The 57,671-nt window shown below is 60.4% G+C and carries 38 protein-coding genes, 5 pseudogenes and 2 riboswitches (1 of these 45 running past the window's edge); of the genes and pseudogenes, 24 read left to right on the top strand and 19 right to left on the bottom strand.

Features of this window, described 5'->3' with window-relative positions; genetic code table 11:
* Positions 1-1,347 carry the 5' portion of a 5-methyltetrahydropteroyltriglutamate--homocysteine S-methyltransferase gene (gene metE, locus K289_RS0132475; RefSeq protein WP_027555274.1) on the bottom strand. 981 nt of this gene lie to the left of the window's left edge, so 1,347 of the gene's 2,328 nt are visible here — the first part of the coding sequence; its start codon is at positions 1,345-1,347; the stop codon falls past the left edge of the window.
* Between the two features lie 102 nt (positions 1,348-1,449).
* A riboswitch (cobalamin riboswitch) is annotated at positions 1,450-1,653 on the bottom strand.
* Between the two features lie 234 nt (positions 1,654-1,887).
* Here metE and K289_RS0132470 point away from each other — a divergent pair.
* The 3 genes from K289_RS0132470 (at position 1,888) to K289_RS45930 (ending at position 6,856) form a co-directional block, all read left to right on the top strand.
* Complete coding sequence (locus K289_RS0132470) at positions 1,888-2,439, top strand: hypothetical protein (protein WP_027555273.1); 552 nt, start codon at positions 1,888-1,890, stop codon at positions 2,437-2,439.
* A 5-nt stretch (positions 2,440-2,444) separates the two neighbouring features.
* A riboswitch (cobalamin riboswitch) is annotated at positions 2,445-2,665 on the top strand.
* A gap of 116 nt (positions 2,666-2,781) precedes the next feature.
* On the top strand, positions 2,782-5,688 hold the full coding sequence (locus K289_RS0132465; RefSeq protein ID WP_027555272.1) for a ribonucleoside-diphosphate reductase subunit alpha: 2,907 nt from the start codon (positions 2,782-2,784) through the stop codon (positions 5,686-5,688).
* Between the two features lie 10 nt (positions 5,689-5,698).
* The gene (locus K289_RS45930) at positions 5,699-6,856 is read left to right on the top strand and encodes a ribonucleotide-diphosphate reductase subunit beta (protein WP_084788809.1); all 1,158 of its coding nucleotides are present in this window, start codon (positions 5,699-5,701) and stop codon (positions 6,854-6,856) included.
* A gap of 305 nt (positions 6,857-7,161) precedes the next feature.
* Here the strand turns inward: K289_RS45930 and K289_RS0132455 are convergent, their stop codons facing one another.
* A complete protein-coding gene (locus K289_RS0132455) occupies positions 7,162-7,371 on the bottom strand; it encodes a hypothetical protein (RefSeq protein WP_156918311.1) in 210 nt (69 codons plus the stop codon).
* Positions 7,372-7,761: 390 nt separating this feature from the next.
* Here K289_RS0132455 and K289_RS49265 point away from each other — a divergent pair.
* Positions 7,762-8,049, top strand: a pseudogene (locus K289_RS49265) (hypothetical protein); the annotation flags it as partial.
* 165 nt (positions 8,050-8,214) lie between these two features.
* Here K289_RS49265 and K289_RS0132445 read toward each other — a convergent pair.
* A complete protein-coding gene (locus K289_RS0132445; RefSeq protein ID WP_027555270.1) occupies positions 8,215-9,558 on the bottom strand; it encodes an IS5 family transposase in 1,344 nt (447 codons plus the stop codon).
* A gap of 920 nt (positions 9,559-10,478) precedes the next feature.
* On the opposite strand from K289_RS0132445, the gene K289_RS52900 reads away from it, so the two are divergent.
* The 3 genes from K289_RS52900 (at position 10,479) to K289_RS49260 (ending at position 14,509) form a co-directional block, all read left to right on the top strand.
* Positions 10,479-10,607 carry a hypothetical protein gene (locus K289_RS52900; RefSeq protein WP_256380030.1) on the top strand — a complete coding sequence of 43 codons (129 nt, stop codon included), beginning with the start codon at positions 10,479-10,481 and terminating at the stop codon, positions 10,605-10,607.
* A 1,730-nt stretch (positions 10,608-12,337) separates the two neighbouring features.
* A complete protein-coding gene (gene hisC, locus K289_RS0132425) occupies positions 12,338-13,429 on the top strand; it encodes a histidinol-phosphate transaminase (protein ID WP_027555266.1) in 1,092 nt (363 codons plus the stop codon).
* A gap of 48 nt (positions 13,430-13,477) precedes the next feature.
* Positions 13,478-14,509 carry an LLM class flavin-dependent oxidoreductase gene (locus K289_RS49260; RefSeq protein ID WP_084788808.1) on the top strand — a complete coding sequence of 344 codons (1,032 nt, stop codon included), beginning with the start codon at positions 13,478-13,480 and terminating at the stop codon, positions 14,507-14,509.
* Positions 14,510-15,095: 586 nt separating this feature from the next.
* Here the strand turns inward: K289_RS49260 and cas6e are convergent.
* From cas6e to K289_RS50890, 6 genes are all read right to left on the bottom strand, one after another.
* On the bottom strand, positions 15,096-15,839 hold the full coding sequence (gene cas6e, locus K289_RS48295) for a type I-E CRISPR-associated protein Cas6/Cse3/CasE (protein WP_027555264.1): 744 nt from the start codon (positions 15,837-15,839) through the stop codon (positions 15,096-15,098).
* Positions 15,836-16,573 carry a type I-E CRISPR-associated protein Cas5/CasD gene (cas5e, locus tag K289_RS45915; RefSeq protein WP_198024815.1) on the bottom strand — a complete coding sequence of 246 codons (738 nt, stop codon included), beginning with the start codon at positions 16,571-16,573 and terminating at the stop codon, positions 15,836-15,838. The genes cas6e and cas5e overlap by 4 nt, the downstream gene beginning before the upstream one ends.
* Entirely contained in the window at positions 16,570-17,688 is a 1,119-nt protein-coding gene (gene cas7e / locus K289_RS0132400) for a type I-E CRISPR-associated protein Cas7/Cse4/CasC (protein ID WP_027555263.1), read from the bottom strand. The genes cas5e and cas7e overlap by 4 nt, the downstream gene beginning before the upstream one ends.
* 32 nt (positions 17,689-17,720) lie before the next feature.
* A complete protein-coding gene (locus K289_RS0132395) occupies positions 17,721-18,386 on the bottom strand; it encodes a type I-E CRISPR-associated protein Cse2/CasB (protein ID WP_027555262.1) in 666 nt (221 codons plus the stop codon).
* Positions 18,379-19,944 (bottom strand): type I-E CRISPR-associated protein Cse1/CasA, encoded by a 1,566-nt coding sequence (gene casA, locus K289_RS45910; protein WP_156918310.1) that lies wholly within the window; start codon positions 19,942-19,944, stop codon positions 18,379-18,381. Before casA ends, K289_RS0132395 begins: the two co-directional genes overlap by 8 nt.
* A gap of 1,218 nt (positions 19,945-21,162) precedes the next feature.
* Positions 21,163-21,303, bottom strand: a complete 141-nt coding sequence (locus tag K289_RS50890) for a hypothetical protein (protein ID WP_156918309.1) — start codon at positions 21,301-21,303, stop codon at positions 21,163-21,165.
* A gap of 271 nt (positions 21,304-21,574) precedes the next feature.
* On the opposite strand from K289_RS50890, the gene K289_RS45905 reads away from it, so the two are divergent.
* Positions 21,575-23,038 (top strand): MATE family efflux transporter, encoded by a 1,464-nt coding sequence (locus K289_RS45905; RefSeq protein ID WP_063614231.1) that lies wholly within the window; start codon positions 21,575-21,577, stop codon positions 23,036-23,038.
* Positions 23,039-23,154: 116 nt separating this feature from the next.
* On the opposite strand, the gene K289_RS0132375 is transcribed toward K289_RS45905, so the two are convergent.
* Positions 23,155-24,105 (bottom strand): LysR family transcriptional regulator, encoded by a 951-nt coding sequence (locus K289_RS0132375; RefSeq protein WP_027555260.1) that lies wholly within the window; start codon positions 24,103-24,105, stop codon positions 23,155-23,157.
* Positions 24,106-24,859: 754 nt separating this feature from the next.
* Here K289_RS0132375 and K289_RS0132370 point away from each other — a divergent pair.
* Genes K289_RS0132370 through K289_RS0132360 form a run of 3 tightly spaced genes read left to right on the top strand, consistent with a single transcriptional unit; the run spans position 24,860 to position 25,971 of the window.
* Entirely contained in the window at positions 24,860-25,225 is a 366-nt protein-coding gene (locus K289_RS0132370) for a hypothetical protein (RefSeq protein WP_027555259.1), read from the top strand.
* A gap of 15 nt (positions 25,226-25,240) precedes the next feature.
* Positions 25,241-25,639, top strand: coding sequence for a helix-turn-helix transcriptional regulator (locus K289_RS45900; RefSeq protein ID WP_035686569.1), 399 nt, complete (start codon positions 25,241-25,243; stop codon positions 25,637-25,639).
* Between the two features lie 29 nt (positions 25,640-25,668).
* A complete protein-coding gene (locus tag K289_RS0132360; protein ID WP_027555258.1) occupies positions 25,669-25,971 on the top strand; it encodes a hypothetical protein in 303 nt (100 codons plus the stop codon).
* A 973-nt stretch (positions 25,972-26,944) separates the two neighbouring features.
* On the opposite strand, the gene K289_RS0132350 is transcribed toward K289_RS0132360, so the two are convergent.
* Both K289_RS0132350 and K289_RS0132345 read right to left on the bottom strand, forming a co-directional pair.
* Positions 26,945-28,807, bottom strand: a complete 1,863-nt coding sequence (locus tag K289_RS0132350) for a reverse transcriptase domain-containing protein (protein ID WP_027555257.1) — start codon at positions 28,805-28,807, stop codon at positions 26,945-26,947.
* A 1,003-nt stretch (positions 28,808-29,810) separates the two neighbouring features.
* Positions 29,811-30,098: a DUF3892 domain-containing protein gene (locus K289_RS0132345; protein ID WP_027555256.1), complete on the bottom strand. Its 288-nt coding sequence runs from the start codon at positions 30,096-30,098 to the stop codon at positions 29,811-29,813.
* Between the two features lie 757 nt (positions 30,099-30,855).
* Between K289_RS0132345 and K289_RS47950 the strand changes: the two genes are divergently transcribed.
* The gene (locus K289_RS47950; RefSeq protein WP_084788807.1) at positions 30,856-33,669 is read left to right on the top strand and encodes a DUF2235 domain-containing protein; all 2,814 of its coding nucleotides are present in this window, start codon (positions 30,856-30,858) and stop codon (positions 33,667-33,669) included.
* A gap of 307 nt (positions 33,670-33,976) precedes the next feature.
* Positions 33,977-34,213 (top strand): hypothetical protein, encoded by a 237-nt coding sequence (locus K289_RS0132335; RefSeq protein WP_027555255.1) that lies wholly within the window; start codon positions 33,977-33,979, stop codon positions 34,211-34,213.
* 235 nt (positions 34,214-34,448) lie between these two features.
* Here the strand turns inward: K289_RS0132335 and K289_RS0132330 are convergent, their stop codons facing one another.
* The 4 genes from K289_RS0132330 to K289_RS0132305 form a co-directional block, all read right to left on the bottom strand.
* Positions 34,449-35,903, bottom strand: coding sequence for a GntP family permease (locus tag K289_RS0132330; protein WP_027555254.1), 1,455 nt, complete (start codon positions 35,901-35,903; stop codon positions 34,449-34,451).
* Between the two features lie 3 nt (positions 35,904-35,906).
* Positions 35,907-36,926, bottom strand: a complete 1,020-nt coding sequence (locus tag K289_RS0132325) for a patatin-like phospholipase family protein (RefSeq protein ID WP_027555253.1) — start codon at positions 36,924-36,926, stop codon at positions 35,907-35,909.
* Between the two features lie 900 nt (positions 36,927-37,826).
* The gene (locus K289_RS0132310; RefSeq protein ID WP_027555251.1) at positions 37,827-38,357 is read right to left on the bottom strand and encodes a DUF1269 domain-containing protein; all 531 of its coding nucleotides are present in this window, start codon (positions 38,355-38,357) and stop codon (positions 37,827-37,829) included.
* 994 nt (positions 38,358-39,351) lie between these two features.
* Positions 39,352-41,271, bottom strand: a complete 1,920-nt coding sequence (locus K289_RS0132305; protein ID WP_051311024.1) for a methyl-accepting chemotaxis protein — start codon at positions 41,269-41,271, stop codon at positions 39,352-39,354.
* A gap of 613 nt (positions 41,272-41,884) precedes the next feature.
* On the opposite strand from K289_RS0132305, the gene K289_RS45890 reads away from it, so the two are divergent.
* The 3 genes and pseudogenes from K289_RS45890 (at position 41,885) to K289_RS45885 (ending at position 44,850) form a co-directional block, all read left to right on the top strand.
* The gene (locus tag K289_RS45890) at positions 41,885-42,709 is read left to right on the top strand and encodes a ferredoxin--NADP reductase (RefSeq protein ID WP_051311021.1); all 825 of its coding nucleotides are present in this window, start codon (positions 41,885-41,887) and stop codon (positions 42,707-42,709) included.
* A 565-nt stretch (positions 42,710-43,274) separates the two neighbouring features.
* A pseudogene (locus tag K289_RS0132290) lies at positions 43,275-43,772 on the top strand (DUF932 domain-containing protein); the annotation flags it as partial.
* Between the two features lie 103 nt (positions 43,773-43,875).
* Positions 43,876-44,850: an ArdC family protein gene (locus K289_RS45885; RefSeq protein WP_051311020.1), complete on the top strand. Its 975-nt coding sequence runs from the start codon at positions 43,876-43,878 to the stop codon at positions 44,848-44,850.
* Between the two features lie 296 nt (positions 44,851-45,146).
* On the opposite strand, the gene K289_RS0132280 is transcribed toward K289_RS45885, so the two are convergent.
* Genes K289_RS0132280 through K289_RS45880 form a run of 3 tightly spaced genes read right to left on the bottom strand, consistent with a single transcriptional unit; the run spans position 45,147 to position 50,526 of the window.
* Positions 45,147-47,288: a hypothetical protein gene (locus K289_RS0132280; RefSeq protein ID WP_027555248.1), complete on the bottom strand. Its 2,142-nt coding sequence runs from the start codon at positions 47,286-47,288 to the stop codon at positions 45,147-45,149.
* Positions 47,285-49,069, bottom strand: coding sequence for a hypothetical protein (locus tag K289_RS0132275; RefSeq protein WP_027555247.1), 1,785 nt, complete (start codon positions 49,067-49,069; stop codon positions 47,285-47,287). The genes K289_RS0132280 and K289_RS0132275 overlap by 4 nt, the downstream gene beginning before the upstream one ends.
* Entirely contained in the window at positions 49,066-50,526 is a 1,461-nt protein-coding gene (locus K289_RS45880) for a site-specific integrase (protein WP_035686566.1), read from the bottom strand. Before K289_RS45880 ends, K289_RS0132275 begins: the two co-directional genes overlap by 4 nt.
* Positions 50,527-50,683: 157 nt before the next feature.
* Here K289_RS45880 and K289_RS45875 point away from each other — a divergent pair.
* The 8 genes and pseudogenes from K289_RS45875 to K289_RS49245 form a co-directional block, all read left to right on the top strand.
* Positions 50,684-51,412, top strand: a pseudogene (locus K289_RS45875) (DUF932 domain-containing protein); the annotation flags it as partial.
* A gap of 809 nt (positions 51,413-52,221) precedes the next feature.
* Positions 52,222-54,351 (top strand): ParB/RepB/Spo0J family partition protein, encoded by a 2,130-nt coding sequence (locus K289_RS0132255; RefSeq protein WP_027555246.1) that lies wholly within the window; start codon positions 52,222-52,224, stop codon positions 54,349-54,351.
* A gap of 120 nt (positions 54,352-54,471) precedes the next feature.
* Positions 54,472-54,900, top strand: coding sequence for a hypothetical protein (locus tag K289_RS50885; RefSeq protein WP_156918307.1), 429 nt, complete (start codon positions 54,472-54,474; stop codon positions 54,898-54,900).
* Between the two features lie 371 nt (positions 54,901-55,271).
* Complete coding sequence (locus K289_RS0132245) at positions 55,272-55,580, top strand: DUF4326 domain-containing protein (RefSeq protein ID WP_027555245.1); 309 nt, start codon at positions 55,272-55,274, stop codon at positions 55,578-55,580.
* 91 nt (positions 55,581-55,671) lie between these two features.
* Positions 55,672-56,043 carry a hypothetical protein gene (locus K289_RS45860; RefSeq protein ID WP_035686563.1) on the top strand — a complete coding sequence of 124 codons (372 nt, stop codon included), beginning with the start codon at positions 55,672-55,674 and terminating at the stop codon, positions 56,041-56,043.
* Positions 56,031-56,357, top strand: a complete 327-nt coding sequence (locus K289_RS0132235; RefSeq protein ID WP_245284056.1) for a hypothetical protein — start codon at positions 56,031-56,033, stop codon at positions 56,355-56,357. Before K289_RS45860 ends, K289_RS0132235 begins: the two co-directional genes overlap by 13 nt.
* Before the next feature lie 183 nt (positions 56,358-56,540).
* Positions 56,541-57,365 (top strand): annotated as a pseudogene (locus K289_RS0132230) (methylase); the annotation flags it as partial.
* Positions 57,366-57,464: 99 nt separating this feature from the next.
* A pseudogene (locus tag K289_RS49245) lies at positions 57,465-57,671 on the top strand (IS256 family transposase); the annotation flags it as partial.

Genomic DNA, 57,671 nt, shown 5'->3' with positions numbered 1-57,671 from the left:
CGTTGGAAACGCCGGCAAATTGAAGCGCTGGTGTTGCGCCTCCGCACGCTTCGCAAACGGGCTGTTGCGGCGACGCAGGCTCGCATCGATTGCGGCGACACGCTGCGCCACTTTCGCATCGTGAATGCGGGGCGAACCCTTACGTGCGGCGGCGGCAATGTCAGATTCCTTCAGAGCCGTACCGCACGACTTCCGGCCGCCCGAGAGCGCCGCTCCCAGTGTTGCCAATTCCTCGATCTTTTGGACGGCGAAGGCGAGCCAGCTCTTGATCTGGGGATCGAACTTTTCCTCCAGGCCAAGATCGATCGGCACATGCAGGAGGGAGCAGGATGGCGCGATCTGCACGCGATCCCGCCCTAGCGCGTCGATCACGGGTTCGAGCCGATCGAGAACGCGATTAAGATCCGCACGCCAGATGTTACGCCCGTCGATCACGCCGAGCGAGATCACGCGATCGCGGGACAAGGCGGCAAGATCTGACAATTGCTCCGGGGCGCGGACGAGATCGAAGTGCAGGCCCGTGACAGGAAGCCCGAAGGCAGTATCGCGGTTTTCGCCGAGCGCACCGAAATAGCTCGCCAACATGATCTTGATCTGCGGCACGGATCTTGCGATCTCGGTGTAGGCGGAGCGGAGCGCGGCCTGAGCGGCAGCGTCCAGATCGAGCACAAGGCAGGGTTCGTCGATCTGGACCCAGTCCGCGCCCTGCTGGGCAAGTTCGCGAAGGACATCGACATAGACCGGGAGCAACCGCTCCAGCAGCGAGAGCGGTTCGAAGTCCGGTTCCTTGCTCTTGGCGAGCTTGAGGAATGTGACGGGTCCGATCAATACCGGCCGCGTCTGATAGCCGAGCGACTTTGCCTCTTCGTATTCCTCAATCGGTTTGCGTGAGGCGAGGCTGAATTGCTGATCGCGGCGCAGCTCCGGGACCATGTAATGGTAGTTGGTGTCAAACCATTTCGTCATCTCCTGCGCCGGTACGCCATGACCGTGGTGCGCATGCCCGCATGACGCTTCAGTTGCGTTAGCATCCGCGCCGCGCGCCATGGCAAAATAGGTTGCAAGCGGCACCGGGCCGTTTTTCCAGCCATAGACGTCCGGAATGGCACCGACCATCACGGACGTGTCGAGCACTTGGTCGTAGAACGAAAAGTCGTTCGAAGGAATCACGGTGACGCCGAGCCTTTTCTGCCGCGCCCAATTCGCAGCGCGCAGCGCCATGCCGGCCTCGATCAGCGAGGGTTCGTCCGATGCGCCAGACCAAAAGCGCTCGAGCGCGAATTTCAGCTCGCGTCGCGGACCGATACGAGGTGTGCCGAGAGTTGCAACAGGAAGAGACAGAGACATAGCATCAACCCCGTGGTTGGGGGCAGAGGCCGTGGCGGACGCATGCAGGGAAAGTCGCGCGAGCGACGGCTGCCTCGCGTACCACCGGGACACCCCGCCCGTGGACGAATATTTCGTCGGGGCAGGTCTCCTGGCTCGCGGGTCAATGTCGCTGTCTGGCCTTCCCGAAGCTGTATGGGCTTCAGTGACTTGAGTTGGACAGCGGCTCGCCGCTTACAGTTGCGGGGGCAGCGCCGGCATCGCACCGGCTTCCCTCTTAGCTCCGGATCAAGCGGGATCCGGAGAACCTCGACGCTTTCGATTATCTGCAAGACGGCCGCGCCGTCAACCTCTCACATGTGCGCGTCTGAACGGCGATCTGGACAGTGGAGACGTCCGACAGTTTCGCGACGGTGTAACGCTACTCGTCCTCAACTCTGCGTCTTCGAAACTCAATCGGCCCAAGTTGGTAGGTGTGCAAGCGTCCGAACCGTCAGTAACACGATGTTCCTTGTTGGCTATCCTTCGTCGCTGCCGCTTTCCTTGCGCCATAGGTCGAGCATGAACACGATCACGTCTCAGCATCTTGACCTGGCCTGCGTCGTAACGACGCGAGTTGTCGGATTTTCTCCCGCTACGAACCTGACGTGCGGCAGCAGGCAAAGGGCCGGCATCGCCATTCGGCTCGTCAAGTCGACTTTCCGCCAGAGACTCAAATGCGTGGTGAGCGAGGTTCCATGTGGCATCTCGATAGCCTTTCCGGAGGCGACTGAGGCCGATATCATGGACGTTTGCGCCTTTGCCGAGCAGAGACTGCAGCGGCTCCAACAGGAACCGCTCACGACGAAAATGGTCGAGGAGATTCTATCCGTCACTCCGGCAGAGCTTCGTTGCTTGACCAAGCAGGGCAGGATTCCACCCGTGGGTCGCGCCTTTTTCAGCCAGGGCAGGAAGCAGGTTGGCGTGTTTGTGTATGCGCCGGAGGTGATCTGCAAACTCGCCAAACAGTCGGACCAGATTTCCGAATGGCGTCGTGCCGCTGGAACGGCGGCAATGCCCTCCCACAGAAAATCGTCGCTCGCGCGCCAATCGGCCGTTGACACTTTCGAGTAAATGTCACTAGATATAGAGGTCACGGTTCCACTATTTCGCAAGATTTGGTGGCTAAGAGGGAAGCCGGTGAACTGCGTTTCGACGCGGAATTCCGGCGCTGCCCCCGCAACTGTCAGCAGCGAGCTGCTTCCGAACATCGTCACTGAGGTCATTAAAGGCCTCGGGAAGGCGGGAAGCATGCGACGACCTGCGAGCCAGGAGACCTGCCGCGACGACCTGAACGTCCACGGGCGGGGTGTCCCGGCGGTCGCTTGCATGCACCGTCCGGCACATGTCTGCCGGCGTTTCTGCGGCGCCCTCCTTTGCCCCGTTCGATAGCAACATGCATCACGGGGACCTTTGATGTCTTTGAACCTCCACGACGCGGAAATCGCTTCCGCTCCCATCATCCAGCTGCGTCCGGAATCGCTCGCGGGCACGCCAAGCGAGCCCGCCATGCAGATCATCCGTCGCAACGGCAAGGTAACGCAATTCGATTCGGCCAAGATCGCGGTTGCGATGACGAAAGCGTTTCTCGCCGTGGAAGGCAACACAGCAGTCGCCTCGCGCCGCGTGCATGAGAGCGTCGAGCACTTGACCGCTGATGTCGTAGCTGCGCTGACGCGCCGAGCTGGGGAGGGGCGCACGTTTCACATCGAGGATGTGCAGGACCAGGTCGAACTCGCGCTGATGCGCCGCGAGAATCACAAGGTCGCGCGCGCCTACGTGCTCTACCGGGAAGAACGGGCCCGCAAGCGCGCCGAAGCCGAGGCTGCGGCTCCGAAGGCCATCTCAAGCCAGCCTTCGCTCCACATGCTCCGCGACGACGGCAGCAACGTGCCGGTCGATATGGCCCGCCTCACCGCTGTGATCGCGGAGGCCTGCAATGGATTAGACGCGACCGATCCTGCGGCTGTGCTCGTCGAGACCACACGCAATCTATATGACGGCATCAGCCGCAACGAGCTTGCGCTTGCGCCGATCATGGCGGCACGCTCCCTGGTGGAGCAAGAGCCCAACTACGCCTATGTCAGCGCGCGTCTGCTGCTGGACAAGCTGCGCGGTGAAGTTCTCACCTATGTGCATCGGCAGCCGACGGAAGCGAGCCAGGCCGACATGGGCAGTCGCTACGCAGACTACTTCCCGGTCTATATCAAGACCGGCATCGCCGCCGAGCTGCTCGATCCCGAGCTGACCCGGTTCGACCTCAACAGAATCTCAGCGGCCCTGAAGCCGGAGCGCGATCTGCAATTCCAGTTCCTGGGCCTGCAGACGCTTTACGACCGTTACCTTCTTCACGTCTCCGGCAACCGTATCGAGCTGCCGCAAGCGTTCTTCATGCGGGTAGCTATGGGGCTTGCGCTCCGCGAAATCGACCGCGAGACCAAGGCAATCGAGTTTTACGATCTCCTGTCATCTTTCGACTTCATGGCTTCGACGCCGACGCTGTTCAATTCAGGCACGCCGCGTCCGCAGCTTTCATCTTGCTTTCTGACAACGGTAACCGACGAGCTCGACGGCATCTTCAAGTCGATCAAGGACAACGCGCTGCTCGCAAAATATTCGGGGGGTCTTGGCAACGACTGGACCCCGGTGCGGGGCCTGGGCGCGCACATCAAGGGCACCAATGGCGAAAGCCAGGGCGTGGTGCCGTTCCTCAAGGTCGCCAACGATACGGCGATCGCAGTCAATCAGGGCGGCAAGCGCAAAGGCGCGGTCTGCGCCTATCTTGAGACATGGCACGTGGACATCGAGGAGTTCCTCGATCTGCGCAAGAACACAGGCGATGATCGCCGCCGCACCCACGATATGAATACCGCGAACTGGGTCCCGGACCTCTTTATGCAGCGGGTGGAGGCCGACGGCGAATGGACTCTGTTCTCTCCAGACGAGGCGCCCGACCTGCATGATCTGTACGGAGAAGCGTTCAAGACCATCTATGAAGAGTATGAGGCCAAGGCCAAGGCCGGCAAGATGCGGATCTTCAAGACCGTCCGCGCAACCGACCTTTGGCGGCGCATGCTGACGATGCTGTTCGAGACTGGTCATCCCTGGATCACCTTCAAGGATCCCTGCAACCTCCGCTCTCCGCAACGGCACGCCGGCGTGATCCACTCTTCAAATCTTTGTACCGAAATCACGCTCAACACCGCAGCGGATGAAGTTGCCGTTTGCAATCTCGGTTCGATCAATCTGCTTGCCCATGTGGGACGGGAGGGCATCGATCATGCCAAGCTGAAGCGGACGGTCGAGACGGCGATGCGGATGCTCGACAACGTGATCGACCTCAACTTCTACACCATCCCGGAGGCGCGCCGCTCCAACATGCGCCACCGACCGGTCGGTCTCGGCCTGATGGGCTTCCAGGAGGCATTGCATGTCCAGGGCATCGCGATCGCGTCGGAAGCGGCGGTCACCTTCGCCGACGTCAGCATGGAAGCCATCTCGTTCCATGCGATTGACGCTTCATCCGATCTTGCGATGGAGCGAGGCCCCTATGCCAGCTTCGAAGGCTCGCTATGGTCGAAAGGGATTCTGCCGATCGACTCCATCCAGCTCCTCGCTGAGGCCCGCGGCGGGCTCGATCTCGACCGCTCCTCCAGGCTTGACTGGCACGGCCTGCGCCAGAAGGTGGTCGCATGCGGCATGCGCAATTCGAACGTTATGGCGATCGCGCCGACGGCAACTATCTCCAATATCTGTGGCGTGTCGCAGTCGATCGAGCCGAGCTACCAGAACCTGTTCGTCAAATCGAACATGTCTGGCGACTTCACGGTCGTGAATGAATTCCTGGTCCGCGATCTCAAGGCTCGCGGGCTGTGGGACGAGGTCATGGTATCCGATCTCAAATATTTCGACGGCAGTCTCGACCGGATCGATCGGGTGCCCGACGATCTCAAGGCGCTCTATGCAACCGCTTTCGAGATTGACAGCGCCTGGTTGATCGAGGCGGCGGCCCGCCGGCAGAAATGGATCGACCAGTCGCAGTCGCTCAACCTCTACATCGCCAGTCCCTCGGGCAAGAAGCTCGACGCGCTCTACCGGCTGGCTTGGCGGCGCGGCCTCAAGACGACCTATTATTTGCGTTCGCGCAGCGCCACGCATGTCGAGAAATCGACGCTCAAGGGCACAGACGGCAAGCTCAACGCCGTGTCGGCAGCGGCGGTGGTTACCCATGCCCCGATCGACATCCCTTCCGCAACGGCTCCCGAGTTCGACGGCACCGAGGCATGCCGGATCGAGGATCCGGAATGCGAAGCCTGCCAGTAAGGAGGACGACATGCTCGATTGGTCTGATGCCGAAATGGCGGCCGCTTCGGTTGCCTCGGCACCCGCCCTTGTCACCGCGCCGCGTCCGGCAACCCGGCTCAAGCTAGAACCGGTTGACCCGACTGGGCTCGGCACCATCGACCGTACCGGCGGCCGGGTCTCGGTCGGCGAGAAGCGGATGATCAACTGCCGTGCCGACGTCAACCAGCTTCTGCCGCTCAAATACAAATGGGCCTGGGAGAAGTACCTCGCTGCCTGCAACAATCATTGGATGCCGACCGAGGTCTCGATGCAGGCCGACATCGCGCTGTGGAAGTCGCGCGACGGCCTCACGGAGGACGAGCGGCGCGCGATCAAGCGCAATCTCGGCTTCTTCGCCGCCTCGGAATCGCTCGTCGCCAACAACATCGTGCTGGCGATTTACCGGCGCCTCACAAACCCGGAGTGCCGGCAGTATCTGTTGCGTCAGGCTTTCGAGGAGGCCGTCCACACGCATACCTTCCAATACATCGTCGAAAGCCTTGGCCTTGATGAGGGCGAGCTGTTCAACATGTATCGTGAGGTGCCCTCAATCACCGACAAGGCGGCGTGGGCGCTCAGGCACACACAGCATTTGGACGATCCATCTTTCCAAACGGGGATGCGGGAAGGGGGACAGGCTTTCCTGCGAGATCTCGTCGCGTTCTACGTGGTCTTCGAGGGAATGTGGTTCTACACTGGATTCGCGCAGATCCTGTCGCTCGGCCGGCGCAACAAGATGGTCGGCATCGCCGAGCAATATCAATACATCCTGCGCGACGAGAGCATCCACCTGAACTTCGGCATCGACGTAATCAACCAGATCAAGATCGAGAATCCGCATTTTTGGACGCCAGCGTTCCAGGAGGAGGTTCGCGGCATGATCCGGGAAGCTGCCGAGCTCGAGACCGCCTACGGGCGCGACACCATGCCGCGCGGATTTCTCGGGCTCAACGCCGGTCTGTGCGAACAATACATGCACTTCATCGCCAATCGCCGCTGTGCGCAGATCGGATTGGCAGCCGTCTTCGCAGAAACGGAAAACCCCTTTCCCTGGATGTCCGAGGCGATGGACCTCAAAAAGGAGAAGAACTTCTTCGAGACGCGCGTCATCGAGTATCAAAATGGAGGCGCACTCGGCTGGGAATAGCGCTTCGCGGCAGGCTGCGCAGTCGTAGCGACGCTACTTCCTGGTAAACAGCCGCTTGAAGACATTGCAGCTTATAGCAAGTAGCTTCTCATCTTGAATAATCTTGATGAGCTTGCTGGAGGGCGCACTATGAACCCACGGTGGGCTTCGAGGGTTCGCCAGGTTCGAGTTGATGAGAAAATCGCGCAGGCGGACTTCCCGAGGTTTCATCGTCTGCCTCTAAAAGTCTGCGGCAAATCGTCATTGAAGCCAATTTAGCAAAAACGGACCGGACAGGTAGGTTCACGGACCGGAATCCCCACTACTCAACCGAGGTGCCGGACGATGCCGTGGGCAATCAGAAGTACCGTGCCGAGAGGGATCAGCACGCCAGCCAGCACCGCGACCAGCATGAGCACAAACCCCCGGTCCCGGCCGAAGGCTCGAACAACCGTCTCGGACTGAGATAGGATTCCACCGATGCCTACGGCGATCTTCGCCAGGGTCGGTTCATGCTTTTGCGTGGCTTTAGCCATGCCCATCTCCGAAGGTGAGCCTCTGGGATATCTCCCGGCTCGTACGGTAAGACCATTCCCCACGCGTCAACCGCTAACAACGCACCACGACTACCGCTGTGGGGTTTGCAGTTTGGAAAATCCTCTTTGACGCTTCATCCAACACGATTGGTTATTTCGTCCATCCGCAACGCACCAGACGCACGGGCCTCCGGAAAGCGTGTTTTTCCGGCACTTTTTCAATGGCTTACACACACACACACACACACAAAAGCAGCGAGCCTGGGGAAGCTATCGGAACCCCTGTCCAAAATTTGGAAAAGTCGTCCGAAATCACGGATTCGGCCGGTACGGGCCATCTCGCCAGGCATCGAGGCGCCAAACATCAGCAACCGCTGCGACTGCGTAAGGCCCGGCGCCATGACGCGAGGCATTCCTACCGCTTTTGCAGCTCCCTCATTGAAGAATCTGCTGATCAGCGCGGGAGAATACATCTATGTCTGGCCATTCGCCAAAGGCAAAGCCATGGGGCAATCAGTAGAGCCTCTATTTAAGAGCGTACCCGAAGCCGTCCAGAAAGATGACCGTCTGTATGAATATCTAGCCCTTGTTGATGCCATTCGGATTGGAAATCAAAGAGAAACCGGGCTGGCCGTTGAGCGCATTTCAGAAAGGCTTTTGAAAAATGACCAGCGTTAAGGGCCAATTGCTTGTTATGTTGGAAACCGTCGCCAAGGCGCTGGGCGACGACCTGCGGCAGCGGCTGGTCTTTGTTGGCGGATGAGCTAACGGCACCACTTACAACAAGCGCACTTCCTGCAGCTCCACAAAAGAGAAATCCGTCGTCCGTGAAGAACGCTGATTTCAGGCTGGATTGCTCGAAGGTCCTGGGCAGAGAGCGGCCAGGATTTGGTGCAGCAAAATCCAGAGCCAGCGGATGAGGCGGCGGAAGTTGTAGCCGACGGCGGCAAGGACGGCGTTATTGGCGTCGCCGCGCCGGAACCAGAGATAGTTGCGGCCCATGCGGTGCTCGGCCTTGAGATGGCCGATGACGGGCTCGACGGCGGACCTGCGGCGCAATTCGCGCTTGATCTTCGGCGTCACCCCTCGCTTCTGGCCGGAGAGGAAGACCCTGAACTTGTAATCGGGCGGCGCATTGTGGCCGCGATAGCCCTTGTCGGCGAGGATGCGCGCGATGGTGCTGCCGACGAGCGCCTCCATGTCCGGAATCACCGTTGCCAGCGTGTGGCCGTCATATGGATTGCCAGGCAGCGCCTTCACGTGGGTGACGAACTGGCCGCCCTTGCAGTGCTTGAGGGTGGTGGCAACGCTGACCTTGACGCCGAACTCGTAAGGCCGATGGGCTTTGCCTTTACCGATGCATTCGACTTCCGGCGCATGCAGGGAATAGACCTTCGGCCCGCGCTGATGCTGTTTCTGCTCGCGCACGCGGCGAGCCAGTAAGAGCAACCTGGCGAACGCCGCTTCGAGCCCGCCATTGCCCTCGATCTTGCGGCCGATGTCGCGGATGACGCGGCCGAGATAGGTGCGCAGCTTCCTAAGCATCCGGTTGGCACGGTTGAACTGCTTGGCGTGGGCATAGCGCTGATGCTGGATCAGGGCGAACTTGCCCACCCGCGCATAGGATTGGCGCAAACCAACCCCGGTGAGCTGCGCCAGCCGCACCAGCTTCTCGCGCGCCCGGTTCAAAAGTTTCGCATCGGTGGGGAACGTCACGTTCTTGGGCTGCACCGTGGTGTCGACGATCACCCGTGACAGCTCGGACGGCTTGATCGCCTTGGTCTTGGTGGCAACCGACAGGCTCTCCTGGATCAGCGCTTGCAGCCGCGTCTCGCCCATCCGGTTGCGCCAGCGCGTCAGCGACGAGCGATCGAACACCAGCCGATGCCGGAAGAACTCCTCGCCGCAGAAGAATTGGTAATAGGGATTCTCGACCCAGCGCTCGCACAGCACCTCGTCGGACAGGTCGTAGGTGTGCTTGAGGATCGCCAGCCCCGCCATCAATCGCGTCGGCAGTGGCGGGCGGCCCGGATCATCGGTGTAGACCGCCCCAAACTCCCGTTCCAGGAACCCCCAATCCACCGTGCGCCCCAGCGCCACCAGCGGATGCTTCAGGTCGATGATCTGATCGAGCCGGGAGCGGAATAGATCCTGCTCTCCCGTCTCCCGCCGTTCCGGTGGCCGCATCTGGTCCCCCGCCGAAGCATTCCAAGGCGAGTGAATCACAAATCAAATTTGCAAGGAATCCCCTTCCGCACACCAGATTCCCGGCAAACTCAACGGCCCCAGCGCGCCGTTTCCAGATTCCAAATCAACGACTTGGGAATTCTTCACGGGCGACAAATCCAGATCGCATATCACCTCACGAACACAGCGCGCGCCGTCCCTCAATAGGCACGACGTTGTTGCCGCCTCTCTCACGCCGTCTGTGGTGTGCATGATCCAGGCCAGCGGGTGGGATGCTGATTGGCTTCCACTTTGCGAGCTCTCGATGTCGTCTTCACGACAACATCGGTGCTGTTGAAGCAAGCCGCCTGTCTGATGTCGGACACGAAGCGCGTGTGGAGGTCGTCAATTGTGTCAGATTGAATAGATGGTGCGCCTTGCGAGCTGGATCGTCTGTTGCTCCGGTCTCTCGACAACGTGTCAATAAACTTCCCAAGGCTTGAAAGGTTCGTGGCGAAGAATATTTTCGATAGTCTCAAAGCGCGCAAAAATTGACGCGTTTTCTGTGTCGTGCATCTGACGATTTGGCCCGCATGCTTGAGGATGCGATGCCAAGCGCAAGAGCATACGCGTTCGCAACATCACAGAAGCTCCGGATCTCTCGTCACGAGGTGGACTGTGAAACGATCAACAGCATTCCGTTTACGAATAGGGCTAGGACTTGTCCGTCATTCCACGCGAATACGTGAAACTTGATGCCCTCCTTAATCTCGCTCGACACGAGAGTGCCAGCGCAGCCGAACATGAAAACAATGCCTGCGTAGCTTGAGCCCAACACGACATTTCCGAACTCCAAGTCAGTCACGTGACAATGGCCGGCTGGGAATGAGCGAGCGTTAACGGATCTGTACTCCGCCTCGAGATCATCAGGAGCAGGATTGATGACTGCTGCGCTCGGCGGAGCGCTGGCTTGCGCAGGTCTGGGGCCGTTCGGGCCCGGACGCACCAACAGCCAGGCCGAGACCGCGATCGCTATGATGCGCGGGATTACTCGCCAGTTGATGGCGTAGGCCGTCGCGGCCAATGCGCAAGAGACCTTCGTCGAATGTAAGAGGCCGGCAGGGTTGATGCCGAGCGGCCGGCAGAAGCGCCCGCCATTCATGCCACAGACCTTACGCGAGATCGAGCTCTTCATGGACATCAAGAACAATGGCTTCATCTCGTCTTGGTCTTGTTGGGAGGTAGCTCAAGGCTGTGACTTGATACTGCAGTCGACGGACATTCGGTTTCAAATTGTCGCCTTACCGGGCGCAGAACGGACGGGCGGACTCGATGCCGTTCAGAGCGACGCCGAATCCGCCCCTACATCACCGAGGGGGGAGTAGTGATGCTGCCGAGAATAGAGCAAGTCGCGTGCCGGACTGAAAGAGACCGCTTCTGTAGGTGCGTCTAACTGTGTCTGCCTGAAAGGCTTGAACCGCACGTTGCGTCAAGTTGTAGGATTGTCTCAGACCTCGGCGCCGCGCGCCGCTCACGAGATCAGCTCCTTGGCAGCCTGGGTGTCAACTACGATGTGGTTTTTCCTTTTTCTCTCGCTGCTTTTCTTCGTTTTCGGGGTGGTCTTCGCCGTGAGTGCATGGGTCTCCAACCGGCAGCGTGAGCATGATGGGCTTTACGCTCGCGCCGTCCGAACACCCAAGCGGCGCGCGTTCTGACACCGTCATCGCGAGTGCACCTTGCTTCATTCATGCTGCTGTTGCTGTGTATCGGGCAGCCCAACTTTTAGACGGGTTATTGCTGACGCCCTTTTCCTTTGCGGCGTGACATGACCAGGCGTCGGCGCGGTTGCGAACAAAATGTTCGCCTCTCGCGCGAAAAATCTCGCTGCCCAATTCCCCTCGCGAGCGTGAGATGAAGCGGAACTTCCACATCGTCACCAACCTGTCGCCTGCTCGAATCTGCATGCGACCTTCGGTCACTCTCCGATCCCGGCCCGTTCACGCGAGCGACACCTGCGCCCGGTTGGCTTTTGTCGCGGATACAACAACGATTCTTGCTGCAAGGACTTCTATTGTGGCCCTCGGCGAGCACGCTCTTGCGCAGCGCTTTTGAGTTTTCTTCAGTCGCGCGATTTGAAGGCGGCAATCTCACGAATTTTGAAGGTCGCAAGCCCACACTGCCGGACTCTCCTGCGCACTTTCGGTCGGGATGCCGATGCTTGATTCACACTAGATCTTCGCGCTCATCACGCCAGTTTTTCAGTAGCAACTGAGGCGTAATCCTTCGCGGTGCTCGCCTCTTGAACCGTACCCAAGGTCAAGTTGTACACTACCAAAATTGGGAGGCGTCGAGCCTCAATGACGCCCGAGGATTGTGAATGCCTGCAATGGAAAACATTCGCTTGGCCCCAGTGGCAGACGCTCGATCCTTCGTCAGCTGCGGCAGCGGACATGTGTGTGCCTGCTCAATAACGATACGGCTCACGTTTCACCGGAAGAGACCAGTCCCGCTCGAATGCCGCGCTCGAACATCGCGTCGCTCGATCACGACAGTGCCCCAGATCTGCGCCGATCCTCTCGTGGCAAGGGTCGATGAGACCGTTCAGCCGACAGAGGTCTGCGCTGGAGTTGAACAAAATGCCGGTTGGATGTTCTCGCTTGATCTGCGGAGAGTGCACATCGATCGAACCTCCCGGTTGGCGCACCAGGGCCGAAAGTCATTCGCCAAATAGACCAAAGTGATCCCCACTGATCGGACCATCACTATGCTCAGAACTCATGCTCTTGGATGGAGAGGCCACATGTCGGACGCAAGGATGCTAAGCGTGCTTTCGTCGCTTTCCCATGTGGCAAGACAGTTGGATGTTCCGCATTCCTGCCGACCGTCGGCGAATGGAAATTGTGTCAAACTCGATATGAACGAGAATCCATTCCCTTTACCTGCGATCGTGAAGGAAAGGGCGATGGCGGCCCTTGAGCGGCACCATCTATATCCGGAGAACGACAACATCACCCTGAGAGAAGCAGCTGCCTGTGCATACGGCTTCTCTCCCGATCAGGTGATTGCCGGCAATGGCTCGTCGGAACTTCTGGGGCTCATCTATAAGGCCTTTCTTGCTCCAGGCGACACAGTCGCGATGTTGTCGCCCGGCTTCTCGTTCAACCGCAAGCTGGCGATGTTGCAGGATGCGCATTTTCTGGAAATTGGTTGGATTGAAAACAATTCGTTGCCGATCAACCGGCTGCTTTGTGGCCGCGCGGGAATTGCCAAGTTCATCGTGCTAGCCAATCCGAATAACCCGACTGGGACATTCGTTCCGATCGCGGATATCGAAAGACTCGTCGCGCAATCGGACCGACTGATTGTACTTGATGAAGCCTATGTCGATTTTGCGCCTGATAGTGGGCTGCGTCTTGTCAATCGCTATCCGAATCTTCTGTTGCTGCGGACGTTCTCGAAAAGTTATGGCGTCGCGGGCGTTCGCGTCGGTTTCGGCTTCGGTCACCCCGAGCTCGTTGGCAGGCTTCGCGCCATGCAGTCGCTCTTCAGCATGAACGTAATCAGTCAGGCGGTTGGCTTGAGTATTCTTGCTCATCGCGATGCGTATGCTGAGAACCATCGGCATATTGTGCGCGAGAGAGAGCGAGTTGCACGCGCGCTGTCGGCGCATCGATTTGCGGTCCTGCCGTCCGAAGCGAATTTCGTGTTGGCCCGTGTGCCCCCGGGGCACGACGGCGCATGGTGGCAAACCGCTTTGCAGGAGCGAAATGTTCTCGTGGCCTTTTTCCCCGAGGAGGGTCTTGAGAACTGCATACGCATTTCGATCGGCACAAAGGCGCAGATGGAGGCGTTCTTGTCCGCCGTCAGCGACGTCTCAATATCCCAAACATGAGACCAAGCCCAAGGCTATCCAGCATCAATATCGAAGGGAGGTAACTGAGTGAAAAGCAGCTCTTATGCAAGGCCGGTAGTCGGCATATTCGATCACCTGGACGAGAACGGTTCCGATGTCGCTCAGCAATACGAGGATCGGCTTCGGTTAGCCGAGGCGTGCGATAGGCTTGGCTTTTACGCTTATCATTTGGCAGAGCATCACTGTACCCCGCATGGTAGGAGTCCTTCTCCAAATCTGTTCTTGTCCAGCGTCGCGCAGCGGACCACCAATCTGCGTGTGGGCCCGCTCGTAACGCTCCTTAGTCTTCATCATCCGCTTCGGGCCTTTGAAGATGCCTGCATGCTCGATCATTTGAGCGGCGGGCGCCTGGAGCTCGGTATTGGACGCGGGGCTCTCCCAATTGAACTGGGCTATTTCGGAGTGAGCGCCGATATGGTGCCGAGCCGGTACGCGGAAGCCAGCGAAATCCTGGTCGAAGCGATGCGAGGCGGAACGCTCTCCTACCAGGGCCAGCACTACCAGTTGAACGACGTTCCCTTGACGCTGGGACCCCGTCAGCGCCCGCATCCGCCGACATGGATCGCCACGAATCAACCCGAGGGGGCGGCATGGGCCGCTAAGGCCGGCGCAAACATCGCCAGCCTCGGGCCTTCCTCCGCTGTCCGAAAAGTAACTGACGCTTACCGTGCGCATCGAGCGAACGGCCGGGCGGATGATCAGGCACCATTTCTTGGTTTGCTCCGCATGGTCGTTGCAGCGCAGTCTGACGCCGATGCTTATTCACTTGGGGCGCGTGCGTACGAAAAGTGGCTCAAGAGCTTTAAGTTTCTTTACGATCGCAACGCCATCTCCACTCCGCCAAACCTTCCGCTGACCTTTGATGCAGCACTCGAAAGTGAACTGTGCGTCGCAGGCACGGCTTCTTCGGTGCGGCAGACGCTTCTCAACCAGCTGGATGTGGCCGGTGCAAACTACCTGCTTTGTCAAATCGCATTTGGAGATCTGCCCCTGGATGCATCATTGAACACAGCAACTCTCCTTCAATCCGAACTCGCGGCTGAATGTCGTCATGCATGAGGCTCGTCGGCCCCCATGTGGTGGGCTTGGCTTTACGGCCTCAGTTGACACTTCGTGACGCTGAACAGGGGAACGTTCATTGTGCAGCGTCGCTTTCGTTCGCCGAGATGCGTTGCCAGGGCCGAGACGAGCTGTCTGCGGCTCTTCTTTTTCGTGGCTCTAGGACCATGAACCGAGCGGCGTTAGCTTGAACCGATGAAAAAGGTGATAGGGTTAGGGAGCCAAGGTGATCCTTCGGGACGATCCCCGCGCGTGCGGGGGAGCTTGCCATTGAGTTGTCCGTTCGCATATGCACCGGGACCATCCCCACCCGTGCGGGGGAAACCTCTAGGCGTTGGAGATTTGAAATTGCTCACGATGTTAAACAACGGGATGAATCGAACCGTTCCGGTTCACTAGTTCATGGGATTGCGGGCCGACCGGGCAGCATCAGTGAGATCGTTTGACTGGGGATGTGTTCTTGCGCAGGGCAATGTCAACGCGCCCTCCTCAACCGAAAGGAGTCGACGGTCCACATAGACCGCCACGTCGATCGGCGTCCAGCAGTCTTGCTCCTTCAAGATCCTGACGGCTATGCAACATAGCGTCATCGCGGCAGCGGTTTCAAGAGGAGCATGCCGAAGCCGAAGGCACGGTGCCGCCCCACGCCCCTAGCGAGTAGCGCATTGAACGCGATCGGATCGGTCACCGTCAACGCGCCTCCAAAGCAGGCATCGGGGCCTCCGCCTTTTTCACCGTGAACCCTGAGTTCGCGCTCGCGGTCGCGGCGCGTGATGGCCGAGCGGCGGAGCCAAATGATGCGCATCGTGTCGAGGGCTGCGCCGCCCTTTGCTAAATGAGCGGCCAACCAATCGGCGTAAACGGCCACACGCGAGGGCTTGTCGGCATCCGGACGTGCACGCGTCTGGTGCAGAAACACGTCGATTTCGCGCTTTCGATTTCTGTCGCCGTCTTTCGTCTGACGAACCACGGGACGAACGCGCAGTTCGAACCCGAGCCGCCGCCCGGCGACGAAGGAGTCAGGCATGACCTTTACAGCGAGCGAAGACACTCCGAGCGCGGAAGCGATGGCAGGGTCACAAAATGCGGCCACATGTCGATGCAATCCTTCTTCTGTCGCATGCGCATAGCCCAATAGATGTGGAGGGCGCCGGCCGTTCGGTTCAATTAAGCGGAACGGCTTCGGTGCGAGACGGCCGAAGGCAGCCACGAGCAGCGCGTGCCACAGGTAACCATCATCGCCGCCAGGTTTCAGGAGCTTTTCGCGCGCTCCCCACTCCATTGCGCGCCCAATATCAGGATCAAGCCGAACCATAGAAAAGGCTCTCATCTGTCAGCTCCATCTGTCGCTTGGGTCGGGAGCGTCAATATCGCCACGGTTTCCTCTCCAGCGTGGATACCGGCGATCCAATCTCTGCGGCCTGTAAGATGCATAATGCTGCTTGCGCTTAGTGCATCGGCCTCACGCCGCGGGATCATGAAACGGCATCGGTCTAAGGCACCGTCGGCTGGGTGCATTGCCTGGAGTGCTGCCACACAAGTGTTCCCTTCGCGAATTCCTATAAGCAACGGAGCAGATGGTAGGCAGGGCTTCCTGCCGATGAATAGTGAGCGTGCGGGATGGTCCAGCGCGATCGCGAGATCATCGAGCGTGGGCGGCTCGTCAGGGGGGACAAGGCGCGCCGCCAGTGTCAACGCCGCATCGGCGCGATAATGCCGAAGGCGGATGTGGGGGCTATCGTACGTTCTCTCGCCACCAGTGCGTCCCTCCGGTTTGCCTCGAGTTGTCCAGCTCTGATCTGTTCTCGAGAGCTGGGCGGTCTGAAAATCACGCAAGTCGCGACCGAGCCGATCGATACGCACACCAAAGACGAGCCGGTCCTGCAGCCGCTGATGCTTCGCTGTTTCATAGCGAGAATAGCCCAGCGCGTTGGCGAGAAGGCCAGTGAGCAAAGAGGCATCTGGAAAATCCCGTGTTGGACCGTTCGCGTCAATCGCCTCGCAGCCGAACGACATCAAGGGCGCCTCGAGCCGCAGCATAAGAAATGCCAGCATAAGACTCATGCTTTCACTGGCGTAGCTGCGACTATCTCGCCAGCGAACGCGGCAAGATCGTTCAGCGGCACGAGGGTTGACCCCGACAAATGGGCCTCGTCAATCGAGAGATGCCGCCGGGTCTCGTGTAATCCGTATGTCTGGTCGACGTTTTTGATGTGATCTGAAAGCGCAGCAATCGCCGTCCTCGATTGTGCCGTCACAGGCTTGCGAAAAGCATTTGCCAGTGTGCGCGGTTGTCGATGGCCAGCCTCAACCAGCATCATCTCAGCGTAACTATATGGTGCTGTAGAGCCCTTTTTGGCGCCGGGCGTAACCTTGGCAATAAGGTGAATTAGATGTTCGACCACTTTGCCGCCAAGTACAGCTTCATCTCGGAGATTCGAGACAAGTAGAGGGATATCGACAACGACGTAGCCGTAGAACAGCCCCGCCGTCAGCTCTGTATCAAATAGGCCGGCTGTCCCGGCGTCCCCGGCTTCATGCGTCAGATTGTCGACCACCGTGAAATAATCACTCTCGGATGCTTCACTGTGGACGGTAAAAGCGTGGGCAACGTGAATCGCCGCATCAGTGTTAGCTTCGGGGTCGGATGTGACCATGCGGCCGAAGAGGGCCGCCTCAAGCCCTGCTTCAAGAACACTGCGCTCGCGAAGCGCAGCGAGATTGCCCTTTTGTGTTTTGAATAGTTTCTTTACAGCCTCTTCGGCCGCTTTCGATTCGTGAGCAGCTTTGCCAATCTCAATTGCTTTGGCGCAAAGGTATCTAATCTCGGGCTCACCGAGGAGTAGGGCTTGGCGTTTGGACCGCTCACCGGCCTTACTGCCATACAGCTGTTCGGCCATTGCAGAAATTGTTGCGGCGATCACGTCCGCCGTCCCGGCATGAAGAATACGTCGCTCCGGCGTTTCCCTTGAACGAACGGCCATATCAGGTCCGATGCGCCGCAACGCCCATTCATCGTCTACCGTCCTCCAATGCCGCTTCAGACACTGCGACGACACGCGTGTGCGCATCGCATCGCCGAAGGGCAGCCGTTTGGCCAAGCCGTTATCGTCCCGGTTGAGCAGTGTTGCCGGGTAAGATGTGAGCCAGTGAACTTGCAGGAACCGGGCCTCGAGCATGATAAAGCTTCTCCTATCGTCTTCGGAAGTGCCTATTCGCCGGCGTGGCTGCTCAGCTCGTTTGTTGCCTCTCCCTCATTTCTGCGCGGAACTCTTCGAGCGGAGCGCCAAAACTCGCGAGCGATGGCGATCCGCACCGAGTCGGTCTCGTTGACATATTCAGGAAGGCTCTCCATTAGAAGCAGTCGCCCGAGATCGAGATAAGGAAGCGCCTCGGCATCACGAGCGAGGCGGCGAGCGAGACGCCGAGCAAGATCCCTGAATGAAGCCCCCCGCGCGGCGAGAAACATTGACAGGCGCAAATCGCTCACGCTCGTATCGGCCATAGCTCTTCCGAGGCCCCAAGGCCTCAGGCCATCCGGCCGTAGTGCCATGATGGCGGCGACTGCCGCGAAGCGACGAACCATATCCACTTCCGATCCCGGAGCGCTGATCTGCACGCAGCCGCGACCGAGAAATTGATGTGGGACACAGCTCGTCAATAGCCGGAAAAAGGCCGAGTTTTCGAGGCGGTCAGGATCAACCCGCTTGAGCGCCGCAAGCTCACCGCGGGCCTCTCGCTTCACGAGCACGTTAAACTCTTTTCTCAGGGCATGGAGTGGCCCGTCCACCTGATAAAAACGGTCCTCGAATCGAGAACGGCTCGGCGGATCGACATTGTTGCGAGCAGCTTCTGTCGGCCCGAGCGCATCAATCATGCGTCATCTCCATGGAAAAGTGTTTGCGAAAACCGAACTCGATGGCATCCTCGGCAGCGCCTTCGGCCTGGTAGCGGCGGATGCCCGAGCGCGGCGTTGCACCTTTTGCTGCTTCCAACTGTAGAACGGCAAGCTCCTTGAGCGTGTAAATCCATTGGCGGCGCGCTGTTCGCTTCGCTGGGCCATCAGGCGCGGCGAGCTCATCGAATAGGGCGTCGAAGAAGTTGCGGTCCACGCCGCCATCAAAAGCAGCAAGAAAAGGCGCCGCCTTGGTTTCGCATGCCGCGTGCGGGAACTTCAGTTCGTCGGGAGCGCGCTGGAACAAAACATAGAGTGCAGTCAGCAACACTCTTGCCCGGATCGTTGCGGCATCCTGGATGCGTTCCTTGACCAAGCTGGCAAGCGCATGCGCGCGCGTCCCGAGAAATGGCAGAGCAGACGTCGGCACAACAATGCGACGTTCGTGAAATCCGTCCGTACCGCCTTGTCCACGGACAGTTGCCGCGAGAACGAGGCTGTGGTCCAGCGTGCCGTCTGCCTGCCGCCATCGCTGGAGGAGGGCAGCTTTGTACTGCTGAGGGTCAAGCAGATCGGCGACGCGCTTGTAGTGGAATCCGCCGCCATCAACCGTGAGCACCTTCGCGATGGTTTCCCGCTGGTCGACTGGCGTCCACGGGTCGCCCGTTACGCCATTCGTGTTCTTAGGAAAGGCAATCCGCGCCGCTCGGCTGCGCCCGCGAAGTGCAACAATGCGGGCGTTCTCCCGGATCAGCCTCACTCGCCGGCACACTTCGACATAGAACGGATCTAACTGCTTCGGGGCAATCGCCGAGACGCCATCCCACGGTTCTAGCCACACGAGACCGATTCCGTTTACCGCCGCGAACCCCGAATTCTCGTCGAGAACCTCACGACGCGCCTGTAGGAGGCGATTGATGTCGCGTCGCACCCGCGCGCCCAAGCGGTTACTCGGCGCAAGACCTACAAACGGTCGCGAGGCGTAGCCGCCATTCATGCGGCTGATGCCATAGTTTCCAGCGCCAAGGTATCCTTGCGTAGTCTGCAACGTCAGCAATGCGTAAAACCAATGTTCGGGCGTGGCGATCGCCATGCGCTGTGCTTTAACGTCGTGATTTTTTGAAGTGACGAGTATGTCGAGCGAATCGGGCGTTTGTTCGCGCTCTCTTAGGGGCGCGACCGTTCCTTCTGGAATTGGCGGTTGAAGGAACCCAGGCTTGGAGAGATCCTCGACAATGAGGCTCCAAGGCTCATCGTGGGTGAACTTGTAAGTGAGGGCGCGCAACAAATGCGTCCAAACCGAGGCGTCGAGAGAGGGATCAGTAGTCGTCCCTTTCAGGAGCGCGAGTGCACCGACCTGCACGAGGAACGCATGTAACGCCTGCCGCTGATGGGGTCGAACAGCGGGCATGTCCTCGACATCGTCCCTCATTAACGCGGAGTAGAGCGCCGGGAGCGAGAGAGTCGCTTGCCCCGTGCAGATTGTCGTCGTGAAAACCGGTTCTTCGATGCAGTTCAGGGACATGAAGCGAAAGATCAATAGCACTGCGGGGAGTGGCACGACGTTGCTGCACCACTGACATGCCCCATTATCTTGCTGATCGTGTCCAGTCCGCCTCGGTGCATTTTAGAATCTGACATTACGTACGTTTCAATCCCTTGGACGGCCCGCATATGAAGAATGCCGGCTTATCGAGGAGCACTCAGCCATAGACGGTAATCGATCTTGCCCAGAAACACCTTTTCAGATGTGCGCCGAGCACCAACCGAAGTGCAAGGTCATTGCGACCACGTTCTTCGGCGGTCCACGCAAGTCACTTTGCGCTAGCCGGACGGGAGGCTCGACGAAGCCCTGCCGCTCTCGCCGGAGATCGCCGTAAGCTAGCGCCAATCTTCGGCATCAACGCGCTGGTTCGGGACAGAGCTGATCGAGCGCTGTGTCGCGCTCTCGAAAGCGCGAAAGTCTGCAGAAACGCGTACCCGACTTCATCCAAAGTGCAGATATCTACCATAACAACAATCGATTTTACCTCTCTCGAGGGACGAGGCATAGCAAGACGCCGGCTTGAAGAAACATGGCCAACTCAGGAGGGTGGTCGATCGGTGTCCTGAGTATCTTGTGGCCATGTTCTTCGGCGGTCTGCAAGTACGTCGCGGTGGCTCGAGGCGAGGAGCTTCGCGGCGTACTTTAGTTGGCCGCCAGCGACAAAGTTTCCGTGGGTCGAGCTTTCGGTCGAATTGCCCCGATCCATTGTTCAGCACCATTTCGTTCGGAATAGGTGTCGGCCCGCACGGCCTCAAGTTAACGGCGAATGCCCTCGCCGTAGTCTGATCGTCGGCAGTCCTCCCTCAGCCGACGAAAGCCGGTGCGACGTGTAGCAGCGTCGCTCCTCCCTAGACTGACTTCTGCCCGGCCGCCGCAAGGAGGCCGGGCTTTTTTTATGTGGAGCACGAGCCATAGCTTGAAAGCCATCCCGCGTGATGAGGAAAGATGAGCAGCGCATGCATCAGGGCTGTCAAAACGGACAAGCGCGACACGCACTACACCTCGGCAACATAGCGAGCGCGGCATCACTGCCAAATGTAGGATTTACGACCGTTGTCGGATCCGCGACACGCTCGCTTTGGTAAAGCGCGTTAGAAATCAAGCTCACCTAGTTTGGCACGAGTTTTGAAAAAAACAAAAAACGGAGTCCTCGTCTGTACAGATCCTAAAGGTAGCCCCGGGTGGCCGCTCACCACATTGTCGCAGTTCAGTTCACCGCAAGGCGCGGTGTGCCTCTCGTATCGTTGGCGGCATGCCGCTCAGTTCCTGGTCGCGCACGATCTTGCGAGCCTGATCGGTCCCTCGGCGATCGGCCCGCGCCAGAACCGTTGCGCGATGCTGGCGATCGAACATTCCCGGCATCCCGGCCGCATGCCGTTGCCCCCCTGTGCGCTCGAGGATTTCGCGAGACTGAAGGCCGCGCGGGCAGCGACAGCCCGGATGCACTGATCAAGCGACCAATTGCCTTCATCGGTGGACCATCGATCGTAGATACACGCTCAATTCCGGATATAGGCCGCAGACCCGAGGTCGCTCGCCGAGCGCAATCGCGCGAGGCCGCGCGCGAGGCTCGACAAAACAGGCGTCGCTGGTCCGCCGATGCAACCCGGGAAGCATTATTGCCATGCACGAGATAGTCCACAAAAAGCCGCTATCGGCTTCCCAGCCTCGCCATGGCCTCGCTGTCGAGCTCGGTCAAACCGCGAAGCTCGCCTGGCCGATGGCGCTGACCCAGCTTGCACAGGTCGCGATGATGGCGACCGATCTTGCCTTTATCGGGCGCATCGGGCCCGAGGCACTCGCCGCGGCCGCGCTGGGTGTCACGCTCTACATCATCAGTTGCACCTTCGGCGCGGGCTTGCTGGCGCCCATCGGGCCCTTGACCGCACAGGCGATTGGCGCGGCCAACCTCGCTGTCGTACCGCGCGCGCTGCGCATGGGCCTGTGGCTGGCATTGTTTCTATCGGTCCCGATCATCGCGATTGCCGTGCGTGGAGAGCAAATTCTGCTCGCTCTTGGTCAGGGGCCAGACGCGGCGCGGCTCGCCCAACAGTACCTGCTCGGACTTGCCTGGGGCGTGGTGCCGGCGCTCTGGCTTCACGCCATCCGCAACTTCATGGCCGCGGCGGGCAGACCGGAACCGATCTTGTGGATCACGCTTGCAGCTATCCCGGTCAACGCCGTGCTCGTGTATCTCTTGGTCTTCGGCAAATTCGGCTTGCCGCGGCTGGAGCTGTTTGGGGTCGGGCTTGGGAGCACGGTCGTGAATTGTGGAACCTTCCTTGCCGCTTTGTGGATCGCGACAGTGCGCCGTCCTTTCCGGGAGTATCAGGTTTTCGCGCATGTTTGGCGCTTCGACCGGCTGTTCATGCGGCAGATGATCGTGATCGGCACCCCGATCTCGATCGCTCTCGTCATGCAATATGGCGTGTTCGCGGCCGCCGCACTTCTGGCGGGCCGGATCGGGACCAGCGCGCTTGCTGCTCATCAAATCGCGATGCAGGTCGCAACGACCCTGTACACGGTGCCGCTCGGCATCAGCATGGCGGCCGCCGTGCGAGTTGGCCATGCAGTCGGTCGCAAAGACGGTCCCAGCATCAAACGCGCAGGACTGGCCGCGATCCTGCTTGGCATGTTGATCGCTGCACTGCTGACCATCGGGGTCGTCGCTGCGCGCTTTCAGATCGCAGAGCTGTTTCTGGACAAATCGGCCGGAGACGCCGACGCGACGATCGGACTGGCTGCGACGCTTCTTCTGGTGACCGCCGGCTTTTTTGCGGGTGACGCGACGCAGATCATTGCGGCGGGTGGACTGCGCGGATTGAAAGATACGCGCGTGCCCCTTCTGTTCGCAGTCCTCGCTTACTGGCTGATCGGCTTCTCGTTCAGCTATGCATTTGGGTTGATGATGGGCCTTGGTGCGATCGGCATCTGGATCGGCTTATCGGTTGGCTCAGCCACCTACGCGGGGCTACTTGTCATACGTTTTCAGCTGTTGGCGACAAGGTTTGCCGTTCTTGCGCCGCCTCCGGATCGAGTGAATCACCGCTATTCGACAGGCACCAATTCCCAAACGCGAGCGACCTGAATGTTTAGCCTCCATTTGTATTGGAGCGCGCCGTCTTTTCGCTAGAGAGAGCTGCGGTCAGGTGGTCTTGTGCCGTAACTGAGCCTCATCGCCACACGCCCAGATACAGGCCGCGGCTAGGATTTACGAGCGTGAGAGACATCTCGTGGTTTCGCATGGCGCCCCATGCGCGCTGCTTCCTGTAACATGACCTTCCGCATCCAGATGCTTGCCGGATCGTTGTTATGCAAGGCAGGCCATTGAACCGCCTCGGTAAAGGCCGGCAACGGCAGCGGAAGATCGACGATCCGCAGCCGCATCGTGGTCGCGAAGTGCCTTGCCAGCCGTGATTGCATTGTCGCGATGCGCTCGGTGCCGAGTAACAGCGGCGGGATCAAGCTGAAGCTCGGCACGGTCACCTCGATCTGCCTTTTGTGACCGTGCTCAAGCAGGAGCCATTCCTCGATCGAAGGCTTGTGTGTGCGCCCGAACTTGGCCGCAACGTGTCCCATCGACATGTATCGCTCGAAGGTAAGCTTCCGCGACAGCTGCTTGTTCGTATGACAGCCCACGCACACCAGCGTCTCCTCGAAGAGCTTCGCTCTAGGGTGGTCGTTTGACATATATATTTCCGGAAAGATCAGGAAATCGACCTCGCCGCGCCGAAGCGGCTCGTCCGGCTGGTCGTCAAACTGAATGAGCTCGAACGAGATGCCGGGTGCCTCGCGCGCGACACGCGCGAGGACCGGTCTGATGAATAGCATGACCATGAAATCCGACAGGACGATCCGAAAGCGGCGGTCCGATTTGGCCGGGTCGAACGTGTCACGTGAGGCAATTGAGAGGTGGATGTGCAGCAATGCTTCGCGGGTGGGGACGGCCAGCGCTTCGGCCAGCGGGGTCGGAATGAGCTCGCGCCCCCTCATCGTGAACAGATCGTCGCGGAAATAGGCACGCAATCTGGCGACGGCCGCGCTCATGGCGGGCTGGCTCAGATGGATGCCGCGTGCCGCCGCAGTAAGGCTGCGCTCGGTCATCAGCGCATCGAGCGCGACGAGGAGGTTCAGATCGAGACCTTTGAAGCGCATGCCGTATCCACACCATGAATATTATCGAGAAAATCAAATCCGTTTTACCAATATTCACGGATGCCACAAGCTCCGGAAACTTCGGGTGAGCCTCGCCCATTTGCAGCGAGTTGAACGTGCTCCCGCAGTGGACGGCACAATCGCATTGCGCTTCATCTCCTGTCGATCTGGTCGAGCAGCTTCCAAGAGTGGAGCCTGCTGCAACTGGCAGGCGGCGGGCGATTGGCCGTGGCACTGGTTCAATGGGCGTCTCAAAGCGGGCCATCGCACATCAAGGCCTCAACTCGCGCCGTCGATCAGTCTAGCGATCTGGTGGTTTCGCTGCCGAAAAGCGCCGGTAAGACATGCATTGCCAAGCTATGCTTCTGCGCTTGCCGCCGACGGCAAGAGGGTGTTTTCGTCACTCCGCATGCTGGAAACGCCTATTCGGAAATTGCGAAACGTCGACTCAGACGCGGGGGAAGGGGCGATCAGGTTCCTTGACGCGTGGAGCCCGTCATGACTTCTCCGGGAGGCGCCTAGGGGAGGCAAAATCTCGAACGCTAAGCTATTGATAAGATTTGTTATTGCTGTTGCCCGGCGCCGGTTTTCCTGATCGACACAACGGTATGGCAAATTCACTTACAAGTACGTCCTGTGCTCGTTGTGGTAGTGTCAACCACCCGATGTACATTATTGGGCTGTTTCCTCAACGCGGCTCCTTACCCAGAATTTCGATGGTGGGGAACATTGACAAATACAAGGAATTCCTTATATGCTTGTTTCGTTCGAGGATCCACAATTGGGAGATGTGGCTGATGAATTGGAACAGCTTGGGCATAATTTCGCCTGCGAGGTCCTGCTCTACCTGCAGAAGGTCCACTGCGGATCGGTGGATAGCAGGGATCTCTCGCCCTTTTATACGTACAGGGGTGTTGAGATGTTCCAGGCTTTGTCGGCGAACAAGTTTGTCATTTTCGCTGTTGAATTCGACGAGATGGGGGACGTCACGGTAACGCTGATGCTCGCGGCCGAGCATGGTGTGCGCATGTCTGCCGGCGGGTCGTCCTGGAACGGCAACGACTATAGTGTCTTGAAAACCGGAATTTTGAATGCACGAGCTTCAGTCTGGTTTGTATGAAGAGCGGAGGTTGCAATGGTCAAACTCAAAGTCGAAAAAAGTCAGGAGCGTAGACCGCGCGCCGTCGCTGAGGTTAGCAGCAAGAGAGGGGGGCGTTCGCTTGCCGATCTTGTCGAAAGGATTGAACGGGCTGACGCAAACCTTGCAGCCGAAAAGAAGCTGTCGAGTGCGGCGATGCGTGCCGGCGAATTCGTTCGCGCGATGCGTAAGGATGCTGGACTTTCACAATCCCAATTGGCGGACAAGTTGGGCGTAAGCCAGGCTCGAATTAGTGAGATTGAATCGGGAGTTGGAATCCAAGGACCCACTTGGGATTTGATGGAGCGAATTTCAGTCGCATGCGGGAAAACGCTCGGTGTTGCAGCGTCGAGTGACGATCTGGAACTCGCGGCGCACATGCCTATGGCTGTGTAGGCCTGATTCGCAGGTGAGGCCTAAAACAGATGGCGTACTCCTGGTGGGACGCACTCAAGGACGTTCTGGGCGCCGCGAGTCCAATACTCATTGCCGTGCCGTGGCTGAGGGATTTCTGGCTGCGTCGTCGGAGATTGAAGGTCGAGCAAGTCGAGGCAACTGGGCGCTTGAGCCAATTGAAAGTGTCTATCGAAGGAGCAATTAAGGAGAAAATCGACTCGCCAAAGGCGGCCGATTTTGTGTGGACTATTCTTGGCCTCGTGCTCATCTTCATAAGCTTCTTAATTGCCTTTATTCGAGGTCTTGCTGATCTTTTTGAAGCATCAACCTGAGTCCCGTGTATCAGGTGTCGAGGCCCGCGTTCGACGTCGAACAAAATAAGCCGTCATTAAGAGTCCGGCCCAGAATGAGACGAAGGCCACCGTCGGATCGAGGCGTCGGTGGGGTCGCCGTCAAGGTGCCGCCATTGAGCGCAGCCGCCTGCGTCGGGCACGGGGACGATGCCATGGCCGACCGGTGGGAGTTCGCGTCGATGTCCAGCCAAGCCGACCACCCGCGCTGTAGCAACGTTGTGAGGGACACCTACCATCATGATGTCGCCCAGCCGATCACATTAACGGTTTGGGACCCCATATTACTTCAGAAGAGGGCGCAACTACGAAGCCGGTGCCTGCGGACATGTCTTTTGGACTTTTGCAGGCGGTGACTCAAAAAAAGACGTTTGGGGATACGTCGAGTATCAATATTATTGCAGCGGGACCTTGCGCTCGGGCCCGCATCTATGCGGTCGAGCAATCTGCATTGTGTCCACTGAGACAGTGAGCATGGTGTCTTACGTCCGGGAACAAATGGACTGCCGCTGCGATACGGGCAGTCTGAGGCCGAGTACTACGTTGCAAAGGCCTTGGCCGCCGGCATGATACCAGACGCGGTGTTCGAGACGATCACGCGGGATTTCGACCGGCACTCGATTTTCCGGAAGGAGCAATTCACCGTGGCTGCGGGGCATTGTATCATCTGACAAGTGATGACGCCGTGATGACGCGACTGCGCGGGCTCTTTGACAAGATCCGGGATTACCCGTGCCGCCGCTGAAATCACCCCGAGCGCGCATTGCTGCGCCTGACACTCAAGCACTTGTGCTGTCTATCTATCCGCAGATGCGGCACCCATCTGCTTGCGCGCGTGCGGCTTCCGCCGCATCGGGCTCTCGTGAAACCGAGCCGCTTCGCGTCTCGTAGGGTAGGCGCGGGAAACCTCGAAGAGGATATCCCTACGCCTCCCCCCAAACCGTGCGGGCACTTTTCAATGCACACGGCTTTCCGTACGCGCATGCTCTCGACCGGAGACGGCTACACGGCATGACGGACACAGGACGATGGTCTTGCGCCGCCAACCGGACCGTTTCCAAACCGTCAGCGAGCCACTTCGCAGGTCTCCTACGCGGCGGAGGTGATGCATCTCAAATGGTCCTGTCGTATCGCCGCACGCTTCGCATCTGCGAGCACTAAGTCGATCGATCAGATCATTTGGGCTTTTGACCCACCACGCACCTGCCGTGACGTTGTCGACAACAGGACTCGTCCAGTAGGTTTGGGTCAGATGCTTCAGTCTCCACAGCTTGATACTGCGAAGCTTGCCACGGACCACGGAGCTAACCTCGTAGTCCGTACCATTCCACAGACGTGCCATGGTTCTCGCTCTCGTCGTCCGATGACGCATCGCCAGCGTCTTCACAAGGCTGCGGAACACAGTAAGCTCCAACAGTCCCAAGGCGCCCTTGAAGTCATCGGCAAACGAATGGTAGTTCGCAAAACCACGGAATTCTGAGTTATAGGCGAGGACGGTTGCGACATCGCTGGTAACCAAGAACTGATCGCGAGGACGGCCAGTCTTTCTGGCGAGATCGTCATAGCCGTGTCGCTTGCAGAACGCAGTAACCTCCTTCCGCGGCACGCGCAGACTGACATTGCCGGTGGTCGGCCGGCGTACCACGCGCCATGTCCGTCCATCCGGTCCCGTGCGGTTGGATTTGCGTCCAGCCCCGTAGGATGTGTATGTCGAGATGCGATAGCTGAGGAAGGTCACTCCCTTTGAAGCGGCGTGGACTCCACTTTTCTCGGGCGACACGGTGAGCTTCAATGTCTGCATCAGGAATTGTTCGACGCAGGCCATGATCTCACACGCTTCCCGCTTGCTCCCGATTATGCCGATGAGGAAGTCATCGGCGTAGCGGCAGTAGCGGAGCCTTTTGAAGTTGGGGTCCATCGGATCGACGGAGGGCACTTTCCGTCTCTCCTTATTGATGGCTTTGATCTCCGCGAGTGCAGCGTCGACCTCGGCCCGATCCGCGCCGTTGGCGCGGAGCCGTTCAATTTTCCGGCGGAGACTGAGGACGCGCCGTTCCAGCGCGGCATAGCGCGGGAATGGACGTCGGTCGCGGCCTTTGTCGAAGCCCGCCTTCATCGTCTGCATGTGCTGGTCCAGCTCGTGCAGATAGATATTGGCGAGCAAGGGCGAGACAACGCCGCCCTGTGGCGTGCCACTGTAAGTGCGTCCGTAGACCCAATCTTCCATGTAGCCTGCTTTGAGCATTCCTTCGATCAGAGCGATGAACTTGTCGTCATCGATCCGCTTCTTTAGAAGCCCAAGCAGAATGTCATGGTCGATGTTGTCGAAGAACCCACGCACATCCACTTCGACCAGCCACTTGCAGCCCGTCCAGGTCTTCTTGATGGACTTGAGTGCGGTATGACAGGATCGTCTCGGGCGGAACCCATGCGACTCGTCGAGGAACACAGGTTCGTAGATCGCTTCGAGCAGAATCCTGACCGCCTCCTGAACGAGCCGGTCTTCCACCGTGGGGATACCCAGCGGTCGTGTTTTGCCGTTGTCCTTTGGGATATGGACCCGCCGGACTGGCCGGAAGCGATAAGTGCCGTCTGCCACGCGCCCGGCGATGTCAGCGAGCTTCGCCAGCGACATGCCGTCGAAGGTCTTGCCATCTACACCGGGCGTCAGGGCTCCCTTGTTGCGGGAGACCTTTTCGTAGGCCCACTCGAAGAGATGCGGAGATCTCATCAGGCGGTGAAGGCCATTTACGCGCTTACCCGACCGCGACAAAGTCGGCAGTGATTCAATTCTTCTCTGGATGGTAGCGGCCTGCATCAGCAGAACCTCTCCGTCGAAGAATCTCTTCTACGCATACTGCAAATGCCATTTTTAGCGGCATCGTCCTTCCCCCGATCGGAGGCGCTTTCGGTCCGGTCACCCGGCCTTATACGCATGATCGTCCACCTCGCGGCGGCTGTCCCGGCCATTACGCCGGGCATTTGGGTACTACGACGGCTCCGTCGCCATACAGGTCCTTGAAAGAGCCTGCTGCAGGCGATCCCGTAGTTGCGTGTGTAGGAAGTTGCGGTGTGTTTAGGTGTCCCATTCGTCTCCTTGACCCACGGATGGTGGTCGTCCCACGCAGACTGGTGGCGGATCGCACTGGCCGGTGCGATCTGCCCCGCGTGGCATAGCGTGTCAGCCGCGTTCGCTACGGCCAGCCCTTTGGCAACTGGAAACTGGGATTCAGGCAATACAGCTTTCACCATGCACACCTTACTTTGTGCTCTCCACCGGGCTGCGGCGCCCGATTTCGAGACGTTTCCCGGCATGCTTTGGTCCCGTTCTCCTTTCGGAATCTCAGTCGTTTCCGACACCGGTAAGCCGGGCAAGTACGAGCCATAACCAGCAGGCTCCATTCTTTCGAACACTCCCTTCTTCTCCACGCCTCAACGGCGCACGCCCTCGGGCTTCGATCCCTCGCGCAAAGACTGCGGAGCTCCTCGCCGGGGGCACTCGGGAAAGGGGCTCGCCTTCGGCGATCGCTATCACTGCCCCTGTCCCGGGTGCCACTGTTAACCGGTCTCGTTGCTGCACTCGGACCCGCGTGCCCCTTCGGGTCGCTATGCTCACGCTCTCCGGGTGCCATTTCAGTCGGCGATGCGCGTTCGCGCACGCTTGATCAGGGCCTGCGGCCTGGGCAGCGCAAGGCCAGGTCCCGTGAAGGAATGGGACGAGGCGGGTCACCTCGCGGATTTCACATTCTTTCACTTGTGCGCGTGAGGCGAGAACCAAACCGGGCACTTGTAAGTCAAACGCCGGGCGCGCTACGCTTGAGCTAGGTCGAGCACTCGTCGAGAGCAAGCAGATTGTCGGTCCAGACCCCATCTGCATGGGTCTGAATGAATTTGCGTCCCGAGGGGCTTTTTCGCACGGCAACCCAAGCGGTCGAATCACCTTGTTGCGTGTAGAACCTGTGCTGCTTGTTCTCGATAGAAAGGACAACGTTTTCCACCTTGTCCCGCCATCTTCCTCCTTCGGGCTTGGGCCCGCCGACATCCGTGATGTGCTCATGCCGGCTCATGCGGTTCGGCTTGTGAACACAATCAATGCGGTAGGTAGCCATAGTTTACTTTCCATTGAATTTTTCGGGGAGCGAGGATCCCGCTCGTCCGCGCGACAAAGCCCCATGCCGCTGCGGTCCGGCGCGAGCACAATCGCCGACCTTTGCGCGGGGCTCCTGCGAATGCGTCGAGCACGTCCGGGGAATCGCCATTCAGGTGACAGTCAGCAATATCGATACCGTGTGACGGTCCTTAGTCTTTCGTCATCGAAATTCTTTCCTGCCGCGGTCACGTCGACAATCTCGCAATGCAGATGTCTGCAACGGCCGGCGATCAACTCGGGCGAGAACAGCTAGTAGGAAAATCAATCAATCTCGCTCCCGCCCCAGAGGTGCATGCTGCATCTTGTCCCGAATGTCTTCGAAACTGCCTGCTCAGGGTAGAACCGCTAGCACGCACCTCATGCAGATTTCCGGCAAATTCGTCCCTCTTGCCGCGGCCAATCGCTATCAAATCGCGGTGGACAACATTGATCCGAAGCTAGCGATATGCCGGCCACCAATGCCGCTACACCGGCCAGGCATTCACTTGTGGTGGCTTAGCCGCAGCCGTCGAAATCATAGCTCCCTCGGCTATTGGCGTGGTGAAGCTGCGAAGACCAAAACTAGCAACCGAGCTCGAGCGATTGACGGACCGATAGCCGGCTCGATCCTTTGCGTTACTCGGGGAGAAACGAGGCAAATCATGGAAGTTGGCTTCCGGGGTCGGAACAACCATGGGTAAATAATTGGGTGGTTTGCTTTCCAGCCGGTGAAAAAAATGGCTCAATGCCGGATCCTTGCTGCTTGCGCCGTAGCGCTGATAACTCTGTTCCTCTCTTCGCCAGCAAGAGTGCAGCAGGCCCAACCGGAGCAAGGCGACGGGCAGAAGCCTGCGGTGTCGCAATCGACATCTGACGAGCCGCGATCCGATCCTTCGATTCAAAAGCCGGCGCAGCCAACGGGCGTCGGCGCCCCTGCGGGCCTTCAGACCCCGCCGAGCGATCCGCAGAAGCAGTGCGTGAAGCCCGGAGAGTTTGCCATCGAGCTTCGATCTGGTCGCAATCCGGTAGGCGCACCCATCGTGTTGGCCACGAACTTCTTGCCCACAAACCAGCGCGTTGATGTCGGCGTGCGCGCGCCGTTCGTCGATGGCGTGCGTTATTTCGCCGGTATCGACTACGGAGACGAAACCTATCTGTTCAAGAGGCAGGACGTCCTTACGCACCGCGCGACGGAATCGGACACGCTGGTGAAGAAGCATCTGCTCGAGCCCGACCAGACCATCGTCACATTGAACATGGGAGACGATCTGGCGTGGTTCTGGAGCAGGGTCGATCTCTATCTTTATACCTGCAACAGTCCGGTCGGACAGTCTCCTTGGCGAGTCTCGTCCATAAGCGTCCGCCTCAGTCCCTACTGGTTCAGCATCGGCGCGGTCCTTGTGGAGGTTCTGGTTCTCTACATCTGGATGGCGTTCGCGCTTCGTAAGAAGGATCACACGTTGGGATCCTTCCTGCGCGCGTTGAACCCCGCACAGGTCTCGGCGGGGTCGGATGGAAAGGGAAGCCTCTCGACCTTCCAGACGCTGGCCTTCTCCCTGGCGGTTGCTGCTCTGATCACGTTGCTGCTGCTTCAGACAGGGACGTTGGTCGATCTGTCGGGATCCATCCTGACGCTCCTGGGCATTAGCGGCGTCGGCGCGACTATAGCCAAGGGCACGGATAGCCAACGCAACACGCTGTCGGCGGAAAACCGGGCATGGCTCCTGCGACGCAATTGGCTTCCGATGGCCAAGACGATCGTCGACCCGTCAAACGCGACCTGGCGTGACTTCTTCTCCACCGATGGCGTCTTCGATGTATATCGCTATCAGAGTTTCATTTTCGAATTGGTCGTGATCGGAGGTTTGATCGCGGCGGGCGTGAATCAGCTTTCGACGTTCGTTGTTCCGGACACGATCCTGGGTATCGTTGGACTTAGCCAACTCGTCTACATCGGCGGCAAGCTGGTGACGCCGACCAACATTTCCGATCTCAATGCGGCTATTTCTGCTCTGCGTTCCGATGAGCAGAAACTCAAGGCTGCTGCGGTGGCCGCCAAGCAGGGGCAGGTCATGAGCCTGGCGGAGGCGATCCCGCTCGTTGGCCAAAGCACCTATGAGCTTACCGTCAGAAAGCGAGGGACGTCGCTGCCATCTTCACCGATGCGACCGGCGTCGTCGTCGCGGATGCATCGCTCGAACCCCTCGTCACCTGACCAAGGAAGACTTAAAATGGCTAAGAGCATCCTGGTGTTCGCGGATGGCACGGGCAACGAAGGAGGTCTCCTGCCGGACGAGAGCCGCACGAACGTCTACAAACTTTATCGGGCAACGCGCACCGGACCTGAATCGATCATCGACCCGAATAAGCAATTGGCGCTCTACATTCCCGGTATCGGGACGCCGATGCCTGGACATAACAACAGCTGGGACGGGGTGAAAGAGACGGTTCAGCAGATGTTCGGATTCGGCCTTACAAAGAAGATCATCGATTGCTATGTCGCAATCGTCGGCGTCTGGGAGCCCGAAGACCGCATCTACCTGTTCGGCTTCAGCCGCGGCGCCTACACCGCCAGGTGTCTTGCGCATGTGCTCGAGCTGTGCGGCATTCCGACCAGGGAGCGGAATGGCCAGCCGATCAGTTTCGATCCGAATTCCCTGAGGAAAGTCGCCAAGGACGCGGTGTCCTCAATCTATTGGCTCGGGATGCCGAGGGACGGCGCGGAGGCGGAAAAGAGAGCAGCCCAGTTTCGCGACGCCTACCGTTCACAGGTCGGGCGCCCGGCCGGGGCTTCGGCCTATTTCATCGGGATCTGGGACGCCGTCGCCGCGATCGGTTGGCAGCGCTTCTTCCCCGACTGGGCCTACGATCGGCATTTCCCGTCGGACATCCAATACGCGCGGCATCTGCAATCAATCGATGAAGGCCGAAAGGACTTCAAGCGAGTACCCTGGGGAGGAAGCGGCACCGTCAAGTGGCCGGACAGACAGGGTGAGCCGGAGCAGTTCGACCAGATCTGGTTCGCCGGCAATCATGCCGATGTCGGCGGAAGCTATCCCGAGAACGAATCGCGCCTGTCGGACATTACGCTGGCCTGGATGGTGGAATTCATCACCGAGAAGATTCCCGAGACAGGACGAGTCATCATCGACAGGAACTTGCTGAGATTATATCCGTCGGCCGACGGCATGATGCACGACGAATGTATGGTGGGAATGGGCGGGACTGCGCTGAGATGGGCGAGGGCGGTTCGGCAGGTGCCCGACACGGCGCAACTTCACCCAACCGTCTACGAGCGGCTGGCAATGAAGTCGGTACGCAATTTCACGAGCTTCGGACCTACCGACCTGCCGCGTTGTAAAATCACCTCAAAGCAAAGAAATACTTCTAGGCGCCAACCAGCGGAGGCGACGACGCGATCGGATCCGGCTCCCCGGATAAACTCAGCGCTCCGCCAGGTGGTGCTGTCTCCACCTGATTGGACTCGTACTGTTAATGCGTCCGATCAGAGGCACGTTCTTTCGATTGAGCAGGTTCGCTGGCCCTCGTAGCGGTCGGCGAGCTTAACGAGCGTGTCCGGATGAACGGATCGGGCGCCTGGGTAATTTCGTGCGCGCAGGGCCGATCCCCCTAGAATTCCTGTCCATGACATGCCATCGCATCGCGCCAAATATTCCATTCCAGTGTCCCGCGCAGGTCTGGTGGGCTTGGCGGGTTTCCGGGCGCAAGACGGCCTAAAGCTACGGCACAAGGGCGTATTGTGGGGATGTATGTCCGTTCAGAAGCTCGTGGTACGGGGCGGGCCGCGGTCCTCGTGAACCAAGTCGTCGAACACGCCTGGCCACTCGTTGAAGACGCTTGTTTGACCTGGTGGCTTCAAACGCTGCCGCACATCGGCTTTATAGGGCGGCTGGCTTCAAGGAATACGGATTTGAGCGGCGGGCCCTGAAGGCCGGAAGCAAATACTACGACGAACTGCTTATGATTCTCCCGCAGGACACGCATCGAAATCTGCACCCAGCGATTGATCGAACCAAGGTCCGCTCCTTGCTCATCACGGCCGTCGGCAGCTTGCCGAGGAATGTGTGCTTCTGAGGCGAAAGAAGAAGCGTATGCGCGGCTATCGATGAGCCGAAATACCCGGCTTATCGAATCTAGACAGCCCCCTTATCTGAAACAGTTCCGCTACTGGAGCAAAGCAGCGATGGTCTTGTTACCGGCTTCGGCTGAAAGAGTCGTCGGAACGGATACACTCCTGCCGTTTGAAGCACGTCGTCTCCCGCGAGAACACGCCGTTGCTACGGAAATCCCGATCGTTACGGTTCGCTGCTCAGAAAGAGCCTAGCACGCTACCAAGTGCGATCACGGCCAGTAGCGCCAGTAGCGAGGTGACGATGCCGACCATAAAGATGTCGAAATAGCTGTCGCGGTGCGACAGCCCGCAAATCGCGAGCAGGCTGACGACTGCGCCGTTATGCGGGAGGATGTCGAGCGTGCCGGAGCCAATCACAGCCACGCGATGCAAGAGCGAAAGGTCGGTGCCAGTCTGTGCGGCAATGTTTACATAGGTCTCGCCGAGCGCATCGAGTGCAATCGTCAACCCGCCGGAGGCCGAGCCGGTCAGCGCGGCCAGGATATTGGTCGCGAATGCCAGTGACACCAGTGGGCCGCCTTCGATGGTGAGCACCCAGTCGCGCACCGGCTCGAAAGCCGGCAGCGCGGCGATGACCCCGCCGAATCCGACCAAGCTCCCAACACTGAGCACCGGCAAGGCGGATGCATTGGCGCCGGCGTCCATGGTCTGCCGGAGTGATGGAAGTCGGCTCCGGTTGAGCGCGATGACGACGGCGATGGCCGCTGTCAACGCGATGCTGACCGACCAGACGCCCGCGACCGCGGCAAGGGAAGTACCACCGAAACGCTGTTCGGCCAGGTAAGAGACATCGAGCCGCGGTAGCACCAGAAGCGACATCATTAGATTGACGACCACCACGACAACAAGCGGAAGTGTGGCGCTCAGCATTGGGGTCGGTAAGTCACTACGGAGGCCATGCCGGATTTCTGCCGGGTCAAACTCGCGCGCCGTCGTCGCGTGCTCGCGAACCAGTTCGTCATCGGCCGCATGTTCGCAAGCGCCGTACATCTCGTCACCGAAACCTTCGCCGGCACGGCGCGCCTTGGCCGCCGCCCGTTCTAGCCACCACAGGCCGATGCCGAGCATTATGAGGGAGGCGACGATGCCGAGACCGGGTGCAGCGAACGGGGTCGTGCCGAAGAAAGGCATGGGGATCGCGTTCTGGATCGACGGCGTGCCGGGAAGCGCCGACATGGTGAAGGTCGACGTCCCCAGCACGATCGCCGCCGGGATCAATCTGCGTGGAATCGCGGCGGCTCTGAACAGCGATTGGGCCATGGGAGCGATGATGAAGAACGCGACGAACAGGCTCACGCCTCCGTAGGTGACCAGCGCACCTGCGAGCACCACTGCGAGGACTACACGTCGCTTCCCGAGCCGCTGCGCCACAAAGCCCGCCACGGCCGTGACCGCGCCGCTGTCGTCCATCAGTTTGCCGAAAACGGCACCCAACAGGAAAATCGGAAAGAACTGAGCCAGGAACCCGGCCGCGCTGACCATGAAGACCTGGGTGAGATTCGCAAGCAGCGGTTCACCGCCAAGTAGCGCCGCGACGAGGGCTGCGAAGGGGGCCAGCAGGAGGACGCTCCATCCCCGGAACGCGAACAGGACAAGCAGACCAAGCCCGATGAGAATGCCGACAAGGCCCACCGCTCAGCACTCTGCCAGAAGAACATCGAGATCGGCGGTCGAGCGCCGACCGAGATCGGCGCTGTGCGCGTCGAGGAACTCGGAAGTCGCCTGGCGGCCCTCCGTGCGGAGCATCGAGACGAATTCCCATTCCGCATTCAGCTTGGAGGAGGCGCCAAATCTCGCCAATATGTCGCTCCTGATTCGATGCGCGCGCATCTTGGCCCAGCGCGCGCCTTCGCCAGTGCCCGGATCGACCGCCCGGCGAAGCAGTGCGATCATGCGCAATTCCTTCATCAAGGGCGAGTTGAAGGAAATCTCGTTGACACGGTTGAGGATCTCTGCGGCCGTCCGCGGCTCTTCGGGTTTTTCGGTCGGGTTGATCTGCACCAGGATCATGTCGTGCGCGTCACTTTCGCGAATGAGCGGCGTGATCGTGGGATTGCCGGCGAAGCCGCCATCCCAATAGGGCTCGCCGTCGATTTCGACAGCCCGGAACATGGTCGGCAAACATGCCGAAGCTAAGAGCACGTCAGGCGTGATCTCTGCGTTGCGGAAGATGTGCCCACGCCCGGTTCTCACCCGGGTCGCGGTGATGAAAAGCTTGATCGGTGAGCGTGCCAGACGCTCGAAATCAATGCTTTCAGCCAACACCTTGCGCAGGGGATTGTAGCCTGTCGGATTAAGGTCGTAAGGTGACAGCAGCCGCGACACGAGGTCGGTAAAAATGTATGCGGGAGACGTGTCTAGCGTCCAGCGACCCAATAGTCGGTCGAACGGCGATCGCTGCAGTGGGCTGAAGGTCGCTGCGCGCGAGACACGGCGCCAGTACTCGTCGAGCGCCTGGCGAGCTCCCTCGGCGCCGCCTGCGGTCCATCCGTCGGCCAGGACCGCGGCATTGATCGCGCCGGCCGAGGTGCCGGAGATGGCAACGATCTCAAGCCATTTTTCTTCGAGGAGGCGATCGAGCACGCCCCAGGTGAACGCGCCATGCGAACCGCCGCCTTGAAGCGCAAGGTCGATTAGGAGTGGAGATCGGTCCATGGCGCTCGATCGTTGGATGGCTGAGACTTGGCGTATTGCCGAACTTGGATCCGAACTGGTGGTTTCCACGACGCCGACGGCCAGCCGGCCTGCGTCCGGACCACATCGCCGGTATCCGTGATGGTGAGGATTGCTGCCAGTTCGAGCGGAGCGTCGGCATGGCCCATGTTTCGCTCTTTGCTTACGAATCCTGGCCAGGGGTCGGATCACGCGCCGGCCTCCAGTTGCGGGACCTCCTGCTCATCCGTGCCGTCTCGTCGAGGCCTTTCCGCCTGCTGAAGTACATCAGTGCGATCAGTCCGGATCCGAACACGACCATCACGAGAGCGGCCAAACTCATGACGACGTTGCCGTACGGTGGCATCGCGGGGGTCGTGCGCCAAATCTGCAGGCAGTACCAAATCGAGGCGACGAGAAGGGCCGCCAGTATGACCATGAGAAACCATTGGGACCTGTTGCGCATAAGTGCTCCGTACTGAGCGAGGGCCGGATAGGCTCCGCGATAAGCCCTTCAATCGGCCGTCTCCGTGAACGGCCCTACCGCCAGCCGCAGATTCGACGGCCGCGATGCCACCAGCAAACCCAGCGGCGATGGCGGCGCGGCGGGGGCCGTCCCCAACCCGGGTGAGGCGGCGGGCCCCATTGGGCCAACGTCATTCGGTTGGTGGACTTTTCGGCGCCGGATGATTGTGTGGAAACCGGCATCGCCTCTGCGCTCTCGCTAAGATGAACACCGATTGCGCCGACCGCGACGGCGGCCAGGGCACCCTGTGCGAGGCCAAGAATAGCACGGCGATTAAGAACGCTCATTTTCTACACCTCTTCAATAGCGGTAAGAAATCGGCTGCGGGCGGTTTCGCCTATGCGGTTTGGTCATCCCACGAAATTCGATAGGATCGTTCAGGATGATGCCGCGCCTTGCGGTTGCTCCCCGGTGAGGGGTTGCGCCGCCTTGGCGAGGGCATCGCGCAAAATCTGTTCCTTCGTCTCATCCAGGGACGTCTTCAGCACGATGCCGCCGGCGTCCTTGATCTCCTTCAGAACCTTGTCCGCGGTCATGTTCTTGATCAGAACGAAGAGAGCGGCGTTTCCGGGTTCGAGCGTTGTAGATAATTCCTTCATGAAGGCATCGTCGATGCCAAAATCCGTCAAGGCACCTCCGAGCGCTCCTGACGCTGCCCCTAGCGCGACACCGATGATGGGATTCAGAAAGATGATCCCGATGAGTAGGCCCCAGAAGCTGCCGGTCGCCGCGCCTATGGCCGTTGTGTTCACCAACTGATTAAGCTTGATGTTACCTGAGTCCGTCTTTACCGCGATCACCGCGTCGCCAAGGCTGATCAGATACTCCTTCTGGAGTCTGAGAAGCCGCTGACGCACCTTCTCGGCCTTCGCCTCGGTCTGGTACACGATCGCAACAAGATCAGACATGAAACTCTCCTCGGCGTTGTCGGTGGAGCCGCCCGCGGGCCAGACAGCCGCTCAATAGTGGGAGTGCGAGTTTAAGCCGCGAGCCAGCGCATCCGAACAAACCCTAAGCTGCTGACGTGAATGAGCGAACCTGCCGTCTCGCATTTCTCGAGATCGCACCGCGGCCTTGGCGCGCCGAGCAAAAAAAGCGCGCGCCATCCATAAAGAGGGTGACCAGCCAACGTTCGTCCTTCCCGCAGGACCTTTACGAATGTCCGACAGCGACTTGTTCGGCCAGACCGTCGATGATGCTGTCAATTCCAGGAGCCGTCGGGGAGAGCACATGAAGATCACTTGCCGTGTTGCCGATGCCGGTCGTGGATCCGAGTGATCCTTGGAAAATCTTTGATGTGGGGGCGCGACGCCAGTTCAGCGGCGGAGGCCGAAGTGGCGAGTGCGATAAGAGCTACCGTGCCCAGCAGGACGTCTTTCATTTCATCTGGCCCGTTCGAGTCGATTTCTCTACGACTACGATTGCCATGTGTCCGCCTTTGCCATCAATTGCCAAGGTTGGTAGTTGCGCCTTAGATCGTGCGTACGGCTCCCTTGGCGTGATCTTCCGGAGGCGTTCGGAAAATGAAACAGCCTATTCCAGCGTTCTGCCGATGGAGCAGCGAGGATGTTTGGTAACGATCCGCCAGGCGGTGTCCGATGATTCAGACTCCGAAGGTCTAATCGTGGAGTCCCCATCGTCGGGGCGCATCACCACTCGGCGGGACTCGTACCGGGTCCGATCAGAGGCGCGCTCTTTTCTTCCAATTGATTAGGAAATCAGGACGTAAAGGAAGTCAGGCGGCGTAAGGTCGCGATTCCTGTCAGGAAGACGACCAGCGACTGCCGCCATTGTCTGTTCTTCTCGAGGGCAGGCAGATGCTTCAGCTCACCGTGACGAGAGCGCGTAACACGACGGCGCAAGAAAGCATTTCAGACGAACTTGCAACGTAGACATGCCCGCCTAAGCCGCTTGAATCCTGTCAAGGAAGCTGTCTAGTTCGTGCTTTAACCGGGAGCTTTCCTCAGACAGGAGTTCGGCTGACATCAGTACCTGCATCGAAGCCCCTCCGGTTTCCTTCGCACCGTTGGTCATTTCACCGGCGCTCGCCGCCACCTGGGTGGTCCTGGTCGCCGCTTCCCGCACGTTGAGCGCAATGCTTTTGCTCGTTGCCTCCTGCTCTCCGATGGCGTCGACCACAGTCATGGCAATTTCCGAGATGCCGCCGATGATGGTGCCGATTTCGGTAATTGTGCAGACCGACTCAGTCGTCGCCGCCTGAATGCCGCCAATGTGCTCACCGATCTCAACCGTGGCATGCGCGGTTTGCGTCGCGAGAGATTTCACCTCCTGGGCGACAACAGCGAAACCTTTGCCGAGATCGCCGGCGCGCGCGGCTTCGATTGCCGCGTTCAGTGCTAGCAAGTTGGTTTGCCGCGCGATGGCAGCGATCAACTGGACCACGCTGCCGATCCTCTCCGTCGCGGCTGCCAAACTGACCATGCGCCGGTCGCTGAGTTCGGCTTTGCGAACCGCTTCGCGCGCCATATTGGCCGCTTCTTCGACCTGCCGGCCGATGCTGGCGATAGTTGCCGCCATTTCGCCCGTCGCGGCCGCGACATGCTGAACGTTGGCGGATGCTTCATCCGAAGATGAGGCGACCTCGACCGAGAGTTGCCGGCTGTGATGAGCCGTGCGGGTGAGGCTGCGTGCAGAGGCCTCAAGTTTTGAGGAGGCGCAGGAGACGGTGTCGACGACCCTGCCCACGGCGGTCTCGAATTCGCCGGCGAGCCGAGCGATGTCGGCCTTACGCTGCTCGGCGGCGGTACGATCCTGTTCGGCCTTTGCATCGAGCTCCGCCTGCGCCTTCTCGCGGGCTTTCAGCTTAAACATTTCGACCGCTTCGGCCATCTCGCCAAGTTCGTCGTTTCGGCCAAGGCCGGGCAGAACCACGTCGAACCGGCCGTTGCCGAGTTGGCGCATAGCCGCCGTCATCGAAGCGACCGCTTTGGCGATGCGCCGGCCGAACAGTAAGGCAAGCAGGCCCGCGAGCATCGTTGCAAGCCCAATCGCCCAGATCAGTTTTCGTCGAATGTCTTCAGCTCGCATTTCTGAAGCTTGCGAGCGCGCGTCAGCGGCAGCTATGATCTCCGCGAGCCCCGGGCGGATGCGGTCGTAGATCTGTCCGAGATCGTCGACTTGGTCGGCCAGCGCCTCCTGCGTCACCATGAACGACACAAAGCTCGACTTGTATGCGCGGATCAGTTCGAGGATCTGGGATTTCACCTCCGCTGGCAGGCTGGCCTGAGCGAGCGCGCCTTCAAATTCTGCCTCCCGGTCTGCGAGTTGATCGCCGTATTTGTCGTCGCCCCGCATGATGAAGTCTTTCTCGTGCCGGCGCATCATCAGCATCAAGATCGTGAGGCGTGGCTGGTTCAGCTCTGCCAACCGTCGCTCGACGGTGTGCACGGCCTTGCGCAGCTTGCCCTGAAAACCATCATCCTCGTTGAAGCCGAGGTTGCGCTGCGCCGAGACCACGTTCTGAAAGCGCGTTGAATAGAGATTAACCGCCGGTCGCAGGAAGGTCGCCTGCTTCAGCGGGTCCTCGTCGGGTAAAGCCGTCACAAATGCTTCCACGCGACTTAAGCCTGCCAGCTGCCGCTCATAGCTCTCGGCATGCTTCTTGATCAATATCTCACTGGGTTTGCGCAGGAAGTCGCTCGCGATATTTCGCGACTCCAGGAAGCTTTGCGACAACGATGCGACGTGAGCTTTGAACTGGTTGCTGGCGTTCGCATCGCTCTGGACCAGGCTCGCGTACTTCAGGGCGGCGGCGCAGATTGCACCTGTGACAAGCACTCCGGAAAGGCCGAGCAGTGCCATTTGGCCACGCAATCCAATGCGGAAGTCTCGGCGAATCCTTGTTTGCCCGACAATTCTGGTCGCAATTGCGCTCATTGTACTCCTTGAAGAGTTTATGCTCCCGGCGCAGTGCTCCGACGGACGCTTATCCATACCGGGCTGAACGCGAGCTGCCTGCTTGGTTCGACCGATGACGGCCGGCTAATTAGTCCAGATTGATTTCGGAATCCTGAATTCGCCGTTCGAAGCGCATGACGTCTCTTTCAGCTCGTCGCAGGGGACGATGTTGAAATCCGTCGAAGAAAGCGACCCTGCGCTGGAATAAAGCGTCAACCTGCAGCTCGTTGCATAAATACCTACCGAGGGCTCGTTATAGTCAGTCCCAAGCGGTACTCGGAACATCAATATTTTTTTGTTGGAGCCGCTTTTGCAGCGTTACAACAGAGCGCAAGGTCACAGCGAGAACGCAGGATCGTTTGTACGACACGCTCTAATCTGAAGCCGAGACGCCATACTCGGCTGGAAAGCGCGAGTATTCGTTCGGTGCTCGCTGGAGCAACGTCGCCCAAATTTTTCATTGCCTCTCGCGAAGAGAGCGCATCCCAATTCTTCGTGCACGGCACTCGATCGAGAAATGAGTAAGTTCAACCAGGAACGCGTGCTGAGCGTCCATCACTGGACCGACACTCTCTTCAGTTTCACCACGACGCGGAGTGCGTCGTTCCGCTTCCGCAGCGGTCAATCCGCCATGATTGGGCTGAAGATAGATGAGGACCAGCTGCTGCGTGCCCACAGCCTCGCCAGCGGGCGTTACGAGGATCGGCTGGAATTTTTCTCGATCAAGATGCCGGACTGTGCCCTAACCTTACGTCTGCAGCAGCTGAAGGAAGGCGACGAGATCGTCGTCAGCCGCAAAGCGACCGGAACCCTGATCATCGACAACCTCGAGCAGGGACGTAATCTCTATCTCATCGGGACCGGCGCCGGGCTTGCCCCGTTCCTGAGCGTGATCAAGGATCCCGAAACCTATCTGCGATTCGAGAATGTCGTGCTGCTGCATGGCTGCCGCCGGGTCGCCGAGCTCGCCTATGGCGACATGATCACGGAGAAGCTGCCGAGGGACGAACTGCTCGGCGATTTCGTGCGCTACCAGCTGATCTACTATCCGACCGTGACGCGCGAGCCTTTCTTCAACCGCGGCCGGATCACCGATCTGATCGCGTCAGGCAGGCTGTTTTCGGACCTCGAGATGTCCGAACTCGATCCTCAGCACGACCGGCTCATGATCTGCGGCAGCCCTGCGCTGGTGCGCGATACCCGCGAGCTGTTGATGGCGAAGGGTTTTGTCGAAGGCAATGACGGCGCGCCCGGCGAATTCGTTGCCGAGAAGCCGCGCGCTTCAATGATGAGGCAGGCAGTCAAGCGTTTGCAGCCTTATTCCGCGACATCGTTCAGATGATCCCAGGCGAGCCTTGGGCGAATACGGTCGAGAAAATCAAACAATATGAGCTTGGTGATCTGCTCGCTGCGTAAGGAGTGATCGCTGGATTAGGGCGATCATCTTACGTGTGCAGCGGCGGCGCTGACCGCGCTCAACCAGGATCGTCTGGTGGATGTCCGCTCGAAGGGCCGCGCCTCCGTGCCAAGTCTGATGAGTTCGGGCGCGAGAAGGTGCGTGACTTCAGCTTGGTCCAACATGCCCCAGAGTAGGAAACGGTGCCGACCGATCATGCCGGATTCGCGACGTCCGTCAATCTCGTTCGCGAGGTTTCCTTGGCGGTACGCACTTGCAAAGGAACGGGCGTCCCCCGTTCGGGATCGGGCCGTCGGCTGACGCTGAAGCCCCGCCATGCCGGGTCTTCACCCTTCGGGCTTCCGTCCCTGACGCGGTGGGGTGAGACATTCTCCGGCTCAGATGTGCGCAGTGACCGACGGAGCTGGAGAGGAAGAGTGGGGGCCGGATTTCCGTGACGGGTTGAGGGCCGGAGGAGAGTCTTCCGGCGCCCGTCATGGAGGTTGCTCCCATGAATATGCAAGTTCTCGGCGCCCGCCGCGGCGATAGCGGCGGTTACAGAGTCGATGTGAGCCGCGGCGAGCGCGTCGGTCGGGTCTCCTCGGAGTGGTTTTCCCGTCCCGCGGATGAGCGCTACCTGTCGCTCAACGAGCTGGCCCGCACGGTGCGCGATCGCACCGACCGCAGCCGGACACGCGTGGTCGAAAGCGCGCTCATCCATGTCGAGGCAGATCGTGCCGATCCGGAGCGCTTATCGCTGATGTTGCCCGGCTCGGACAGGCCGGTCGCTCCGACCCACTGGAGCTTCGGTCAGCTTGCAAGCCAGGTCGGCGCTCCGGCCGCTTACCTGCGGCAGCTCCCCGCGGCACTCGCAGGCATCAACCTGCAATTTGGCCTGACTGCCGATCGCGTCGAACAGATCAAGACGCTTGAGACCGAGGGTAGCCGCGTTGAACTTCGCGCCGTCACTGGTCCCGACTACGGCCGTTATCTGAACAGTCAAGCTGTCTCACCAGCAGTTCACTGATCCCTTTCCATCGACGTTGAGCCTGACGCCGCCCGCAAGCGGTGGCGATCCCTTGCGCTCGCGTCGCTCCCAAGGAGCTATCACGATGTCTTCCCAGAAGCAGCCCGGAGCGCGTGCCGACGTTTACACGCGCATCACCGCCGAGATCATCGCGGCAATCGAACAAGGTGGAGGTGAGTGGCGTGCGCCGTGGTTCCACAACGGGACGAGCGTTGCCCGTCCGACCAATGTCGCTTCCGGCAAGCGCTATCGGGGCATAAACACGTTGGCGCTTTGGCACGCAGCCATGGCCGGCGGTTACGCTGATGGCCTATGGGGCACTTATCGACAATGGCAGGCCGCCGGCGCGCAGGTCCGCAAGGGCGAACGCTCAACCACCGTCGTGCTGTGGAAGCAGATCGCTTCCCACGAGCCGGCTGACGGCGATGACGGTGATGATGATGGCCGCCATCGGATGTTTGCCCGGGCATTCTCGGTGTTCAACGTCGCGCAGGTGGATGGATACGAACGGCAGCCCATGGACGTCCTGCCGGAGAGCGAGCGTCTGGCGCATGCCGAGGCTTTCATCGCCAATCTCGGGATCAAGACCGTGTTCGGTGGTTCGGAAGCCCTCTATCTACCTTCATCGGACACGGTGTTCATGCCGGATTTTGCTTCCTTCCGTGATGCTGCGTCATTCTATGGAGTCTGGCTGCATGAGAACGGGCATGCCTCAGGGGCAAAGCACCGGCTTGACCGCGATCTCTCGGGCCGGTTCGGTTCGGCTGCCTATGCCGCCGAGGAATGCTGCGTGGAGATTCTCAGCGGTCTCGTCCTTGCCGATCTGGGTATAGCCCACCATCCGCGTCCCGATCATGCAGCGTATATTGCGTCGTGGGTCGAAGTGCTGAAGGACGATTCTCGCGCGATCTTCACGGCCGCCAGCAAGGCGCAACAGGCCGCCGACTGGATGCACGCGCAGCAACCCGTATCCGCTGAACAGCGTCAGGCTTCATCCGCCATCCCCGACGAGACGGATGTGGGCCCGCCTGCTTCTCCTGTTCTCGCTTGCGCGTTGTAGCAGGGCGCGGACCTGAACATGCTGGGCGATCATGTTCTCCAGCTCACGCTGGTCCCGTTCTGCATCAATCTGCGGGGAGCGAGGCTTCTCCAATCGGGCTAGCCTTGCGACCTCGGCCGCCGCCTCTCGCAGTTCTGCGAGTATTGCCGAAGCGCGGTTTGCGGTCGCCCGGCTGACACCGGCCTCACGCGCCAGATTGGCGACTGTCAGAAGACCGTCCGTTTGGGTCGCGCTCCCCGAGACAAGCCGGGTCAGCGCGGCGCGAAGCGCTCGCTCGGTTGAAGAGCTGACCGGCATCACGACCGTTCCTCCAGCAGGGGCGCGATTAGCTTGCGCATTCGATCCAGGTCCTGCCGGATCGCGGTCCGCTGCACGTTCGACAATCGCTTCTCTTCCAGCATGGCCTCGGCGTGCGCGATTGCAGCCTGCCACGCGGGCAGGTGACGACGTGCGATGCAAGAGTTCGGGCAGCGGTCAGGGGCGCAGTTCGACAGAATGGGCTGGCTTGCCGAGCCTGTCGACCGGCTAAGGCAAAGCGCTGTCGCCGGCTCGAAGAAGCAGTCGTTCAGATAGCCGACGTGCAGCGTGCGCGCGAGGTGGGCGAGCATCGCCTTCACGCGCTTGCCGTCGGCGATCACGCCGGGAAGGCAACCGATCTCTTGCGCGACACGATCGATCTCGTGCGTGACGCGGGAAGCACCCGGGCCGGCCAACCGTTCGCCGCGCTGCGCCGCTTCAAAATGTACAACGATGTCGTCGAGCTGACCAAGATGGTGTTCCTGCTCGACTTCCTGACGGAAGCCGGATGTGGATGATCCGGCATAGCCGTCGAACATCGCCACTGACGCGTGCTTGTACTGGATCTTGCCGGCGACCACGCCGAACGGACGGTTGGCGATGTACCAGGCCACGGTGCGGCGGAACTGCCGTGTATTGAAGATCCAGCTCCGTCCCTCCACGAGCGGGATTGCCGGCTCTTCCGACGCACCGAAGTGCTGGTCCAGATGCTCGCGATACCGATTGATCTGCCGCACCACATGCGGCACGCCGCGGTCGAGTGCAGCAGCGCGATGGAGAACGATCCAGATGCCGTCGTCCTGCCGCCGCGGCCGATGCCTTGCCGCGAGGCGTTCGGCCACTTCGACAGCGCGAGCGACCGGCTCGATCGTCACCCATTCCTCTCGTTCGCCGCGTTCTTCGCGGCCCTTGTAAACGATGCTGCGTATCGCCAGGCGCTCGGTCCTGCCGTCGGCGCTGCGCTCGCGCCGAAGGCACCCGGGCTGCATCGCCTGAACTTCACTGTCGCGCATGCCGGTCAGATAGGCGCACAGGATGTAGGCGGCGGTCTGAAGCTGGCGTTCCTCGTGCGCCAACGCATAGGCATCGAAGCGAGGCCGCCATGGGCGACCGCTCTCGGGATCGATTGTGATTGGCCTGTCCATGCCACCTTGCTCCACGCCGAGTTCCTTGACGGCGTCGAGAAGCAGGCCGTAGGCGGTCTTGTTCTGGATGAGGTTGCTGGGATGCACGCCGGTCTGCAAGGAGATCAGCTGGAGATTCAGAACATGGCCGTCCAGGCGCTGGTTGAGCGCGATCGCGATGCAGACTCCGCCGATGCTCTCGGGTTTGTTCCAGACGGGAATGCCTCGTCCCGCCTGACGCCGGCCCTCGATCCACCCTGCAAGTCGGTCTTTGACACTGCCGCGCCCAGCGTAGCGCGGGCGCGCTGCATAGACGGTTTCAAGGGCGTCGAGTTCGTCGCGCGCCGCGAGGATGTCGGTCGAGAACAGCTCGACATAGCGCAGCGACCATCGCAGCAATGCGCCGATCACCGGCTCGGGAATGCGGGGCGTCAGGTTCTCGTATGGTCGCCCGCCGCAGCCCGCTACCTTGTAGACCGGCGTTCCGTTCCAGGGAACGAAGTGCAGCCCGCCATGGATCAGGAAGCGGGCAAGGCGATGAAGTTGCACGGCTGGCCTCAGGCAGGCGGCAACCCGGCTCGGCAACACGGAACGGTTCTTTTGGAGAGCAAGGTAGGCGTCGAGCAAGTCCTGATCGATGAGCGCCGCATCGAACCGGCCTTCTCGGTCCCGGACGAACGCCATGAACCCGCGCAGGGTGGCGAGCGCCGCTCGCGCGCTCAATGGCCGCAGCCGCCCCGAGCGGTCTGGAAGGCGTTCGTTGAGCCAGGCGTAGATGTATTCCTTGGCCGTCAGCCTTTCCACGAGGCAGCTAATATCGGTGAAGTCGATCCTCCGGAACGCATTGCGCGCCGTCACATGGAAGATTGCCGGATCGAGATCCCAGACGTCGTCGCCGAAGCGCGAGAGCGCGTCCCGATCGGTCCCTTCCTTGAGCTTCATCGAGCAGAGCACGATGTCGGTTTCGCCACGTGTCGTCGAAGAGGCCGTGGACGGGGCGAGGTTTGTCGCCGTCATTGTGCTGTCGCCTCGGCCGGCAGATAAAGGAGCGTCAGCCCTTCTGTATCGATCCGTGCCCGGGCCGCTTCCACGACTTGCGGTGCAAAGGCCGGAAGGATCTGGTTGGTGATGCGATGCCAGGGACGTCCGAACTTGACCGACCATTCCTCGGCATTGAGGGCGCGACGCTGATCGGCCATGAATGATTGGAAGGCGATGAGCGCCGGGAGCTTGCGCTCGGTGATCACCGCATTCTCGCACTCCAGGCATCCCCAGAACGGAGTCGGACAAGGTTTGCCGGATTCCGCGAACGGGCTCTCGTAAAAGCTGCCGCATCGCGCAAGCCACACATCCTGTTCGTCCGTTGCCGGAGGCAGTTCTTGTTGTTCGACGGCAAGGTCTTCCGGCTCGCTTGCGAGGATAAGCGGCCTCAGCGCAGCGTCGAGAGCGTCGTGGAACGCGGCCGCCAAGGTTTGTTCGTGAACATGACGCAGGGCCGGTATGTCCGCATAGTGACGGGCCGCGACACCGATCGAATGGCCGACGGCGAACTGCTCGAGCTGACCATTCGTGCGGCGATACCACTCGGCCTTGTGGGTCTTCCGCAAACGGGACAGCCTCAATCTCAACGGTGCGCCATCGTCATCGACCAGCTTGTAGCGCTCGATGAAGGCGGCGATTCCCTGTCCGCCTTCTTCATTGGCTGGACGCAGGCCGTCGATCGTCCAGAGGACCCACAGGCGATCCGACGCAGCGTGCCGCCGCGCACGCTCGGTGAGCGCGATCGCCATCCTGACCAGCCCGCCGGGTGTGGCGCTCGATCCATCCCGCACCCGCAGGCGCTTCCACTCCGAGCCGCGTGCCCGGCGCTTGTAATACTCGATCTCGACATAGCCTTTGGTGGCATTGCGCAGGCAGTCCGCCTTCAGGCGGATCAGGCATTCCATCTCCATGCCGGTCTCCAGCGAGAGCAGCACCAGGAACGCGGCAAGATCGATCGTCGTGAGGTGGAATCCCCTATGTGGCATCTCGATCCTACGATCCACATTCCGGTAGCACGCGAGATTGACGAAGCGTTTGAAGGCGGGGTGCCGTGTCTCGATACATCCGGCTCGTGCGATCTCGGCGATGACGGCATCATGATGAGCACGCAGCCGCGTGCAGACGTCGATCTCGGGTGGCGGAGGCGGGACGTTGTCACCGAGCGCGATGCGCTTTTGGGCTTCGCTCACTTGCGTTCGCGCGGCAGTGCGCAACGCTTCGGCAATCCCGCTGCTGTAGGCGTCGCGGGGCCGGCTGCTGCCGGCATCGCCATGACCGAGATAGCGCAGGCGGGATACGACATCCGGCGTCAGCACACCGGGACGATCCTCGACCGCGATGCGGAGCACGCCGATTAGCCCTGCCAGAAGGTGCCGTTGGCACAGTCGGCTCCCCGCATTCTGCTCGAGCCAATCTTCGTAATCGTTGATCAGTCTGACCGTGATGTCGTCCAGTCTCCGCACTGCGAGCTCACGGGCATCCAGGAACGACCAGAACCGGCGCAGGTGGAGCACCTTGCGTTGCACCGAACGTCCGATCGGCGTTGGCCCCATCTGACGGATGTACTCCCGAAGCAGCGGCGCGATCTCGGCGACGAAGGCCGTGTGTGACCACGCAGTCAGATCCACGATGAACTCGCTGCCCGTGTCGATACGGACAGCGAAGCGGCGTGGATCGGCCACGATGATGGTTGCGGCGGTGTTGTCATCTGATGTGTCCGACTGGGTCGGGAACGTTGCCCGTCGTCCTCGGCTCATAGGGCCGGCTCCCCGGATGCCGCGTCCAGACCAAGCTTGCCCACTGCCGCGTCGACAATCTCCTGGCTGTCCGCAAGGTGGTCGAGATAGATATAGGTGCTCTCGATCCGGCTGTGTCCCATCAGCCTCTGAAGCTTCAGCAGCGGGTCGCCGATCACCCGGCGATAGGCGGACCCGAGATGCCGCGATCGCTCGCTGATTACCCAGCCGATCTGTTCACGCAAAAGCAGCGTCAGCATGTGGACGGCAAAGCTATGGCGAAGCATGTGAGGGGTGACCTGCATGTCCCCGAAGCCAAAGCGACGGCATCGCTCACTGGCCCGTATGAACACGGGTTCCCACGACGCTATCGGCATCGGCCGTCCGTCTTCGGTCAGCCACAGCGCCAGCGGCGCGCCTGTCGTGGATTCGACGAGGCGCGCGCGTTCCGAAGGGGTCAACTGGTCAACGCTTCTGAGGGTGCGATCGGCGTCGGTCAGGCGTAGAGCACGGTGCTCGTATCCGCCCACGGAGATCGAGCGGTCTATCCGGTCAATGCAATTGCTCCGCCGCGCACGCGCAAGGGCATTCTCCCGCTCGATCCGTGCGTAGTCCTGCAACTGTCTGATGAGCCGAATCGGCATACGGATGTCCCGACCGCGCGAACCCTTCGCGGTCGCGGCGGCCAGTCGGAAGCCCAAAGACCGGGCTGTGGAATCCGGACGCATCTCCAGCTCCGGCAGTTCGTTCAGCAGCAGGCTTGACGCTTCCTGCAACCGCAGGCCTGTCGTGATCAGCAGTTCCGCGAACAGCGCATTGCGCTCTCCGTTGCGGCCTCGCCAAGTCGGGTCGTCGCACCCATCGGGCAGCTTGCCGCGCAGCCCGACGTCGCGGAACACCAGATAGCGCGGTAGGTCCAGGAAGCGCATGTCGCCATTGCGAGCTCCGCTTTCCTTGGCGCAATTCACTACCACGGTCATGACCGCGCCCATGGTAGATGCGCGCGACCAAAGTTGCCGGTAGGTGAACGGAGCTGCGGCGACGATCTTCTCGTCGACAGCCCACCGATAGAGCTTGTCGAGCGCCGCGACCATCCGATTCCAGGAAGCGGCGGATATGCGGAACGGAGGCTCGGACAGGCGTCGGGCCTCGTGGAATGCGGCAATGTCGTCGCGGTCCGCCGACCAGAGCGACTTGCCGTCCCGGCGCTCTTCCAGAAAGCGCATCCAGACGACAATGTCGCGCGCATAGGCACGAAGGCTGTTTAGCGAACGCACGCCCATGGTCGGGCATGATCGGAGGAAGCGATTGAGGTGGTGGTCGTAGGTCCCATCTGTTCCGAGGATGAACGGCATGCCTTCGACGAGGCCGATGCTCTCCGCGGCCGCTATCTCGTCCGCGGACAGCTCGTGCGTCACACCGTCGGCCCTTACTGAACGACGCAGGGCGGAAAGATCGGTGAAGTAGAGCTGTGGCAATGGCCCCCCCAAGCGGCGACGAATTTTTTGCCGGGACGGGCTTAAGCCCGCCCCGGCAAAAAATTCGCACCGGCATCACTCAACGATCGTGCGTCTTTGAATATCGGCGATACTAACCGCCAACCCTGACAGTCGTGAGACAGGTGCACAGAGTCTGGATAACGGCCGGATCTACGATCACGAATTGGTTGAGGCCGTGCAGCGCATCGCCGGCAACGGCACGGATGATACGCGCTGGAAGGTGCCTGGTGTGCTCGACTGGTCAACGGGAATCTACAATCCCCGCGTCGACATCACCAAGGACACGACCACCCTCTATGCGTCCGACAGGGACGTCTTCCTTTTCCTGGTCGATGACCTGAACCCGATCGAAGCGGGTCGTCTTCGGGACGGCTCCCCCGACCTCTATTTCCGGGGCTTCTATTGCTGGAACTCGGAAGTTGGGGCCAAGACCCTCGGCATGGCGAGCTTCTATCTCCGTGCGGTCTGCCAAAATCGCAATCTCTGGGGCGTGGAAGATTTCGAGGAGATCACCATCCGCCACTCCAAATACGCTGCCTCCCGCTTTGCTCACGAGGCGGCGCCCGCACTGCTGAACTTTGCCAACTCCTCACCCATGCCCTTTGTCAATGGAATCAAGGCCGCACGCGAACGGATCGTGGCACGCAGCGACGAGGATCGCACCGAGTTTCTGCGCCGCCGCGGCTTCTCAAAGGCCGAGACAGGTAAGGTGATCGACGCAGTGCTGGCGGAGGAAGGCCGCCCGCCTGAAAGCATCTTCGATTTCGTGCAGGGCATCACCGCCGTCGCGCGCGACAAGCCGCATCAGGATGCCCGCCTGGACATGGAGGCCAAGGCCAAGAAGCTGCTCGACCGGGCGGCGTAACTTCCGCGACGCCTGGGAATTTCGGACCTGCCGGACTCGTGCGTCTTGCGTCTTTCCGATGAACGCGCTCGGTGTTGCTCCGCTCTCGGAAGCGGCGGCAATGCGATCCTCATCGCGAGCCAAAATCCCACGACGGCCCCTTCGGGGGCCGTCGACAAACTCGAAGTTCCGCGCCGCGCAGAGAATGCGCGCTTAAAGCATGCTCCGGAAAAGCGTGCAGCGGTTATTCGAAGATCATGCGCAAACAACCGCGCAAAGCGCGAGGACTAGTTGCCCCAATCTCGTCGCGCTTTAGATGCCGCGATACTCGCTTACGATCTTTGCGTGGCCGCGTTCAGCTTCGGCCCATGTTTGGTAACGCTCCCGCCGGGCGTCGACGGAGGCTATGCCGGCTTCCATGACCTCGGTTTCGAACACAAGGGGGCGATCTGCTTGGCATCCGAGATCAAGACCCACGAATACGGTTGATATGATGACGTCCGGACCTATCTCGGTCCTCGCGACGACACGGTCGGCTGATTCATACCATCGCCGCCACGAAACCGGGGCCGTGCGCTTGGGCTCGTGTCCATCCAAAATGTAGTGGCTCATGCCGGCCAACATATCTGCCTGTGCCGACCCGTGCCAGCGGTTTCGGCCCCCCGTCCGATCCGGGATGCGAAGGCGCGACAGGGTTTCCTGATAGGACGCCAGCCGCCAAGCATCGCCGTTCCCCGCAGAAAAGAAAGAGTGAGAGGAGGGCAGGCCCTTCGCGAACGGGTTGGAGGTCGAGAGAGAGGCTCCCGGCCGCCCGTTCTGGAGAAACCGACATGGCAAAGGCCGTTCAGAAGATCAAGCTCTCGCCGTCCCGCGACATTCCTTTCAACAAACTCGTCTTGAGCCAGAAGAATGTACGGCGGATCAAGGCCGGCATCTCGATCGAGGATCTCGCGGAGGACATCGCCCACCGCGAAAAACTGTTGCAGAGCCTCTACGTGCTGCCGGTCCTCGATGCCGAGGGACAGGAGACCGGCATGTTCGAGGTGCCCGCCGGGGGCCGCCGTTACCGCGCGCTCGAACTTCTGGTGAAGCAGAGGCGTCTTGCGAAAACCGCGCCGGTTCCCTGCATCGTCGGTGACATGGGCGCCGAGATCAGCGCGGAAGAGGATTCGCTCGCCGAAAACGTGCATCGCGTCGCGCTCCATCCCCTCGACCAGTTTCGTGCATTTCAGACGTTGCGCGAACAAGGCCATTCCGAGGAAGACATCGCGGCCATCTTCTTCGTCTCCGTCAACGTGGTCAAACAGCGGCTCCGGCTTGCAGCCGTCTCGCCGAGATTGCTCGACATCTACGCCGACGATGGCATGTCGCTCGAACAGTTGATGGCTTTCTCGGTGAGCGCCGATCACGCCCGGCAGGAACAGGTTTGGGAGAATGTCCACAAATCGGGCTATGACGAGCCGTATCAGATCCGACGCGTGCTGACCGAGAGCACGGTGAGGGCCTCCGACAAACGCGTGCAGTTTGTCGGCCTCGTCGCCTACGAGGCGGCCGGTGGCAATTTGCTGCGCGATCTCTTCGAAGAGGATGGCGGCGGCTGGCTCGAGGACGTCGCTTTGCTCGATCGTCTCGTCGCCGAGAAGCTGCGCACGGAGGCCGAGGCGATCGCAGGCGAAGGCTGGAAGTGGATCGAAGTCGCCCCAAGCTTTCCCTATGGTCATGACCAGGGGCTGCGCCGGCTCGCAGGCGTGCCGGCTGATCTGACTTCCGAGCAACAGGCGAGCCTCGATGCGCTCCAGGCGGAACACGATGCGCTTCAGGCAAAATTTGAAGACGCCGACGAACTGCCCGACGAGGTGGATGCACGGCTTGGCGAACTGGAGGAAGCGCTCGCGGCTTTCGACGACCGACCGCACATCTTCGAGTTGGCCGAGATTGCCAAAGCCGGCGTCTTCGTCAGTATCGATTCCGAAGGACGGCTTTCAGTCGATCGGGGCTATGTCCGCTCCGAAGATGAGGCCCCTGCGCCCGATTTCGCTGCCGGGCAGGGCGCAGATGTGTCCCTGGCTGAAGGCGAGGTGGCCGGTGGTTCCCTGCCGCGCGCGGTGATCTCGCTTGCGGGCGAATCAAGCGAACCGGAGGAGGATGATGAGGATGCGGAAAGGCCATTGCCGGATCGGCTCATCACCGAGCTCACAGCCCATCGCACGCTGGCATTGCGCAATGCGCTGGCAGACAATCCAGCGGTCGCGTTCCAGGCGGTGCTACACAACTTCGTGCTGACCGCTTTTTATCGGTTCGCCCCATCGGGAAGCTGCCTTGAGATCGGACTTCGCACGCCGACCTTTCCCGCTCAAGCGCCGGGGCTGCGGGACAGCGCATCCGCAAATGCGGTCGAGGCGCGGCATGAGTCCTGGAAAGCACGCTTGCCGAAGAGCGAGAACGATCTTTGGGATGCGCTGACAGCGCTCGACGCCACCGCGCAGGCATCCCTGTTCGCTCATTGTGCAGCGTTTGCGGTCAACGCCCTCTACGAGCCAGCGAGCCGCTACAATCAGGGCCGTGTCTCCGCCCACGGCGTTCGCACGCGACTTGACCAAGCCGATGTCCTGGCGCGCGCCGTTGGGCTCGACATGGTTCGAGCCGGGTGGAGACCGAGTGTCGACAACTATCTTGGCCGTGTCACCAAGCCCCGCATCCTGGAGGCGGTTCGGGAAGCCAAAGGCGAATCTTCGGCGCAGCTCATTGATCATCTCAAGAAGGGCGACATGGCCAAAGAGGCCGAGCGTCTCCTCGACGGTTCGGGCTGGCTGCCACAGCCGCTACGCCTCGCCGATCCCGCGGCGCCGGCAGCGGAGCAGGAGGACGAGGCGGGCGCGCTGCCCGAATTCCTCGCCGGCGAGGAGGATCGGGGAGACGCTGGCGAGGAGACTGAGCCACAGCTCGATGCTGCCGAATGACACTTAGTGACAGCTCAGTACGGGACGGCTCCGGCCGTTCCGCACTTCTCCCATCGCAGCTCTCTTCCCCTCAGCCCGGCTGCTGCTCCGGGCTTTCAGTCTTTTTCAGAGGAGGCCCACATGGCCGACTGCTACACACCGACCGTGGTCCAGCAGACGATCCCAGAGGCTGACATGACTCCGCTGGAGCGATTGCCGCTCTACCGCATTTTCGATGCCCAATGTGACGGTGAGGAGTGGTATTTCTTCTCCGAGGTGGGGCCGGCCGACATGATCGGGGTTGAGCGTGCAGCGCTCGAAGCCGCACTTGCTGCGTCCCAAGCGGCCGGCGCGAACGCCGCAACAGGATCGCCACAGAGCACCTGGCAAAGCTTGAGGCCGGCGAGCGGCCATCACAGGAGCTCGATCTCGATCTTACGACCACATCGTGGGAGTTCATCATTCAGGACATCGTTCGGCGCTCACCGACATTGGAGTACGTATCGGCTGTTTCTTCCTTCACTTGTTCGCGCATGCGGGCTGATGGTTTTGGAGGCGCCGTCGTCGTGATCTCGGCCGATCAAATCCTCGGCAAGTCCACGAACGATGTTCTCGAGGAGTTCATCGCGCAGGTCGCGCCTTTACCCCTGAGCTGATCGATGCCGCGGCGAGCAAAGCGTTATCTGACGGCGAAGGCTCCCCGACTACCACTATCCACCGGCTTCTGACGCGCGGCCGTCACTTGTTGCCCGGGATGCGCGCTTAGAACCCATTAACCTGTCCGCTCCTCCTGACCTCCCGTTGCGGCTTCTCCTGTCTGGGCGCGGCGCATCGGCCGTCAACGGGCAAGCCGTTTCCGGCGCGCCCTTACGGGCCTTGCGTGACCGCCGATGCTGATTCCGCTGCCAGTCCACCGCAACGTAACAGATAGGAGGCAGACGATGTGCAGGGTTCTGAGCAAGCATCACGCGGGTATTCCGGCAAGCGCCGTCTACATCGCTCGCAGCAGCAAGTGGGGCAATCCGTTCCGGATCCGCCGCGACGGTAACGGCGCGACCGTCATCGCAAATTACGAGCGGTGGCTGGCGGACCAGCATCATCTGCTCCGTGGGCTGGATCAGTTGCGTGGCCGCGATCTCGTCTGCTTCTGCGCGCCGCGTGCCTGCCATGGCGATCGCTTGCTGCGGCTCGCCAACACCGCGCGCGAGGCGCGCTTGGCGTGGTGGCGCGCCGTCAAGCCAGCGGCATGAGAGGAAGAGGTGGGCAGGTAGCGCGGGCGAGCCCGGCGTGCGGCGAGAGCGAGCCGCCGGGATGTGTTTGCCCGCTCCCGGAGTCCTTCCCATGCCCAGAAAATCCAATGCTCACGACTTTCGCGCGCCGGTCGCCTACGACGCCGCGGCCAAGCGCCTCTTCCACAATCGCGCCAGATCCGCGCTTCGCCGCGTTGCGATGGCCCTTGAGCTTCAGCCGGGCGACTATGATCTGCGCTCCAATCCGGGCGGCATGGCCGTCTCCGGCGAGATCACGCTGCATGGCGATCACCTCTACGTGCAGGCATCCCAATCGGCGATGGGTTTCCACCGCGGCATCCTGTTTCGCACCTGCAAGGGCCGGAAAGACTATGTCGGCGGTCCCAACAATTTCGCCTCGCTCGACTTGCTCAACAGGCCTGAGGAGCTTGCGTACTGGATCCGCGAGGTGTGCCGTGGTTGACACCATTGCAGTCTTCCGCGCTTTTCGAAATGAGAGATGCGTCACGGCCGGATTCATCATTCAGGGTCGCCATCTGGCTACGCGCTAATGACGAACTTGCGATCGATGCCGATAACGACGCGAGGGCGATCGAGGCGGCCAAGATAACCGCGAGAGCCGTGATGGGGTCAGGAGTGCCTCCCGAGCGCATTGCAATCGACGAGCGGCGCGAAGGCGACATCGCCTTCATCGACCGCACCGTTCCTGATCGACGGCAGCTGCTGATCGAGGACCTCGCATTCGACGCCGCCATCAACGATCCACCTGTCGCCTGATCGAGGGCTCATCTCAAATAATAGCGCCGGTTCGCGAGGGGGCCGCGCGGCGATTGAGATTGGCGCCTTATCGGTGCCGCGGCAGGAGAGCGAGAGGAGGGCCAGGACGGGTTTGAGCCGCGGCGGTTTCAGGAGAGTGCCGGGCGGTTCAGCCCGTCCCAGCTCTCCGAAAGAAATCCTGCTATGACCGAATCTCTCGCCGGCGGCGCCGCCGCGCCGCTCTCGATGCGTGCCGCTGCAAGCCTCACCTCTGCCGTCATCAGGGCTACGCGACAGCTCTTGAGCGATCTGGAACGCGGCTGTCGTATCGACGCCGCTGTTCTGCGCACCGCCATGGAGGCGGCCTTCGGCGCCTCGGACGCCACTGGCGTTTGGAGCTGGAAGACCGCCTATGATGCCTGCGAGGCGGCAACCGTTCTGTTCCTCCGCAAGTTTGGCCCGGCCATGCGGACCAAGGCCGGTTCGACTGCCGCGATGCTGCCCATGCTCACGAGAATCGCGAGCTGTCTGCCGACCCATACGCGGCGTTCCGAGGGCAGCCAGGCGCTTCAACAATTCTCGACGCCGATCCCGTTGGGGCTGGCCGCATGCACCGCAGCCGGCATCACATCGGCCGACCGCGTTCTGGAGCCCTCGGCAGGAACCGGCTTGCTCGCCATTTTTGCCGAGCTCGCCGGCGGCGCTCTGGTGCTGAACGAACTGGCTGAGAGCCGCGCCTCGTTGCTCGATCATCTGTTCGCCGACGTTGGGGCCATGCGGTTCGACGCTGCCCAGATCGATGATCACCTCGATAAGGCTATCGTCCCGAGCGTCGTCCTGATGAACCCGCCGTTCTCGGCGCTGGCGAACGTCGATCGACGGATGGCGGACGCGGCGCTCCGGCACATCAACTCGGCCTTGACGCGTCTTTGCGACGGCGGCCGTCTGGTCGCACTTACCAGCGCGAGTTTTGCGCCGGACAATCCGGCATGGCGAGATGCCTTCGTTCGTCTTCAGGAGCGCGGGCGGGGGGATGTCCCGGGTTCTGTTGAATTTCTGAAGAGGTCGGCGTTGCCCACCTTGAGCCGGTAGGCTCGGGGTGCTGATTCCACAAAGGAGAGCAACGCCATGACGAGAGATATCACACCGGCTGGTTCGCCGGCGACTGGGGCTGTGGACGAAGCGTTTGCAGAAGTGCGGGCGAGCTTTGATCGGTTCTGCCTTGCGGCGGGGATCGAGGCGCTCGGCACGATGATGGAGGCGGATGTCACGGCGGCCTGCGGGCCGCGCCACGGTCGCGATGCGGCGCGGCGGGCGCACCGTTGGGGCCGAACG

The sequence above is a fragment of the Bradyrhizobium sp. Cp5.3 genome, from assembly GCF_000426265.1.
GTDB classification, from domain to species: Bacteria; Pseudomonadota; Alphaproteobacteria; order Rhizobiales; family Xanthobacteraceae; genus Bradyrhizobium; species Bradyrhizobium neotropicale.
The sequence above is the reverse complement of the archived record's forward strand: the minus strand, read 5'-3'. Positions and strand labels throughout refer to the sequence as shown.

Coding starts and splice junctions, on each gene's coding strand:
- K289_RS0132470 (WP_027555273.1), top strand. CDS start 1,888: ATGAACACGATCACGTCTCAGCATCTTGACCTGGCCTGCGTCGTAACG.
- K289_RS0132465 (WP_027555272.1), top strand. CDS start 2,782: ATGTCTTTGAACCTCCACGACGCGGAAATCGCTTCCGCTCCCATCATC.
- K289_RS45930 (WP_084788809.1), top strand. CDS start 5,699: ATGCTCGATTGGTCTGATGCCGAAATGGCGGCCGCTTCGGTTGCCTCG.
- K289_RS0132455 (WP_156918311.1), bottom strand. CDS start 7,371: ATGGCTAAAGCCACGCAAAAGCATGAACCGACCCTGGCGAAGATCGCC.
- K289_RS0132445 (WP_027555270.1), bottom strand. CDS start 9,558: ATGCGGCCACCGGAACGGCGGGAGACGGGAGAGCAGGATCTATTCCGC.
- K289_RS52900 (WP_256380030.1), top strand. CDS start 10,479: ATGACTGCTGCGCTCGGCGGAGCGCTGGCTTGCGCAGGTCTGGGGCCG.
- hisC (WP_027555266.1), top strand. CDS start 12,338: ATGTCGGACGCAAGGATGCTAAGCGTGCTTTCGTCGCTTTCCCATGTG.
- cas6e (WP_027555264.1), bottom strand. CDS start 15,839: ATGAGAGCCTTTTCTATGGTTCGGCTTGATCCTGATATTGGGCGCGCA.
- cas5e (WP_198024815.1), bottom strand. CDS start 16,573: ATGAGTCTTATGCTGGCATTTCTTATGCTGCGGCTCGAGGCGCCCTTG.
- cas7e (WP_027555263.1), bottom strand. CDS start 17,688: ATGCTCGAGGCCCGGTTCCTGCAAGTTCACTGGCTCACATCTTACCCG.
- K289_RS0132395 (WP_027555262.1), bottom strand. CDS start 18,386: ATGATTGATGCGCTCGGGCCGACAGAAGCTGCTCGCAACAATGTCGAT.
- K289_RS50890 (WP_156918309.1), bottom strand. CDS start 21,303: ATGTTCGATCGCCAGCATCGCGCAACGGTTCTGGCGCGGGCCGATCGC.
- K289_RS45905 (WP_063614231.1), top strand. CDS start 21,575: ATGCACGAGATAGTCCACAAAAAGCCGCTATCGGCTTCCCAGCCTCGC.
- K289_RS0132375 (WP_027555260.1), bottom strand. CDS start 24,105: ATGCGCTTCAAAGGTCTCGATCTGAACCTCCTCGTCGCGCTCGATGCG.
- K289_RS0132370 (WP_027555259.1), top strand. CDS start 24,860: ATGCTTGTTTCGTTCGAGGATCCACAATTGGGAGATGTGGCTGATGAA.
- K289_RS45900 (WP_035686569.1), top strand. CDS start 25,241: ATGGTCAAACTCAAAGTCGAAAAAAGTCAGGAGCGTAGACCGCGCGCC.
- K289_RS0132360 (WP_027555258.1), top strand. CDS start 25,669: ATGGCGTACTCCTGGTGGGACGCACTCAAGGACGTTCTGGGCGCCGCG.
- K289_RS0132350 (WP_027555257.1), bottom strand. CDS start 28,807: ATGCAGGCCGCTACCATCCAGAGAAGAATTGAATCACTGCCGACTTTG.
- K289_RS0132345 (WP_027555256.1), bottom strand. CDS start 30,098: ATGGCTACCTACCGCATTGATTGTGTTCACAAGCCGAACCGCATGAGC.
- K289_RS47950 (WP_084788807.1), top strand. CDS start 30,856: ATGGCTCAATGCCGGATCCTTGCTGCTTGCGCCGTAGCGCTGATAACT.
- K289_RS0132325 (WP_027555253.1), bottom strand. CDS start 36,926: ATGGACCGATCTCCACTCCTAATCGACCTTGCGCTTCAAGGCGGCGGT.
- K289_RS0132310 (WP_027555251.1), bottom strand. CDS start 38,357: ATGTCTGATCTTGTTGCGATCGTGTACCAGACCGAGGCGAAGGCCGAG.
- K289_RS0132305 (WP_051311024.1), bottom strand. CDS start 41,271: ATGGCACTGCTCGGCCTTTCCGGAGTGCTTGTCACAGGTGCAATCTGC.
- K289_RS45890 (WP_051311021.1), top strand. CDS start 41,885: ATGAGTAAGTTCAACCAGGAACGCGTGCTGAGCGTCCATCACTGGACC.
- K289_RS45885 (WP_051311020.1), top strand. CDS start 43,876: ATGTCTTCCCAGAAGCAGCCCGGAGCGCGTGCCGACGTTTACACGCGC.
- K289_RS0132280 (WP_027555248.1), bottom strand. CDS start 47,288: ATGACGGCGACAAACCTCGCCCCGTCCACGGCCTCTTCGACGACACGT.
- K289_RS0132275 (WP_027555247.1), bottom strand. CDS start 49,069: ATGAGCCGAGGACGACGGGCAACGTTCCCGACCCAGTCGGACACATCA.
- K289_RS0132255 (WP_027555246.1), top strand. CDS start 52,222: ATGGCAAAGGCCGTTCAGAAGATCAAGCTCTCGCCGTCCCGCGACATT.
- K289_RS50885 (WP_156918307.1), top strand. CDS start 54,472: ATGGCCGACTGCTACACACCGACCGTGGTCCAGCAGACGATCCCAGAG.
- K289_RS0132245 (WP_027555245.1), top strand. CDS start 55,272: ATGTGCAGGGTTCTGAGCAAGCATCACGCGGGTATTCCGGCAAGCGCC.
- K289_RS45860 (WP_035686563.1), top strand. CDS start 55,672: ATGCCCAGAAAATCCAATGCTCACGACTTTCGCGCGCCGGTCGCCTAC.